Origin of the sequence: Agaribacterium sp. ZY112, from assembly GCF_041346925.1 — a bacterium.
In the GTDB taxonomy this organism is placed as follows: Bacteria; Pseudomonadota; Gammaproteobacteria; order Pseudomonadales; family Cellvibrionaceae; genus Agaribacterium.
In genome coordinates this window covers 3,087,747-3,145,417 of the sequence record NZ_CP166840.1, presented here as the reverse complement: position 1 = coordinate 3,145,417, position 57,671 = coordinate 3,087,747, and the positions used below count along the sequence as shown (strand labels likewise).

The 57,671-nt window shown below is 42.9% G+C and carries 43 protein-coding genes (1 of these 43 only partly in view); 15 read left to right on the top strand and 28 right to left on the bottom strand.

Features of this window, described 5'->3' with window-relative positions; genetic code table 11:
* Positions 1–1,151 precede the first annotated feature (1,151 nt).
* The 3 genes from AB1S55_RS13605 to AB1S55_RS13595 form a co-directional block, all read right to left on the bottom strand.
* Positions 1,152–3,230: a zinc-dependent metalloprotease family protein gene (locus AB1S55_RS13605; RefSeq protein WP_370978728.1), complete on the bottom strand. Its 2,079-nt coding sequence runs from the start codon at positions 3,228–3,230 to the stop codon at positions 1,152–1,154.
* Between the two features lie 122 nt (positions 3,231–3,352).
* Positions 3,353–4,147, bottom strand: coding sequence for a hypothetical protein (locus AB1S55_RS13600; protein WP_370978727.1), 795 nt, complete (start codon positions 4,145–4,147; stop codon positions 3,353–3,355).
* Positions 4,148–4,576: 429 nt separating this feature from the next.
* Complete coding sequence (locus AB1S55_RS13595; protein WP_370978726.1) at positions 4,577–6,943, bottom strand: hypothetical protein; 2,367 nt, start codon at positions 6,941–6,943, stop codon at positions 4,577–4,579.
* 936 nt (positions 6,944–7,879) lie between these two features.
* Here AB1S55_RS13595 and AB1S55_RS13590 point away from each other — a divergent pair.
* From AB1S55_RS13590 to AB1S55_RS13580, 3 genes are all read left to right on the top strand, one after another.
* Entirely contained in the window at positions 7,880–9,646 is a 1,767-nt protein-coding gene (locus AB1S55_RS13590) for a hypothetical protein (protein WP_370978725.1), read from the top strand.
* Between the two features lie 210 nt (positions 9,647–9,856).
* Complete coding sequence (gene zigA / locus AB1S55_RS13585) at positions 9,857–11,068, top strand: zinc metallochaperone GTPase ZigA (RefSeq protein ID WP_370978724.1); 1,212 nt, start codon at positions 9,857–9,859, stop codon at positions 11,066–11,068.
* Positions 11,065–11,754: a DUF1826 domain-containing protein gene (locus AB1S55_RS13580; protein ID WP_370978723.1), complete on the top strand. Its 690-nt coding sequence runs from the start codon at positions 11,065–11,067 to the stop codon at positions 11,752–11,754. The genes zigA and AB1S55_RS13580 overlap by 4 nt, the downstream gene beginning before the upstream one ends.
* A 56-nt stretch (positions 11,755–11,810) precedes the next feature.
* On the opposite strand, the gene AB1S55_RS13575 is transcribed toward AB1S55_RS13580, so the two are convergent.
* Both AB1S55_RS13575 and AB1S55_RS13570 read right to left on the bottom strand, forming a co-directional pair.
* The gene (locus tag AB1S55_RS13575; protein ID WP_370978722.1) at positions 11,811–12,449 is read right to left on the bottom strand and encodes a cohesin domain-containing protein; all 639 of its coding nucleotides are present in this window, start codon (positions 12,447–12,449) and stop codon (positions 11,811–11,813) included.
* A gap of 103 nt (positions 12,450–12,552) precedes the next feature.
* Positions 12,553–15,357, bottom strand: a complete 2,805-nt coding sequence (locus AB1S55_RS13570; RefSeq protein WP_370978721.1) for a dockerin type I domain-containing protein — start codon at positions 15,355–15,357, stop codon at positions 12,553–12,555.
* Between the two features lie 1,230 nt (positions 15,358–16,587).
* On the opposite strand from AB1S55_RS13570, the gene AB1S55_RS13565 reads away from it, so the two are divergent.
* The gene (locus AB1S55_RS13565) at positions 16,588–19,086 is read left to right on the top strand and encodes a carbohydrate-binding protein (RefSeq protein ID WP_370978720.1); all 2,499 of its coding nucleotides are present in this window, start codon (positions 16,588–16,590) and stop codon (positions 19,084–19,086) included.
* A 227-nt stretch (positions 19,087–19,313) separates the two neighbouring features.
* Here the strand turns inward: AB1S55_RS13565 and AB1S55_RS13560 are convergent, their stop codons facing one another.
* Positions 19,314–20,375 (bottom strand): CAP domain-containing protein, encoded by a 1,062-nt coding sequence (locus AB1S55_RS13560; protein WP_370978719.1) that lies wholly within the window; start codon positions 20,373–20,375, stop codon positions 19,314–19,316.
* Positions 20,376–20,596: 221 nt separating this feature from the next.
* Between AB1S55_RS13560 and AB1S55_RS13555 the strand changes: the two genes are divergently transcribed.
* The gene (locus AB1S55_RS13555) at positions 20,597–21,070 is read left to right on the top strand and encodes a DUF1348 family protein (RefSeq protein ID WP_370978718.1); all 474 of its coding nucleotides are present in this window, start codon (positions 20,597–20,599) and stop codon (positions 21,068–21,070) included.
* A gap of 169 nt (positions 21,071–21,239) precedes the next feature.
* Here AB1S55_RS13555 and AB1S55_RS13550 read toward each other — a convergent pair whose 3' ends face one another.
* From AB1S55_RS13550 to AB1S55_RS13515, 8 genes are all read right to left on the bottom strand, one after another.
* The gene (locus AB1S55_RS13550) at positions 21,240–22,310 is read right to left on the bottom strand and encodes a hypothetical protein (RefSeq protein ID WP_370978717.1); all 1,071 of its coding nucleotides are present in this window, start codon (positions 22,308–22,310) and stop codon (positions 21,240–21,242) included.
* Positions 22,311–22,372: 62 nt separating this feature from the next.
* Positions 22,373–23,368, bottom strand: a complete 996-nt coding sequence (locus AB1S55_RS13545; protein ID WP_370978716.1) for a hypothetical protein — start codon at positions 23,366–23,368, stop codon at positions 22,373–22,375.
* 11 nt (positions 23,369–23,379) lie between these two features.
* A complete protein-coding gene (locus AB1S55_RS13540; RefSeq protein ID WP_370978715.1) occupies positions 23,380–27,357 on the bottom strand; it encodes an amino acid adenylation domain-containing protein in 3,978 nt (1,325 codons plus the stop codon).
* The gene (locus AB1S55_RS13535) at positions 27,354–27,608 is read right to left on the bottom strand and encodes a phosphopantetheine-binding protein (RefSeq protein WP_370978714.1); all 255 of its coding nucleotides are present in this window, start codon (positions 27,606–27,608) and stop codon (positions 27,354–27,356) included. The genes AB1S55_RS13540 and AB1S55_RS13535 overlap by 4 nt, the downstream gene beginning before the upstream one ends.
* Positions 27,602–28,297, bottom strand: coding sequence for an isochorismatase family protein (locus AB1S55_RS13530; RefSeq protein WP_370978713.1), 696 nt, complete (start codon positions 28,295–28,297; stop codon positions 27,602–27,604). The genes AB1S55_RS13535 and AB1S55_RS13530 overlap by 7 nt, the downstream gene beginning before the upstream one ends.
* Positions 28,297–29,991, bottom strand: coding sequence for a (2,3-dihydroxybenzoyl)adenylate synthase (locus AB1S55_RS13525; RefSeq protein WP_370978712.1), 1,695 nt, complete (start codon positions 29,989–29,991; stop codon positions 28,297–28,299). The genes AB1S55_RS13530 and AB1S55_RS13525 overlap by 1 nt, the downstream gene beginning before the upstream one ends.
* On the bottom strand, positions 29,988–31,331 hold the full coding sequence (locus AB1S55_RS13520; protein ID WP_370978711.1) for an isochorismate synthase: 1,344 nt from the start codon (positions 31,329–31,331) through the stop codon (positions 29,988–29,990). The genes AB1S55_RS13525 and AB1S55_RS13520 overlap by 4 nt, the downstream gene beginning before the upstream one ends.
* Before the next feature lie 478 nt (positions 31,332–31,809).
* Positions 31,810–31,944, bottom strand: coding sequence for a hypothetical protein (locus AB1S55_RS13515; RefSeq protein WP_370978710.1), 135 nt, complete (start codon positions 31,942–31,944; stop codon positions 31,810–31,812).
* A gap of 53 nt (positions 31,945–31,997) precedes the next feature.
* Between AB1S55_RS13515 and AB1S55_RS13510 the strand changes: the two genes are divergently transcribed.
* Both AB1S55_RS13510 and AB1S55_RS13505 read left to right on the top strand, forming a co-directional pair.
* Positions 31,998–33,971, top strand: a complete 1,974-nt coding sequence (locus AB1S55_RS13510) for a TonB-dependent receptor domain-containing protein (protein WP_370978709.1) — start codon at positions 31,998–32,000, stop codon at positions 33,969–33,971.
* Positions 33,972–34,062: 91 nt separating this feature from the next.
* Entirely contained in the window at positions 34,063–34,794 is a 732-nt protein-coding gene (locus AB1S55_RS13505; RefSeq protein WP_370978708.1) for a 4'-phosphopantetheinyl transferase, read from the top strand.
* Here the strand turns inward: AB1S55_RS13505 and entS are convergent.
* A complete protein-coding gene (gene entS / locus AB1S55_RS13500; protein ID WP_370978707.1) occupies positions 34,791–36,053 on the bottom strand; it encodes an enterobactin transporter EntS in 1,263 nt (420 codons plus the stop codon). The genes AB1S55_RS13505 and entS overlap by 4 nt on opposite strands.
* A 64-nt stretch (positions 36,054–36,117) precedes the next feature.
* Positions 36,118–36,897, bottom strand: coding sequence for a 2,3-dihydro-2,3-dihydroxybenzoate dehydrogenase (gene dhbA / locus AB1S55_RS13495; RefSeq protein WP_370978706.1), 780 nt, complete (start codon positions 36,895–36,897; stop codon positions 36,118–36,120).
* Positions 36,898–37,158: 261 nt separating this feature from the next.
* Between dhbA and AB1S55_RS13490 the strand changes: the two genes are divergently transcribed.
* Together AB1S55_RS13490 and AB1S55_RS13485 are read left to right on the top strand one after the other, a co-directional pair.
* Positions 37,159–37,503, top strand: coding sequence for a hypothetical protein (locus AB1S55_RS13490; RefSeq protein WP_370978705.1), 345 nt, complete (start codon positions 37,159–37,161; stop codon positions 37,501–37,503).
* 29 nt (positions 37,504–37,532) lie between these two features.
* Positions 37,533–37,808, top strand: a complete 276-nt coding sequence (locus tag AB1S55_RS13485) for a hypothetical protein (protein WP_370978704.1) — start codon at positions 37,533–37,535, stop codon at positions 37,806–37,808.
* A gap of 78 nt (positions 37,809–37,886) precedes the next feature.
* Here AB1S55_RS13485 and AB1S55_RS13480 read toward each other — a convergent pair whose 3' ends face one another.
* The 8 genes from AB1S55_RS13480 to AB1S55_RS13445 form a co-directional block, all read right to left on the bottom strand.
* Positions 37,887–38,396 carry a hypothetical protein gene (locus AB1S55_RS13480; RefSeq protein WP_370978703.1) on the bottom strand — a complete coding sequence of 170 codons (510 nt, stop codon included), beginning with the start codon at positions 38,394–38,396 and terminating at the stop codon, positions 37,887–37,889.
* A gap of 100 nt (positions 38,397–38,496) precedes the next feature.
* Entirely contained in the window at positions 38,497–39,294 is a 798-nt protein-coding gene (locus AB1S55_RS13475) for a YdiY family protein (RefSeq protein ID WP_370978702.1), read from the bottom strand.
* Positions 39,295–39,335: 41 nt separating this feature from the next.
* Positions 39,336–40,031, bottom strand: a complete 696-nt coding sequence (locus tag AB1S55_RS13470; RefSeq protein WP_370978701.1) for a phosphatase PAP2 family protein — start codon at positions 40,029–40,031, stop codon at positions 39,336–39,338.
* Positions 40,024–42,390: a glycosyltransferase family 39 protein gene (locus AB1S55_RS13465; protein ID WP_370978700.1), complete on the bottom strand. Its 2,367-nt coding sequence runs from the start codon at positions 42,388–42,390 to the stop codon at positions 40,024–40,026. Before AB1S55_RS13465 ends, AB1S55_RS13470 begins: the two co-directional genes overlap by 8 nt.
* Positions 42,391–42,406: 16 nt before the next feature.
* Positions 42,407–43,978: an ArnT family glycosyltransferase gene (locus AB1S55_RS13460; protein WP_370978699.1), complete on the bottom strand. Its 1,572-nt coding sequence runs from the start codon at positions 43,976–43,978 to the stop codon at positions 42,407–42,409.
* A gap of 27 nt (positions 43,979–44,005) precedes the next feature.
* Positions 44,006–45,016, bottom strand: a complete 1,011-nt coding sequence (locus tag AB1S55_RS13455; RefSeq protein ID WP_370978698.1) for a glycosyltransferase family 2 protein — start codon at positions 45,014–45,016, stop codon at positions 44,006–44,008.
* The gene (locus tag AB1S55_RS13450) at positions 45,017–45,922 is read right to left on the bottom strand and encodes a lysylphosphatidylglycerol synthase transmembrane domain-containing protein (RefSeq protein WP_370978697.1); all 906 of its coding nucleotides are present in this window, start codon (positions 45,920–45,922) and stop codon (positions 45,017–45,019) included.
* 174 nt (positions 45,923–46,096) lie between these two features.
* Complete coding sequence (locus AB1S55_RS13445; protein WP_370978696.1) at positions 46,097–46,855, bottom strand: PP2C family serine/threonine-protein phosphatase; 759 nt, start codon at positions 46,853–46,855, stop codon at positions 46,097–46,099.
* A gap of 188 nt (positions 46,856–47,043) precedes the next feature.
* On the opposite strand from AB1S55_RS13445, the gene AB1S55_RS13440 reads away from it, so the two are divergent.
* Positions 47,044–47,295: a glutaredoxin family protein gene (locus AB1S55_RS13440; RefSeq protein ID WP_370978695.1), complete on the top strand. Its 252-nt coding sequence runs from the start codon at positions 47,044–47,046 to the stop codon at positions 47,293–47,295.
* A 44-nt stretch (positions 47,296–47,339) separates the two neighbouring features.
* Here the strand turns inward: AB1S55_RS13440 and AB1S55_RS13435 are convergent, their stop codons facing one another.
* Complete coding sequence (locus AB1S55_RS13435) at positions 47,340–47,915, bottom strand: hypothetical protein (RefSeq protein ID WP_370978694.1); 576 nt, start codon at positions 47,913–47,915, stop codon at positions 47,340–47,342.
* Positions 47,916–47,955: 40 nt separating this feature from the next.
* Positions 47,956–49,923, bottom strand: coding sequence for a transglycosylase SLT domain-containing protein (locus AB1S55_RS13430; protein WP_370978693.1), 1,968 nt, complete (start codon positions 49,921–49,923; stop codon positions 47,956–47,958).
* Between the two features lie 220 nt (positions 49,924–50,143).
* Between AB1S55_RS13430 and AB1S55_RS13425 the strand changes: the two genes are divergently transcribed.
* Complete coding sequence (locus AB1S55_RS13425) at positions 50,144–52,042, top strand: ATP-binding cassette domain-containing protein (RefSeq protein WP_370978692.1); 1,899 nt, start codon at positions 50,144–50,146, stop codon at positions 52,040–52,042.
* Between the two features lie 156 nt (positions 52,043–52,198).
* On the opposite strand, the gene AB1S55_RS13420 is transcribed toward AB1S55_RS13425, so the two are convergent.
* Positions 52,199–52,627: a universal stress protein gene (locus AB1S55_RS13420; RefSeq protein ID WP_370978691.1), complete on the bottom strand. Its 429-nt coding sequence runs from the start codon at positions 52,625–52,627 to the stop codon at positions 52,199–52,201.
* 105 nt (positions 52,628–52,732) lie between these two features.
* Between AB1S55_RS13420 and AB1S55_RS13415 the strand changes: the two genes are divergently transcribed.
* On the top strand, positions 52,733–53,215 hold the full coding sequence (locus AB1S55_RS13415; RefSeq protein ID WP_370978690.1) for a hypothetical protein: 483 nt from the start codon (positions 52,733–52,735) through the stop codon (positions 53,213–53,215).
* 26 nt (positions 53,216–53,241) lie between these two features.
* Here AB1S55_RS13415 and AB1S55_RS13410 read toward each other — a convergent pair whose 3' ends face one another.
* Positions 53,242–53,970, bottom strand: coding sequence for a hypothetical protein (locus AB1S55_RS13410; protein ID WP_370978689.1), 729 nt, complete (start codon positions 53,968–53,970; stop codon positions 53,242–53,244).
* A gap of 300 nt (positions 53,971–54,270) precedes the next feature.
* Between AB1S55_RS13410 and topA the strand changes: the two genes are divergently transcribed.
* The 3 genes in view from topA to AB1S55_RS13395 are tightly spaced (at most 55 nt apart) and all read left to right on the top strand, a layout consistent with a single transcriptional unit that may run on beyond the window.
* Positions 54,271–56,961, top strand: coding sequence for a type I DNA topoisomerase (gene topA / locus AB1S55_RS13405; protein ID WP_370978688.1), 2,691 nt, complete (start codon positions 54,271–54,273; stop codon positions 56,959–56,961).
* Position 56,962: 1 nt separating this feature from the next.
* Positions 56,963–57,397 carry a hypothetical protein gene (locus tag AB1S55_RS13400; protein WP_370978687.1) on the top strand — a complete coding sequence of 145 codons (435 nt, stop codon included), beginning with the start codon at positions 56,963–56,965 and terminating at the stop codon, positions 57,395–57,397.
* Positions 57,398–57,452: 55 nt separating this feature from the next.
* Positions 57,453–57,671, top strand: partial view of a hypothetical protein gene (locus tag AB1S55_RS13395; RefSeq protein ID WP_370978686.1) — the 5' portion only. The gene runs 33 nt beyond the window's last position; 219 of the gene's 252 nt are visible here — the first part of the coding sequence; its start codon is at positions 57,453–57,455; its stop codon lies off the right edge, out of view.

The following is a 57,671-nucleotide window of genomic DNA, read 5'->3' as shown; positions in this document are numbered from 1 at the left end:
AATCTATTAACATAAAGCTTGAGACTTTCAATCTAGTTATCTGGCATTGTTTAGCTTGGTGTCGATTGCTAAATTACCAGGGGATGTTGTGGTATAAGGTAGTGTCTTCTGATAAAGCGACCTTAGAGTTAAAGCCCTCTTTTGATTGTGCCAAAGTTTCTAATTAGGTTGAAAGGGTATTACATCGGCCTATGATGCAATACTGACTCCTAGGTAACCCCTAAGCCATTTTTTTCATGCAATGGCCCTTGATCTGGGTGTACGGTGAAGGAAAAGGCTATGGGGCGGTCTTGCCAACTCCATTAACATTTCAGTCGTTTAACCTTGCAAAAATTTGGAGTAACAAGGGGGCTTCAGGGCTTACATGACATTGTTTTAAAGGCTTAAGCCACCATACTGGGAGGCTAAGCTGATAATCTTGTTTGGGATAAAGTAAAGTCAGATTGTTAGAACGACTAGGGTTTATAGGTGTTGGCTAATAGAAGGTTCTACTCAGAAGGCAAGCTGATTCATCATGAACAAGATTTGAGCATGCCTGCACATACATTATTTGGCCCTACGGCTAACTTACTTATCAGTAATATACTGTCTGACACTTGGGCAAGAGAAAAAGTGTTTGGTCGTAACACTATTCTAAATTTAAGTATCAAATCGTGGTGAAAACTTACATCTCAAGTAACTATGAGACGCTTGGGTTGTTGCTATAACGAGAGGTCTACTGTATCCGTGAGGATGGGGGGTAGATTTCAGTAGGAGTAAGGGGTTCGAAGGGGCTTTCTTTTATATTGTGCGCATTGATGAGAGAGTTAGATATCTATTAGAACTTCTAGGCTTTTAAAGTCTATGATCAGATTATAGGAAGTAAGTATGTAGTCTACAGGAAAGCTTAAAATAAGAGGTGATACTTGTGTGGCCTATGAAGAGTATTTTACCGCGATGTAGGGTCTGAATATGTAACGTTTAGTCACGTTTTTCTCATTGATTCGTCATCTCTATTATTACTTGAAGTTAAAGAAAGATACTCAGAGTAATTCTTTAAAAAACTTGTGGTGTATCGGGGTGAGGAGATTACCTTAATATCCTCACCCCGTTGCTTTACGACATAATTTTAACTAACAATAGCTGTCGTCCATGGCAAGCTTGCTGCTGTTCTACTTACAGTTTGATCCTTTAACGCCCGCACCTTGTTTAGTGTAATCAACAATAGCAACGTTTACGCACTGCTCAGAATCATTCTCTTCTGTACGATATTCTATAAGGTAAGACTGATCCGTCTTAATTTCGACCTCGCGTTCATAGCGGTTATTTACACGTTCAGCGGTTCCACAGTCATCATTAACACATAGTGTCGGTGGTGTATTTTTATCAATATCCGCTATGTGGTAAATAATTGCAGTGTCGTGATTAATGTATTCTAAGCCAAATTCGAATATGTCTAAGGAGTCTAAAAGATCACCACTTTCGCCATTTATAATCCTGATATTTGAAAAATAGCTCACATTACCAGATCCTTTATCATTGTCGTTGGCTAAAACTAGTTTCATTCTGCCAGTAAAGTATTGTCCAACGGGAATCTGAAATGACTGAATTTCACCATCGCCTATGTAAGCGTAATCTGAAATACCCCAGTTTTGGCTTCCTCCTAACTTAAATATACGATTTGAGCTTGCCTTGCTGTCTTCATCGAAGCCAATACCATGAATTTCTCCTGATACATTTGAGCTGTAATCAAACTCAAGTATGGTGTTTCGGTCTATATCAAACATGGAGGAACTAGCTAGCCATACATTATTTCTAAGAACTAATGTATGAACGTTATTAGTCAGGTATGCGCTTGCGTTACGACTGTATTGGTTCGTGAAAAGCTGCAAACCGATTTTACTTAGGTCTAATAATTCAGTTGGTGGATTTTCATCAGAAACAATGATGGCACTATCTGAATTTGACCAGGAAGAATCCATTCCGGAAATATGAGCCTTTATTCGATAATAATATGTGCCGGGGCTTAGATTGGAATCTAAAAAGTTTGTCTCGCCGCGTCTAGCTCGTGCGATGTCTTTAAATTCAGCGCCACTGTCATCGGATCGTTGGATTTGAAAGTAATCTTCGCCTCGGGAATTATCCTTCCAATTAAGCGCAATATTATTATTAGACGCAATACGAGCACCTAGGTTAGACGGTGCGGGCACTGATGTTGTCGGTGTTTTAGTTGTGGCTGTAGTAGTGTTGGACCATGAAGATTGAGCGTTATTACTGAGTGCGCGTACACGATAATAAAACGTTGTTCCAGCTGTAAGTCCGGCATCGATATAATTAGTACTGTTACTTGGTGCCGTTGCTACCTGAGTAAAACCGCTATCGCTTTGCCTAGATCGCTGAATAACGAATTGTGTTTCTTCACTAGAATTATCACGCCATGATAATCGTATGGAATCTTCCGACGCTGATGTCGCTCCTAATCCAGAGGGGGCTTGAAGACTATTTCCGCCATTTCCATTGTCTACAGTACGCTGACGGAAGTTCGCAACATCTAATTTAACGTTATTAAGTGCTGTATGCGCATCTGCTTGCTCGGGCTGACCAATGGCCACACCACACGTTAGGCCTTCACATGTACGATCAGGATCGGAAAAGCGATTGAGCCTTTTTCGAGAACTGAAAGCCTGAGGGTAAGCCATAACGGTTGAAAAAGTTCTATCCACTCCATAACCAAGACCGTAGCTGTAACGAGCTCCGCCACGATCACCTTGGCGTCGTGAGTGTCCAAGGCCCATATTATGTCCAAGTTCATGGATCAGTGTTAAATAACCACATTGTATACCCGTTACATTAAATGCAGCGTAAGAGCTAACAGCAAAATTACCTATGCCACATATATTACCGTCTCGGCTGGCAATTAATGATACAAAGTCAGCACCGTATTCATTACGTAACTGAGATACTTCAGCACTCTGTCTAATTTCGGTTAATCTTGCAGACATGGATTGAGAAGAGGGGGTATATTCCTCTAAGCCAACTAGTCGAAGCTGAATATCAACTTCACTTTCTGCGTAGGCTTGATTCGCGTTTTCTACCCAGGATGTCATAACTATACTTGGGTCACCGTTGTAGCGGGACGCAGTAAAATCATCGTATAAAAGCAGTAGGTCGACTTCAACGGCGAGTGCAGATTGAGCAAGGCTTACGCTGACAGCCGTGGTTAGGCAAGATTTCCATAAAAGTTTAAGCATGATTTACCCTTATCAGTTGTGTATCTGACGTAAAGAAAATGTTTATATTGTCGTTTCTGGATTGGAATAATTAATTTTGATTATTTCCCAATACAACATTATTCCTTGGGAGTTAAGGTGAGCTATCTACTATTTTTAACAATAATATGCTCGCCTTTATTGCCTAGCGATTCACTATGGGCATGTGTGTCGTCCACCGGTACTGGAGGTAATTCTTCCGTAAAAAGAGCGCCACTTTCATGAATCCAGCCAGTATTTCCAAAAATTTCAAATGAGTAGGTATTATCAGATGCATTGATATGCCCTGATGTAATACCGTTCCCTTGGCTGAGTGTAAATGTCCCTAATTCATTTTTTAATTTCCCCCTCATGGTCATTACACCTTCTTTTTCTGATGAAATTTGCTCAACGGTCAATTCGTACGGCATTTTCACATCTGGTGCTGACACATGAAAAACATCACCTGGTAACGAAACAGCGACACGCAATGCGTTAGCTTCAAAGAACTGGCGCCCATCTTTCCTCTCTTGCTCATCTAGTGGCAGCGAGTCCGTATTTGGTGTGCTTTCTAAATCCCAGAGCTTTGGGTTTCTAACCGCTTTAGAGATGTCATCTAGGGAATGGTTTTCAATTTTGCTCCATCGCCTAACCTTATCTAACCTGTCCGCTAGGGTTTTAATATTTGGGTTAGGGTCTGTTATAGCTGAAGGGGTCTTGTGTGTAAGGCTGTTGGTTTTATTATGGTTTTTATTGATTTGTTTTATATTATTTTCATGGGTCGATTTCATTATGCTGTTGGATTGAATTAATTCATCCGTCTTATTTGTATTTTCATTGCCGTTGAATTTATAAGAAAATGAGTAAAGCACAACGATAGAAATCAGCGCAGCCCCTATAAAATAATGTCGATTCGTCATGATTAGCTCCACTTTTAACCTTGGGTGTATTCTTCTCATACCTGCGAATTCACCGATCTTTACAGGTTGATAAGGTTATAAAAATAATAATTTATTGTTGGTTGAGGTTGGCTCCGTTGTTTATGCATGCATAGTGCTGTTAAAGTTTATTGTTTTCAATTTTTTCCATGTGACTTCTTTATCAAAATGATTACCTTTTAAAGGCAAAGTCATAAGGTGCGAACTAACGCCATTTTTTTTGAGAAGCTTGACTCAATTTCTATATCAGTGTGCTCTCCACTTATATGGGGATGCTTATGATGTCGGAACGGTACTGTTAGATGTGACGCTGTAGTGCTTCTTGTATTGAAACTGAACTCTAGTTTTTCTAGCGTAGTGATGGGGGAGATCCTTAGACTAATTATAATCTCCCCATTTGGACTGAGGTATTTATGAGCCAGGAAGATTAGCCTTAAACTCAATGGTTTGCCCCTGTACCAAACGATCAGACTCGATGCTTAATGAGGGCTGTTTTCCTCCAGCCTCTACAAAAAAAGTCTTACTTTGCCCTGGTAACAAACCTTTTAGGCTATCTAGTGCACGAATACCATTAACTGCTGGGTGTGCATCGTAGTATATCGGAGCAACACCAATGTTTTTCACGGTGACACTGGATTCTATATCCGATGCAGAGAATGCTGTAATCTCAAATTTGTATCCGTTAGCCATGCCTGCCTCTCGTATACGATTGGCTGACTTATATTCTGGCTGGTCGTTTCCGATCATGTAGGTTATATGATATTGGGCGCTCAGATCTTCGTAGGTTCTGCCATACATTCCTTGATGATCTAGAGCATGCTGTTGGTCATAGGGGTAAACCATATAACTTAGTTCACCTCCATGCGGTGAGATTTTGTAGCGGTCTGAATAATTAAAAAACTGCCAGTTAGGTCGATTTTCGCTTGCGTGATTGCTCCACATAAACGAGTCGTCAAATATACCAAATTGATGATTTTTCATATTATTTGTTGCAGGGAATGCCGATAAAGATCCATATGCTGCATCAATTGAAATACTCCAGTGCAAGGTGTCTGCTAGATCCTGAGAGAGTTGGTCAACAAACTCTTCTTGAAAAGCATGGCTCGGAAAGTGACGTCCTAGTGTATTTAGCCCGTCGTAGATGTGGTACTCTGACCACAAGCCAAAACCAACCTGTAAAAATGCAATACGATTATCATTTTTATACTTATCAGAAAAAGCTTTATAAAAATCCAAATGAAAATCTTGTAAAGCCTTATGTCTCCAATCAGGGAACCATGTTGGCTGGCCGTTATCTGCATCACCTTTCTGCTCAGTGTAGGCTGGCATGTCTTTAATGTATTTAGGAACAGTAGTTTCAAAACCCGGATAGGTATATCTGAAGCGTATTATGGCTTGGTTTCCTCGGTCTGAAATGGCTTTGAGCTTGGTTTCAATTTTGTCCCAATCATAAGCGCCTTCTGTGCTTACTACCCAGTCATAATGCGCATAAAAATATTCCAATTGGATATTGCCTGGCTGAGTTTTTACGTTGTGATCATTCCAAAGGTTTTCCCAAACAACGATACCCGTCATCGGTTGTACTCCAGTGATCGAGGATTGCAGGGCAATATTCAACATTTCACCTGCTACTGGGTCTGTCTCATTGCCCGGATCTGTTTCATTGTCTGGGTCTGTTTCTTCTTGATCACCTACGGTAAGGGTAATACCTACATAATCAATATTGCTAACATCATGATTGTTGTTGGATTGATAACGAATAGTGATTCTTCCGTCACTATCAATATAGTCATTAGCGTTACGCTCTATTGACTTACTTTGCTTGTACCACTGCCAATTAGGAGCCTCACTGTTATCAAATAATTTTTTCCAGTTTCCTTGTTTTATGTTTTTAATCTGAAAATATCTCCGTTGATCAGATCTTCCTGGGCCCATAGTGTTGGTGGTGACATCAATTTTTTTAATGTCTGATGACTCAAGATTAGCGTCACCTATATAAAGATAAAATTCCCCTCTAAATTTTCTAGAACCAGGCTTTGCTTCAATATAGCTGTACCAATTATCTTCGGAACCAAATTGATCAAACGTAGATAGCTCCTGAATAGATTGATCGCTTACTGTTCCTAATGAGGCATGAAATACGCTGGGGTATAGAGTATATCGAGTTTTATTTCCCAGCTCTGGCTGGGGGGCTGCTACGGGGGTTGTGGTAGCCTTGATTGCAATATAGTCTATGTTGCTGACGTCATAATTATTGTCGGATAGATAGCGAATAACAATTTTTCCGCTGTCATCGATATATTCGTTTGCATCATTTTCAATATGAAATCTTTCTTGATGCCACTTCCAAGACGGCGCGTTATCGTTATCAATAAGTGTTCTCCAGTACCCTTGTTTAACGTTTTTAATTTGAAAGTATCTACGTTGATAATAAGGTCCAGCCCCCATGGTGTTTGTTATAAGATCCAGTTTTTCTATTTTTTCTTTTCTTAGGTTAGTTTCATCAAAATCACTTCCGCTTAGGTGAAAATAAAACTCCCCGTTGAATCTTTTTGACCCGGGATCCGCTTCAATATAGCTGTTCCAGTTGTCATCGCCACCAAATTGATCTAAAGCTGATAGGTTTTCGATTGGCTGATTGCTTAACTTCCCTAAGGATGCTTTAGAGTCAATAGGATGAAGGGTATAGGTGGCTGCATACGATTGTGAGAGGTTGATTGTGAAAATAATATATACGAAAGTAAACCAAATGGTTTTTAATGACAGTTTTACACTCATGGCAAAGCCTACGATAACTAAAATTTATTAAAAATAAACATTTCTCATAAAATGAATGCTGCATCAAGATGAGTTATCATTTCTATTAAATTTTTTTATAAATAAAAACAACTTATTGATCATCTGTCTTGAGTAACGTTTTACTTGAAATGTATTTGTAAAGTACCGCTATGATGAATGCTCATGCTTAAGTAGTAAGGGAACTGGTATGCGTTTTGAAAATATTAACGAATCGATTGTGACTTGTATCCCAATCGATCTCTGATTGCTCCATCTTGAAAAAACACAAAGATCAGGAAGAGCGGGTGAGAACTCTCAAAGTGTGATTTTAGTCTTGGTTATAATTAGAGTTGAAGCTGTGGATGAATAGTGAATCCATTGTTAGTAAACATACATAGGCTTGCGATGTGTAATTGCTTTTTATATGGAACAACCATGTGCTTATGATTCTTGAATCAAATTATTTAAGCTGTTGTGAGTCGTCGTTATTATAACCTGGACGTCGATGTGTCCTTATTCTGATTTTAGGAGGGTATGAGCAATTCGGTATTGGTATGTTGTTATGTAGGAGGGGGGGTATTCACAAAAAAGTAATCTCTTATCTTTGATATCTAGTCTTTCTGCCTCGCTCTCTTGTTATTCATATAGCTATACGCCCACCTTTTCAGATGTTTACTGCGATTTCATAACAAAGCACCATGCTGAGGCTTGTTATTTTGTCGACTGGTCGATGTTTTTCGGCGCATGTGGCCAAAAAAGTGTCTTACTCTTAAAGGGCTACTTAGATTTAGATTCACGTGGCAAGCCCAAATTATTTTACCGTGCTTATATGTAGTTTCGATGGCAGTGCTATATTTCTGCACGAGCCACCTATCTTACTTACTTATTTCTTTTGGTTATATATAATAAGGGGGAGCCTTTAAAGCGGATGATGTAATGCCAGATAAGTTAAGCAAGTATTCTTATGCAAGTATTAAAGCGATTCCCTCGGGGGAGTTTGTTGTTGGGGAGTCTTACGAGATTATATATAGGCATACATTCGAGGCTGGTGGTGGCGGTCATTTTGTTTTCTTTAAAGGTGATTTTTCATCGGAGGTTGCTAATGACCCTGAAGAGGGGGTTTACCTTTGTCTTGATGAAGATCCGAGTGGCGAAAGCTATGTCTTGATTCGTCGCTTGCAAGGGTTTATCTGCCCTCATGACTTTGGTGCGTTTGGCAAGGAAGGCGTTAACGATTCGACAGCCATTCATGCGGCTAATAACTACGCGGCGTTAGTGGGCTTGCCTTTAAGGTTTTCCAATAAAACGTATTTTGTAGGTGACGCTTCTTTTGTGATTGAGGCAAGTAAAACAAGCTGGTTTTCAGATGGCCTAACACTTATTAAGTTTTCAGGTTTTGAATCTAGAAAAAAATATGCAGTACGTGTTGTTGGTTCTGGAAGTTATGTGGCGACGGTTCGCTTGGTTAAAGCGTTTATAAAAAACATTGGTATATTTGCCAATGTTCAAAAGGGGAGTGAGTTAGAGGGTGTAGGTCTGGAGTTGTCTGGTGGTACGAGTGCCACTCGCTTAAGCTCTGGAAGCTTTGATCACATTTCTATACAGGGCTTTAAAACATCAGTTAAATTTAATGATTATTGCTGGAAAATCACCTTAAATAACGCGCGCCTTATGTGGGGGGTAATTGAAACACCGAGTGAGACACAAGAGTTTGGTGAAAACATGGTATTACGTGATTGTTTTATTGCTGACACTTCTGGTGAGTTTTCTAGGTTCAATAAAGGTGAGTGGAAGTTTTACGGTACATCCTTTGATAATGCGCCATTCTCTTCGCATAACGATGCAGTACTGGATTTTGAAGGAGGGCATATAGAAAACCCTCTTAGCCAGAGTTCTGAGCCACGTTTTGCAGAGGCTTATAATTTCTCTTCTATTAGCTTTAATGCGACATGGATCGCGACAAATAATCGCGCCATAGCAAGGCCTCCTTTTTTCTGTGATACCTCTGTAGCTAAGCCTTCGGGCTTGTATTTTAATACTTGTAAGTGGGTTTGTTACGCTGAATACGACACCCGCGAAGGCGGGAGCAATGCCGGTGCCATGTCACATAACTTCCTTGTGGAAGGTGAGGGCACGGTACGTTCAAATAATTGGACCTTTTTAAATTGGCAAGATTGGCTTGCTATCCCTTTAGCTCGTAGCAGTAACCGTTTATTTAATGGCGATTTTGAACGCGGCGATCTCAGAGCTTGGTCTGTAAGCGAAGGTTTGGGTGGGGGCACCGGTATATTCGAGGTAAATGCGGTAACTGGTGAGGGGCAACGCGGCGCTTATTGTGCTGAAATTCGGGCACTTCATTTGGGCTCTCATGCGTTTGGGGGCAGTTTACATCAGTCCATAGCGGTAAAGCCTGGCGATCAAATAGCAGGGGGCTTAAGGCTAAAAAGCAACTGGGCATCTGTGGCCGGCGCGGGTTTTTTTCAAGTGTCATTGCTATACAAGTCGGCAGATGGCCAGTTGTTATTAGACAAGGTAGTGAAAAAATACAATGAACAGTTAAGCGATTGGCAGTACCGTCAGGTTGGCGGCATCGTTCCCGAGGGTGTTTCGACAGTGGAGTTAACGGTCATTGTTCTTGCAAACGAAGCTGCCGAAGATGTCAGTGTGTGGCTTGATGATGCCCATATAACTGTTTATGGCTAAGTTTAAATTATGTCCTGTCTTTTATCGGCTAGCACGTATATATAGCCTCCGAACTTGCTAAGCAGCTATCGATAAAAGCGGGAATGGTGGGGTAGCCGTGCTCTAGTCGCTTATTATTCACTAGTGTCACCGCATTATGCGTTCTTTCTTTGAATAAATAATGATATGTTGTAACATATCTTATGTGTGAAGCTAAAGGACTATTGGCATATGCAAGCGACCCCTAGTAGAAAACTACCTGTTACCGTGCTGTCAGGCTTTCTTGGCGCAGGTAAAACGACGGTATTGAGTCATCTTTTGAACAACCGTGAGGGCAAGAAAGTTGCTGTCATTGTGAATGACATGAGTGAAATCAACATTGACTCATCGATTGTTCAGAGTGAGGTTTCTTTGAATCGCAGCGAGGAAAAGCTGGTTGAGATGAGCAATGGCTGTATATGTTGCACTTTGCGTGAAGACTTGCTGGAGGAGGTGACGAAGCTTGCACAAGCTGGACGCTTTGATTATCTCGTGATCGAGTCGACGGGTATTTCAGAGCCGTTACCTGTGGCAGAAACGTTTACCTTTGCCGATGAGCATGGGGTTTCCTTATCCGATGTTGCAGATCTAGATACTATGGTAACAGTAGTGGATGCGGTTAATTTCCTTAAAGATTATGACGAAGCTAAGTACTTGCAAGATACCGGTGAGTCTTTAGGTGAGGAAGATGAGCGCCGTGTTGCTGACTTATTGGTTGATCAGGTTGAGTTTGCCGATGTTATTCTGATCAGTAAAACCGATTTGGCATCGCCGTCTGAGGTTGAACGCTTAAGTGCCATTCTTAAGAGTTTAAATACACACGCAATCATTGCCCCTATCTCTAAGGGGCAAGTTGATGTTAATGAGGTGCTTAATACGGGGTTGTTTGATTTTGAACGCGCTCAGCAGGCGCCGGGCTGGTTAAAAGAGATGCGAGGGGAGCACGTTCCCGAAACAGAAGAATACGGCATTGGCAGCTTTAGTTATGAAGCTCGTAAACCCTTTCACCCAGAAAAGTTTCACCAGTTTCTTCATAACACAGAGCAATACGGTAAGTTGATTCGCTCTAAAGGCTATTTTTGGTTGGCCTCGCGCCCTGAGTTTGCGGGGCAGTGGAGTCAAGCCGGCGGTGTTGCCCGTTATGGCTTTGCTGGTATGTTTTGGAAAGCGGTGCCTAAAGAAAACTGGCCTAGTGATGAAGAATATTTAGAATCGATTGAAAAACAGTGGCAAGAACCTTTTGGGGATATGCGCCAAGAACTCGTTTTTATAGGCCAAGGCTTGGACCAAGTAGCAATCACTCAAGCGCTTGATGACTGTTTATTGAGCGAAGATGAGGTATTGAGTGGCAAGACGTATTGGTCGTCATTAAAAGATCCCTTTCCTAGTTGGGAGCAGGCATGAATATGATAACGACTGCCCACACCCTATCGGATGATTCATTTCAAGACAATGATGTAAATACCCGTCGTGCTGCCTATGGTGGTGAGCCAAATGTTTTTACGGATATCTATTTAGAAAATACCAATATAGCTATTTGGCAACGCCAGCTTTCACCTACATTAAAGCGCTCTGTCGATGTGTTTTTAACACAACACACATCATTTCAAACCTCAATGACGGTTACACCACAAAGCGCGCTTTCAAGTGTTGGCTTAGCCTTAGGTGGTGAAAACCAAAAAGAGTTGAGTGAAAATATTACAGAATTGGTGGATATGTTTTGTTACTTGTTTGAGCTTAAGCGAGTCGGCTTGCGCTTAACCGCTCTTGATAGTGCCATGTGCCCTAAGTTCCATGTTGATAAAGTGCCATGCCGTTTGCTCACTACATTTCACGGTATTGCAACAGAGTGGTTGCCCCATAATCTTGTTGATCGCAACAAGCTAGGTATAGGAGCTAAAGGTAAAGCAGACAGCGAATCGGGGCTTTATAAACACCAAACTGATATCCAACAGCTTAGCTGTGGCGATGTGGCTCTTTTGAAAGGGGAGCGCTGGGAAGGAAATGAAGGCGCAGGTCTGGTACACCGTTCGCCGGCTTTAAATGAAGGTGAGCGACGTTTGATATTAACGCTTGATTTTAGTTCTTGATTTGGATTCAGTTACCCTCTCTTTTTCACTTGAGTGGGTAACTAATCTAGTTAACTCTAAGCTTGCTTAAGTATAAGGCGTCTATTTCTAACGTAATAAACAATAAAAGCAGTTACTAACAGCAATACTAAATAAGTACTTATTGCTATAGGGCTAGCAAGCATATTTGAGGGGCGGTTAGCATTTTTTGCTAAAATAAGCGGCTGAGTATTTTGGATGATTTTTGGGTAAACCTGCTTGCCTTCTTTGGTGCCAAAAACAAGCTTTTCCACATCTAAAGATATATCCCCTTCATTTAAGCTTGCGAAGCTGAGTTTAAATAAACTTGCATGACCACTCGACGATGTCTCCGGTGCAAGCAGGGCATGTACAAGCTCTATTTTTCCATTATCGGTATTAACGTTGTTTTTCAGTGAAAAGCTGTTTTTATCTTTCCATAGACTGCCAAGTTGAACTGATTTTTTATCTTTCTCAAATATTGGTTTAATACGTTTTTTATTGTAGTTAGCTTCAAATTGCACACCGTAGACATTAGGCATGTTTTTAAGATCTATGCGCAATGTAATTACTTCACCGACGTGAACATGCTCTTTATCCCATGTTATTTGTGCTGTTGCTTCTACGTAGCTATGGGCCGTGTTTAACAATAAAAGGCTAAATAAGATACTTTTTATATGCAGATGATAAGTGTTCATAAGTGCATCCTTATGTTTGTTTTTATTGGTTATGGGGCTGCTAGCAGCCCCATAACCAATACCTTAATTATGCTTAAGTTTAGTCTTTAGAGATAAATATAGGTTAAGGCGTATTTATAGACCACGTTGAGCTAGCTAAGCTTAACCCCATATCTGCACTGCTTATTAAACGGGCACTGCTCGTTCCTGTTGGCGCTGATGTTGGGCTTTGCTCTATTCGCACCATTAACTCCCAGTCCTCTGGGTTACCCCCAAGGCCTGCCGCATTAACTGCAGGGCTATATTGTTGGCTATTGAGTGTGGTCGTTAGTTGCCCCTGATTAAAACCAAACTCCATTAGGCTAAGTGGGGTCGATGAAACATAGTCCTCATGATTGGGAATGCCATCAATCATACTGCCTACGTGAAGGTTTCCACCTGGGCTTGAAGACTCGTAGAATAAATGAATATGATTTCCTAACGCTGGGTTTCTAAGTTCAATAAAGTAGGATGTTTCATCACCGCTGGCTTCTAAGCCAAGAGCAAATTGAGTGGTGTCTTCAGGGCTTATGGAAATGATAGCTTCAGCATAATCACCTAGGCTTGCAGCATTTCGCTGCCAGCTAAGTACATCGCCTTCGGTATTGATACCGGCGACCCCTTGAGTTGCTATGACATTGTTAAATGTCAGCGTGGGCGCTGGAGTTGGATCAACAGAGGCTGGGTCACAAGCAATTAATCCAAAGTGACTGCCTAAGATGGTGAGGTCAAAAATGTTGATAAGCCCATCACGATTTAAATCTGCAGCAGCGAGATAATTTGGGTCGTTATCATTGATTCCATATAAAGAAGAAACGACGGTGAAGTCGGCAATATCGATATGACCATCACTATTTACATCACCAGCATACATCACAACATCAGCGACCGTACTATCAGAGCCTTCTGTGGTTTGAGACACACTGCAGTTACTCACAAACGTTTCATTGCTGTAGGTGACTACCCAATTACCAGGGCGTAAAGAGTCAAAGTGGTAGTCGCCGTTTGCATCAGCGTAAGTCGAAATAGAGCGCTCACCTAAAGTAAGGGTAACGAGTATTGCGCTTGGTTCACTACCGGCTGGCAGACTGACATTACCGCTTAAACGAGTGCCACCAGGTATATGAATTCCGTCGTCAATAACAACTCGGGTGTCTTCCAGACCCATGATAATTCGTTGACCATTAATGTCGGCGGCATTGGCGGTACAGCTGATATCAAAATTTGCGCTTTCAAGTATATGAGTTGTGAAATATAACGTGGCGAAAGTACCACTGCCATTAATGGCGGGGGCGGGGTTCATCATACTTAGGCTGCCGCTCCAATCACCTTGATTTGGCGTATTCATTTGTGGTGTGATCTCTAAGCGACTTGTTATATCAAAGAGATTTGCATACTCACTGTGATACAACGATGCTAGGTTTGCATCTGTTTGGCAGCTAATTTCAAGACCATATAAATCGCTTGCGTTAACATTGATATCAACACTAAAACTATTATCCCCTAAAGGGTCAATATTTACGGAAGAGGGCACTAATACTATTTTATTGCCTCCAGACTCTTGGTGATCAAGTTGAGCTACGAAGATATCACTCCAGCCATTGTTATCACCTGCGACAAGCATATCCGAATCAGATTCATAAACTAGATATAGTGCGTTACTTGAAATAACTGGGGAGAAACTAGGTAGGTCGGTTTCTGCACCATTACTCAATTCACTGATTTTTTCTGTTGTGCTTGTTTCACGGTCATGGACAAAGATATCTTCAAATCCATTGTTATCGTTATTAACTAAGTTAGACGCTCGAGACATAAAACTGACATAGCGGCCATTGCTGGAAACGGAAGGCGCTTCACTATGACTGTTGGCTTGCTGTCCACTTGATGACACGTTGACTCGGCTGGTAGTAGATTCTTGTGTGTCTCGAATAAAAATATCGTCGTGTCCATTATTGTCGTTACTTACTAAGTTATCTGCGTTAGATGTAAAGACGACAAAGCGGCCATCGGCAGAAAGCTCGGCACCAAAGCTTGGACCGTTCATCGCTTCGATATTCTGGCTGTTAACATTTACGCGTTGAATTTGGCTTGATGCTAGATCATAAATAAAAATATCATCAAAGCCATTGTTATCGCCGGGAACTAGGTTTGACGCAGGTGATGTAAAAATAACAGCGCTTCCATCCTCAGAAATTCTAGGGTCGAAGCTAGGCATATTGGCCTGCTCGCCTGTATTACTAACATTGATGCGCTGGGTTGTTCGCTCATGTCTGTCGTAAACAAAGACGTCCTGAAAGCCGTTGTTGTCATTAGCAACTAACTGATCATCATCGGAAACGTATACAACAAAGCGGCCATCGCCTGATATGTCTGGCTCGCGAGCTTCAAACATCGATTCAGCACCACCAGGTCGCAAGTTAACTCGTTCGGTACTGTTGTTTACTCGATCACGTACAAAAATATCAGCTAAGCCATTTGTGTCGTTTGAAACTAAGTTGGATGCGTAAGATAAAAAGACAACATGCCCACCTTCAGCTGAAATCTCACCTAGGTCACTTCGCCCCCCTATAGCCTCATTACCGCTATTGCTGATACTTACACGTTCAGTTTGATTATTAACAACATCGTATACAAAAATGTCTTCTTCGCCATTATGGTCATTATTGACTAGGTTATCGGCTTGAGATTGGTATGCCACTAAGCTTCCGTCTCGCGACACGCTTGCAGAATAACTACCAAAATTAGTAGGCATTCCATCAAAGCTATTGCTTGCTTTTGTAGTATTAAGTAATTCAGCGTAACTGCTTGATGCTGATAAGAGGGTGTAACTGGCTAGTAATAACGACGTGGGAAAACCACATGTGTATTTTTTGATTCGAGCTAACTTCATTTTCCACCTCCTGTGGATGAGCATTGAAAAACGCTATCGCACCTAGTGATGGCTTGTGGGGCTAAACCCACACTTTGCTGCGACGCTTTTATGTTGCCCTCATCAGATTAGAGGTGTTTTTGATTCCTTTTTTTTTAATTAGATGAATTTATAATATAGAAATAGATGACAAATCCTGCGATTTATTTTGCGAACGGTTCGATATATTTATGCTAAACCATTTTAAAGAGATGAGGTTGGCATTGTTTGGTTTATGCCGAGGTGAGGAAGGGGACGCCAGTGAGACTATGTGAAGCTCTAGTGTATTGACCGTTTCTGGGAGTGGGGGAATTAACATCACAAGCACTGACCAGAGGCGTACTTAACCGTGCTAGTTACATTACTTTAGGTGATTTAGGCACCAATGACCTAGTTTTTATCTGGATTCCTAAGGGATACGTACGATATGTGGATGGACGGTATTGCAGTTGTGTAAAAGAAAGTGCGTAGTTATTTATGAATCGACACTGAGTTTCTTTTGTGAAAAAGTTCGATTGATATAGATGTCTTTTTCTTATCCTTTGTTGTTGCTCTCTATTGTTGCTCTCTATTTTCCCTCTTGTCTTATTATTTTATTGTTAAAGGATATTTAATGCGCCATTTTTTTGCAGATGAAGTTGTGTCCGGTTCTTAATGTCCGATCTGTTCGGTCTCTTATTTTCTTATCTCTTGTGCTGATCTAAATCTGCCAGAGTCTGTATGGGCATTTATGTTTTTTGGGATGATTATTAATAATAAACAGGTAGATATGTTGGCGTTTGAAAGAAAGTGATTGAAATGCTATGGAAAGGGCGTCATAGAGTGGGTATGAGCGTCAGTGGCTTAGTTAAATAATTAGGTGTAATCGGTAATAGCACTGATTCATTTTTTATTTTTTTTGGGCGTCCGAATAATGTCCGGTTTTTTGGGCTGTTTTATTTTAAAAAAATGTGAGTTGTCTTCGCGAATTTATATCTCAAGCATGCTTGCAAATAACATATTCTTGCTCTACCTTTTTACCTCCTTTGGAGCACGGTGGAAGAGTTTCCTATATATAGCGATCAGTTTTCATTGAGCGATAGCAGGGGGGAACCCCTTTTAAAATGACTTCTGTCCTAATAAAAATTATTCATTCGCGTAAATAGAATAGCCCCTTCACTCTGTTGTTGAGTTTAATTTGAATGTTTTAAAATTACTTATAGAGTTGAAAATATGAATCTTTACAGGCGGACGCTTAAGCCGGTGATTATAGGCTTAAGTACATTATCGATCGCATCTTTAAGTTTTGCTGAATCATACCAAGTTGAAGCAGAAAAATTCACCCTCTCAGGTGGCACTTATAATGATGGGAAAAAAAGAAAAGTAACTCCAATAAATATTGCAGGATTACGTGCTATTAGTTACGTTAATCCTGAGGATTATATTCAATATACAATCAACGGTGTAAGTGCTGGTGACTATGATCTTAGTTATAATATCAGCAATGGAGATATTGGTAGCTCTAAGATTAGTGTACAGATCAAGCAATCTAATACTTGGCAGACGGTTGCACAAACTACTGTGCCAGTGACAGCTTGGGATGATTTTCAGCCCTTACATGTTGGCCATTCAATTAGTCTACCAAGCGGTAAAGTTCAATTGCGCTTATTGGCTAGCGGTACAAATATTAGTCAGTGGAATTTGGACTCGTTTGTATTAACAAATGAAATCAGTCCTTCTCCTGAGCCTTCTTCATTACCTTCTCCAGAACCGAGCGAAACTCCCACGCCTTATGATGGAGTCAATATTGACGTCAATTTCGATACACGGCATCAAATAGGTGGCATAGATACATTTGATAGACGTAAATACATCAATATAGCTGAGACTTTCACCAGTAATGATTGGTATAGCGTAGGAACCAACGAGTCCGAGGATCTGATTTCAGACTTTTTGGAAGGTTACGATGTCTATTTTGGCCGAGATACTGGTACGATCACTAGCGTATTAAAAACAATTGCGCATGAAGATCCTGCAAAACCTGGCTTTGCGGACCCAATTAAACTGACCCAAAGCGGTAATAACTACAAAAAGAAGTTCACCAATAGAACTGAGCCTCGTTATGTTTCTCAGCGCCGCCATGAACACCGTGGCACTGACATGATCGTTGCGGCTCAACTTCACCCTTTCTGGCCTGATGGGCAATTAACTAATCGCGGTTGGGCCCTATCGCAAACAGACACCGTGAATGAACCCATCGGTACTGCAACGGGCGATTTTATGGGGCAGTTTTTAGCAAAATACTTTAAACAATCTGATTCTGACACAGAAGGCTATGTTAAACCTAAATTTGTTGAAGTTGTAAATGAGCCTTTATTCCATCTTTACGATTGGGCGCAAAACCCAGTTGAGCTTAACGACGTTTTCCGTTTCCATAACTCGGTAACAAACGAAATACGTAAGAAAAATCCCGATGTATTAATTGGCGGTTACACACCGGCATTTCCTGACTATGATAAAAATAATTTCGATCGTTGGGAAAGTCGAGACCGTTTATTCTTCGATACAGCTGGTGCAAATATGGACTTCATCTCTTTGCACTTATACGATTTTCCTGAGCATGCCAATCGCGAAAAATATCGTAAAGGTAGTAATATCGAAGCGACTATGGACATGGTCGAGCATTATACTTACTTAAATAACGGTAGCGTCAGCCCCTTGTTGATTTCTGAATATGGCGCTTCAGCTCACTTACAGCGAAACAAGCCGTGGACGCCTAAACGTGACGCCACCAAAATGAAAGCCTATAACTCAATGTTAATGGCATTTATGGAGCGGCCAGATCAAATCCTAAAAGCTACGCCGTATATTACGCTTAAGGCGGAGTGGGGCAGAATCGCACCTACAATTCCTCAGAGTACACGTCTCATGGTTCAGAATTTTGAGCGCGAGGGTCAGACAGGGCCGCAGTGGGTTTATTCTGACATGATTAAGTTCTACGAGCTGTGGAAGGATGTTAAAGGTACACGTGTAGATACATGGTCTTCAGATCAAGATATTCTTGTTGATGCCTATATTGACGGCGATACAGCCTACGTTATCTTAAATAATTTAGTATTCGAAGATACTGAATTTGCTTTTAATTCTCTTGGTCTTAATTCAAATAATATTCGCAGTGTGGATATTAAGCATATGGTTTACGACGAACGAGATTATGCCGTCATTGATACAGCGCGTTACACGGAACTACCAGCAACATTGACCTTGGGGTCAGAGTCAACCATGGTGTTAAAGATTGCTTTTGATCAGACTGTTCAACTCACGGAGCTTAGTGAGGAAAGTAAGTATTACGCTACTAGCTATAAGAAACCTGTTGTAGCAAATCAAAATATTAGTTTTGATATTAATAATGTTTCCCTCGCAGCAAGTGGTGAAGCAGTCTTACGTTTAGGTGTTGGCCGTGATCACGGCTTGTCATTAATGCCTCAGGTTCTAATTAATGGGACTCCGCTTGATGTACCGGAAGACTTCCGTGGATACGACCAAAAGCAAGGGCCCACCCGGCCTGGTCGTGAGAATTTCTTTGGTGTGATTGAGATTCCAGTTGAATATGCTGCACTAAAACAGGACAACCGAGTAACAATCACATTCCCAGATAACGGTGGTTTTGTGACAACTGCGGCACTACAGGTATTTAATGTCACTCGTGAGTTAAACCGAACCGGCAGATAGTATCCCTTTAATGAGGTGTATAGACGCTGATACTGGTGTTTATACACCTTTTTTACCGGGTGTAATTAAACAGATGCAGATGACTCGCCTCACGACTGAGTATTAATTTGAAGATTTATAGATAGTTAAGTAACGACCATTTAAACTTGAGTGTAATATCCTCCACATGACTCTCTATGCTGGTGTTATTGTTGTTATTTTTTTACTTAGTTAAACTTTCTTCCTTATTACTGTGATCTGCCAAATACCGCTGTCCAATAGAGGCGGTAGAAGCTATCGGATTTATCGACAAGAGCAGAGCCAAGTTCGCTGTAGTTGGGGTTCATGATATTGGCACAGTGGCCTGGGCTATTTAACCAACCTTGCATCACACTTGAAACACTCTGCTGCCCCGCAGCGATATTTTCACCAATGTAGTTGTAGTTATAACCTTGTTTTTGTGCTCGCTGAGCCGGGCCCTCACCATCGAGATTGGTGTGATCAAAATAATTCTTATCAGCCATATCCTGAGAGTGTAGTTGGGCGGCATTGAACAGCTTACAGTTCCAAGTTAAGGGACCTGTTGCGGCAAAGTATTGGCCGCCGCACTGGCGCTCACTGGCTCGGGCCTGATTGTGAGCATTGAGTAGCTCTTGCTCTATAGTGCTACGGTTGCAGTCTTCGGCTTGCTGGTCATTTGCGTTAAGTTCGTAGCTTGCCATTAAACGAACACCTGAAAACTCAGATTCAGCAGCCAAAACGATTTTATATTCACCCTCGGCTGGGTTGTTAATGTTACAGCTTTGAACCGTAGCTTGGTTTGCCACTTGGTTACTAGATTCACATAAGCGGGTAGGGCTTGCTTGGCTGTCGTAAAGACTAAGTTTTAAATAACCCGTACCTTGATTGGTTTGCACACTGAGCTGTTTTGTATTGTTCGGGATTAATACAACAAACTCTAGTTTTCTATTTGAGCTGGCTTCTAGGTTGTATAGGGCTTCATTGTTTAGTAGCAGTATTGCTTGTGGTGACTCTTCGTTAGAGGGTTGCGAAGATGCAGCAGCAGAGGGCAAGGCCGAAGGTAAGGCTGTGGGGAGGGTGGAAGGCAACGGGCTTGAACCACTGTTCCCGGGTAGGGCTCCACCATGATTGCTACCGAAATCACTACCACCGCTACCTGTATCCCCCTCTGATACACTGCCACTAGGGCTAGGCGAAGGCGCCTCAGTTTGTGTAGGGGAATCGGAGTTGCAGGCTGTTAGCAATAAGATTGAACTGAAAATGAAGACACTGCTTGTACGAAATAGCATTTTTTTCAACCAGTACGTATTTTTTGCTCAGGTTAACAGCTGAAGTGGGCTATTACTGTGTGATGTCGCACATTTATGGTGCGCTTCAGTATTTATGCCTTTTATATTCTATGTATCTGCTCCATTACAGTGAGTTCATGATAATTTTTCTTTAAATACTTCCATTCATAAGAATTCAAATTATGATGGGGGCTCCGTGTTATTTTCTTTAAGGGCCAGCCATGACAGATGAAGCTAAACCGCCATTTCCACCTTTCGACCAAGAGTCGGCAGCACAAAAAGTTCGTTTAGCCGAAGATGCATGGAATTCGGGTGTGCCTGAACGTATTGCACTTGCTTATACCGAAGATAGCCAATGGCGTAATCGCAGTGAGTTTATATCTGGCCGCGAAGAAATAGTTGGCTTTTTAACACGTAAATGGGAAAAAGAATTAGAGTACCGACTTATCAAGGAGCTATGGGCAACATCGGCTAATAGAATTGCTGTTCGCTTTGCTTACGAATGGCATGATGAGCAAGGGCAGTGGTATCGCTCTTACGGAAATGAGAATTGGCAGTTTAGCGATAAAGGTTTGATGCAAAGCCGTCACGCAAGTATTAATGATTTAAAAATATTAGAGTCTGATCGCAAGTTTCATTGGCCTTTAGGGCGCCGACCAGATGATCACCCAAGTTTGTCTGACCTAGGCTTGTAATAGTAAACATATCCGCTTTTGAGCAATGAAGCCTAGCTGCTTGGTTAAATTAACACCATAGCCACTAGGCTTTCGTCAAAAAGACCCTACTGCATGGTTCTTAGTAGCTTAATCTAGATATTCTCTGTTTCGCAGTACTGAGATTTTTACATTTGTCCGTGGCTATTCTTTATTTTGAATACAAGGCCGCACTGCTTTCGATGATGGCCCTGTATTTTCCTTCCATTTTTCCGCCAATAATATTTATTCTTCGATCCATTTCTTCAAGCCATTGCTTGTCTTGATAGACCGACTCAGGCAGTACATCTTTTCGCTGTGTTTGGCCAACAAATAATACCGCGTCGATAAGATCGGATAATAATAGATCTCGACTATCTAGGCGGCTTAAGCGAATACGCGCTTTAGGCAACATATCAATAAACTTCACATCTTTTAACGCACTGTCTGTTACAGATATAATACTAGGTTCTGGTAACTCAGCTAGTGCTTGGGTAATTGTGGGATCTGTAAGTGGCCATACGGTATAGACCTCTCCGGGATAGGCTAACTCAATACGGGTTACCAACGGTAATTGTTCTTTCTCTATGTTCTTAGCTAAAGACGTAGGTAGCTTTATTATGTGGAAGGCACCAAATACCATTAATGTTTTTTCTTTTTTATCGATAGATTGTTTAACAGTTGAAAAGAAATGATCGGTTTTTGTGCTGGCTGCCTTTTTCCACTGATTGTGCTCGGTGGTTTTTTCCCAATTAAAGGCCTCTTCAGCTAAGGTGATTTTTATTCGTTGGCTCGCATCAACGCTTAGATTATGTTGACGAACAGTGGCGAAAAAGTTTTGGTAAACAGTTGGCATCCAGGCCGTAAAAAAAAGCGAGTCTCGATAGACTTTTTCTAATTCTTTGGTTGAAGCATCCTTTCCTTCAAGGTAACGATTAAGTAGGTCTTGATGGCGACTATTGCCAAACTCCACCACAATATGCTGTATTTTACTGTTGAACTTGGGCTGAGTGACTAGTTGGGTAATGGCCTCCATTACCGGGGTATTCCAGTGGTAATCACCGATCGCAACGACATTATGTGTTTCAAACGCCTTTAGTACAGCCGTGTGTACAGCTTGTGTGTGGGCGCTGATATCTTTAAGCTCACTGTTATCGAAATCTATTTTTGCCTCATAGGGAAGGTAGTCACAAGCAGCTAGTAAGCTTGTTAATAACAACATATACAACGTTTGTAGTTTCATAAATTGGGTTCCAGCATGATGCATGGTTATATTACGGTGTTAAACTAGGATGACTTAGGTTTTTAGGTATTGCTTATTTGCTTAAACGAAGAGATCAGTGGCTCTATAAGTGTTATCTGCCTAGGGTTTAAGTAGGCTCGGGCTTGTTCAATGTAGCTAGGTGCAAGATCAGCCCAGTATTGCGCATCAAAAGTAAAGTCTCTTTCAACGTCACCAAGATATAGGTAGCCTTCAATCAATTCATGCAGCGGCTGTTTAAAAGGCATCTGCTTTATTTTTGATCCCCCATAGCTAATGTCTGTAAAACGACATTCAGAGAGTTTTCCGTTTAAAGCTAAGCTTATTATGGTAGGGGGACTCCAGCCATCAGCGATACTATGATCCGTTAGGTGGAAGTGTGGCCACACCGATACAAAGCGGTTTTGTTGATAGTCATCACAAAGTTGACGAACATTCTTGGCGGTAAATTTGGGGCTTTTTTTAAGTAGGTGTCTTGCCCCTGCAAGTACAATCGTGGGTTTGTTTTCGTCGATAAAACGGTTTTTTATAATTGAAAACAAAGCCTCATCGCGTCTACTGTTTTGTTTGATGTAGTCGGCCTTCGATTTAATCTTCTTCCAGCTAAATTCATCCTCCGTTAAATGGATTCGAATAAGTGTTTTCTTTTCCCTTTTTCTACGTAGGTTGATATCTCTGACTGATTTTAAAAAGTTGATATATTGGGGCGCTAACCAGACAGGAAAAATAATAGAGTCTAATAGCACTTCGCGGATGTCACCCTTATATATATGATCAGTGAACTCTATATAGCTATCAAGCATGGCTTGATGCTTGATGTTTCCCATTTCTACTACGATATCTGTGCAGGTGTTTAATACACGTTCGTCAAATATGATGTCACAAATGGAAGAAAAGATGCTTGGATACCAATGGGCCTCACCCAACCCCAAGATTTTATTTTCGCTTAGTGTTTTACAAGCAAAATCGATCGGATTTAGCTGGATTTCAGCTAAATCCGAGTTTTGTTTTAAATAATTACGATTTAAGTGTTTAAGCATATCTGAGTGATCTATGCGTTATTGAATGCTTCAAGAGCTTCAGCAACGTGTTCGCCGATAAATTTCAATTTGTCAGGGCGCATCATGTCGCGGTGAATACAATCAATTTCAATCACATTGATGTTGCCATCCATATAGTTATTCCAACCATTGCGATCAAGGAAGGCTTCACTTTCAGGCTTTAAGGCATTAAAAAACAACATATCACCTTGGTAGACGTAGTCGACTTTATCGCGAACCCTAGAGTTGTTATTGATAACAACCTCAATCATAGCTGAGATAGTCTCGGCTTTAAGGTGGGCCATTGAGCTACCGGCATCTTGTAATATATCAACCACTTCTTGCCGGTTTAAGCTGCTGTGAGCTTCTTCATCAAACTCTACACCGGCCATACGTATTAATGCACCTAAAGCTTGATGTTCACCTGGTGGGTTCATTGTTTGCCACTGCTCAGTCGGGTAGGAGTCGAGTAGAACTAATAGGCCTACTTCTTGCCCTTGTTGCTGTAATACCGCAGCCATGGCATGAGCGATCATGCCGCCAATGGACCAGCCCATTAGGTGGTAAGGGCCAAAAGCTTGCTCCTCGCGCAAGGCTTTAACATAGTCTGCGGCCATGTCCATCATGTGTTCAGGTAGTGGCTCATCGGTCTGGGCTAGGTTTTTAGATTGCACACCGTAGAGCGGGATATAACTTGGAATAACTGGAGTCAGTGCCGCGTAACACCAGCTAAGCCCACCGGCAGGGTGCACACAAAATAGTGCTGGCTGCTGTTCTCGTTTACGTAAAGGCAGCAGAACATTTAAGGCTTGGTCATCATTGGTGCCGGCAAGTTTGGCTGCAATCCCCTTAACGGTCGGGGCTTCAAAAACTGCGGCAAGTGACAACTCAATACCCATGATTTCTTTTACGTAGGCAATTAATTGCGCGGCGAGTAGAGAGTGGCCACCGAGTTCAAAGAAGTTATCTTCGGTGCCCACATTGGGGATTTCTAGTAGCTGGCAAAAAAGTTTGCAAAGCCGCTCTTCTACTAAATTGGTCGGGCCGGTACTACCAACCTGACCAGAGAGGTCGGGTTTGGGTAAGGCTTTACGGTCTAGCTTGCCATTTGGCGTAAGTGGGAATTCATCAATATGCACAAAGTAGCCCGGTACCATGTATTCAGGAAGTTTGTCCGCGATGATTTTTTGTAAGGCCAGCACGTCCATCTCTTCGCCTTGTTCATGATTGACGTAGGCAACTAAGCGCTTGTCGCCAGCACTGTATTCTTGGGCGAGCACGGCTACTTGTAATACTTCCGGGATCTGAGCTAGGGCGTGTTCTATTTCTTCAAGCTCAATTCGGAAGCCGCGAATTTTCACCTGAAAGTCACTGCGACCACAGTATTCAATGGCACCGTCTTCACGCCAGCGAGCTAAATCTCCACTTAGATACATACGAGCGTCATCAGATTCAGCAAATGGGTTATTGATAAAGCGCTCTTTAGTTAATTCCTCTTGCTCAAAATAGCCCAAGGCAAGCTGATCACCCGCAATATAGAGGTCACCCACAACACCGGGAGGTACAGGTTGAAGTTTTTCATCGAGTATATAAATCTGGGTATTCCAAACAGGAAAGCCAATAGGTACAGAAAGGTGGTCTTCGTTTGCTTGGCAGGGCCAATATGTAACGTCAATAGCCGCTTCAGTGGGCCCGTATAGGTTATGTAGCCTTGCCTTAAAATTTTGGTAATAATCATTAACTAGTTCAACGGGCAGGGCTTCACCACTACAAAAAACCTGCCTTAAGGATGTACATAGCTCAGCCTTAGCTTGCTGCACAAATACCTGTAGCATCGACGGCACAAAGTGCATGGTGGTGATTTTTTCTTTAGCGATAAGCTCAGCGAGATAGTTTGGATCTTTATGGCCTTCAGGTTTGGCAAGTACTAATGTTGCGCCCGTTATCATTGGCCAGAAAAACTCCCATATAGACACATCAAAGCCCGCAGGTGTTTTTTGTAACACTCGATCACTTGAGTCGATGGTATAGCTATCTTGCATCCACAATAAACGATTAACGACAGCCTTATGACTAATCACCACGCCTTTAGGCTTATCTGTGGAGCCAGAGGTATAAATGATATACGCTGGATCTTCGTCATTAAGCTTAACTAAGCTGTTAGGTTCTGTTGTTGCTTGTTTTTGCCACTGTTGTTTTAGCTTCGGATCGTCAACCAAAATGCTACTTGTTTGTTCAGGCAAAGCTTGGCAAACGGCACTGTTAGAAAAAACAAATTTAGCTTTGGCGCTTTGCAAGATATAGGCAATCCGCGCTTCAGGGTAGTCTGGATCAATAGGTACATAAATGGCGCCACACTTAATAGTGGCTTGCTGTACGATGATCAGTTCAACACTTCTTGGCAGCATCACCGCAATACGATCGCCTTTTTGCATGCCCTGAGCAATGAGCCAGTGGGCACAAGCATTAACCTTTTTCGCTAACTCATTAAAGCTATAGCTTTGTTCTTCAAATATTAAGGCTGTAGCATCTGAGCTGCTTATTATTTGCTTTTGTAAGAGGGAGGCGAGAGTTTCGCTTTGTAGTTTATGCTCGGTGTTATTCCAAGTATGTATTAATCTTTCTTTTTCATCGTCTATAAGTAAGGGTAGCTCACTTATGGTTGCAGCTTCGCTGTTTTCATTGCAGCCGTGTTTAAAAAATTCAGCCATAAAACTGAACATGCGCCTTTGGTGCTGAGCAAGTTCAACTTCAGAATACAGTGCAGGGTTGGCATCGATATCAATATTGAGAAAGCTATCTTGTTCATAACAATAAAAAGACATGTCATCAACAGGGCCTGCGCTGAGGTTGTAAGCTTTTGCTTCTGATCCATTAAAATCGTAGTCATACTGAAAAGGCATGATATTAACTAACGGGCCAAAGAGGTTGCGATTATCTTTTACTAAGTTTAGCTCCCGATGAAGTTCTTCATAGCGATAACCTTGATGGCGGCGAACGTTGGCAAATTCTTTATTGACGGACTTAATGAGCTCTTTAATTGACATGCCATCTTCAAAACTAACTCTTACCGGTAATATATTTACCCGCATAGCCGGAGTTTGAATGGCAACAGAGCCCAATCGGCCCATAAGTGGTACACCAAGCACCACGTCTTTACTGCGCGTCATTCTATGGACATAACTGGCCATTGCACTAATCATAACGCTATACCAGTGCACTCTACAGAAGGAGGCAAGTTGGCTCATGTCTTCCTTTACTTCACTTTCCATTTTGCCTTTTTTACGCCAGAAGAAATCAGAGGTGACCGTTGGTTTACCTGCAAGGTTGATCGTATCGTTGTGATCTTCGTAGCGATTTAAATAAAACTGGCGATCTTTTTCATATTTCCCAGAGGCTTTGTAGTTATCGTCTTCGGCTAACAGCGCATCTTGAGAAACCAGTTGAATATCATCAATGAGTTGATTATTCATTAATTTGTTGTAAATAGTCGCCACTCGAGACGCAATGAGTGACATGCTATAGCCGTCAATAGCAATATGGTGAAGCGAGAAAAACCAAATATGCTTTAACTCACTCATTTTTAACAAGCTCATTCCAAATAAGGGGCCTGTTTCTAAGTTTACGGGCTCACGTAGCTGTCCTTTCATCCAGCTAATAGCTTCATCCATCGCCTTATTGCGCTTACTGTAATCCAGTCGCAATACCTGCCAAGGTTTGCGTTGAACATACATTCGCGGACCTTCGGTGGTTGTAACAAATTGGGCGTGCAAAGAGTCAACTTCATTTATCGTGATCTCGATGGCCTTTGCGAGGACATCGCAATCAAGCTGCCCATCAATGACGATATATTCACCGGTTTTATAGATAGGATTATCAGGGTCGCGACACTGTGCAAACCAAATTCCAGACTGAGAGTCGGTCAGTGGTTGCAGCTTTGGGTTTTGCTCTGTATCGATAAAATCTTGAACGTCAACCTTGATATTCATGCCGCTTCTCCGCTGTTATTCTCTTTCTTTTTAGATAATAAATTCCACCATGTACTTAGTTCGACATTGGCGGCCAGTTCTATAAAGCTTACTTGTATTCCCTGTAGTTCAAGTTTGCCGACTAAGGACATGATCTGTACAGAATCTAGGCCGAAATCTAGCAGGCTGTCTTCATAGCCCGCTAGGTCTTCAAGATCAACGTCTAATAACTCAGCGATCGCTGCTTCAAACTCTTGGTAGCTTGCTAACATGGAAGGGCTTCCTTTCTTTTATCTTCTAATGGCTCTTGTCTATTTTTTACGTTTTTTTTAAGCGATTGTAGTAATGCCTGAGTGTGTGTAATCATGCCGCAACGACCTGCGACAAGATCTAAGGCGATAGCATGTTCTTCGGGGCTGAAATCTGCTACGGCATCACTGACCATAAATGCTTTAATATCGGACATAAACGCCTCCATACAGGTTTGCAAACAACCAATATGTGCGTAGACACCAACAACGATTAATTGGTCTCTTTTCCAGTTGTGAAAACGTTCTAGAAAGTCTGAACGTTGAAAAGCACTGTAACGCCATTTTGTGAGCACCGTATCAGAAGGTTTAGGTGCTAGCTCTGGAAGGATTCGAGTAAGTCTTTCATCTGCTTTTAAACCTGGCCCCCAAAAATCGCTTAGTAAGGCTCGATGCTCTACTGTTTGATCTCCTGGCTGAGCGGTATAGACAACAGGGATATCAGCTTCGTGGCAGGCATCAATAATGGCTTTTATGTTCTTAATTAAGCTTGGGATAGGCTCCTGGCTTTTATCATAAAAATCAATAAAGTACTGCTGCATATCGTGAACAAGTAAAACACACTTGTTGGTATCGACTTGCCAATCAACTTTATTGCTTTTGTATTCCAAAATATCATTTAGTTGATAGGGGGCTATACGTGGAATGGCCATTACACTTCCTTTGATTCTGAAAATTGCTGTGCAAGTTGTTTTTTATTAATTTTCCCAACTGGGGTCTTGGGGAGTTCATTTATAAATTCAATGCGATCAGGTATTTTGAAGTTGGCTAACCTTTTACCGCGTAAGAATTTCTTAATTTGATGTGCTTTGGGTTTGATGCTAGGGCAAACGAGGATGGCGCAACTTTTTTCGCCTAAATAGTCGTCATCTACCGCTATTAGTGCTGCGTTGTGAATATCGGGGTGGCTAAGTAGGTGATTTTCTATTTCTTCTGCAGCAATTTTTTCACCGCCACGATTAATCTGGTCTTTGTCTCGACCTACAACTTGAATGTTGCCGTGCTCGGTTAGCCGAACTATGTCACCAGTAATATAGTAGCCCTCGGCATTAAAGCTTCTGGCATTGTGCTCTGGCGCATCGTAGTATCCGCAAATGGTATAAGGGCCTTTGGTAAGTAATATGCCACTTTCACCTTGCTCAACCTTGTTGCCACGTTCATCAACGATTTTAACTTGATCAGCGTCGCACATTGGGCGACCTTGGCTTTGTATTATTTCACTTGTAGGGTCGTCCAAACGAGTGTAATTAACCAAGCCTTCAGCCATACCAAACACTTGTTGCAGTTGGCAGTTGAAGTGTTCTAGAACACGCTTGGCGGCATTGTTACTTAAGCGGGAACCACCAACTTGCAGTAGTTTCAATGAGTTGAGGTTCCAGCGCTGCTCTTGCACTAGGTCTAGCCATAAAAGGGCTAGCGGAGGCACTAAAGCTGCCACGGTGACTTGATGCTTTTCAATTAACTCAAATGCTGTTTGTGCGCTTGGATCGTGAGCCATGACAACGCAGCCGCCAGTACTAAAACAGCCCAGAGCACCAGGGGAGCTTAGTGGGAAATTATGCGAGGGGGGCAGGGCGCATAAATAGCGAGTTGAACTATCAAATTTACAAACCTCAGCGCTTTTTGTCAGGCTATACCAGTAGTCGTTATGGGTGCGAGGAATCAGCTTTGGTAAGCCCGTAGTACCACCTGATAGCTGGAAAAAAGAAAAGCCTTGCTCAATAAGCTCTGCTTCAGTAGGGAGTTTGACGGATTTAGTCGTATTTCGACTCAATAAATCATTGATATGTACCGTGTTTTTCGATTGAAGTAATTCTTCAGAAAATATAATTTTATGATTACTGCAACTGTCTGGCCCATTGCACACCACTTTGACTACTTCGTTTGGGCTTTCGAATTGCATGTTGTTTAGGCACTCAAGTGCACTGAAGCCCAATTGGTTGGCGGTGATAATTAGTTTTGCGCGACTGGCTTTGAAGAAATACTCTAATTCACTTTCTCTATGGGCAGATAACGCTAATACAGGTTTTACACCAATTTTAAGTAGTGCTAGATACACAATATAGAATTCAGCGATATTAGGCAGGTGTATAACCGCGTGATCACCAAAACGACAGCCTAAGTCAATAAATGCAGCCGCTAAAGTATCAATTTGTTGGTGGAGTTGGCGATAGGTAAAGGTTCGCTCGCCACAAATAATAGCATTAGATTCTGGATGGGATTTGGCTCGGCGATCTAATTCATGGCATATGCTAATGTCTTTCCAAAAACCTTGCTCTCTATAATATCGCTGTTCTGCTTCGGGCCAATTGCTGAAGAGTGCTGCATCAGAAGCTTGCTTATTCATACACGCTCCTCATTTTTGATAGTTACTTTTTTATGGAAAGATTGAGCCGCCTCTTTAGCTTTACTAAGAATCTTAATTCGATTTAATTTTGTTGTTTCAGCTTCTTTGGTCCTATTTAAATTAACGCCGTCAGATGGTTTTTTTGGCTTTCCTTCAGAGTCTAGGCTGATATTCAGAGCATTTAGAATAGTGCGCATTTTATTGCCGGTTTCATCGAGTTCATCATTGGGTATAGATCCTTCGACAATACCGGCACCAGCAAATACTTTTACTGAAAACTCGCTGACTTCAGCGCTACGGATGACAACCACCCATTCACCATTTCCTCGAGAGTCAACCCAACCTACTAAGCCGGTAAAATAACGGCGATCAAATGGTTCTTGCTGGTCTATAAATTGTTTGGCGGCCTCTTTAGGGAAACCACATACTGCAGGCGTAGGGTGGAGGTCTGTAGCAAGTTTTAAGACACTGGTGCTTTCATTTTGCAAGGTACCTTCTAAATAGCTGGATAAGTGCAGCATAGAAGGGGTGGAAATTACCGATGGCAACATGGGCGAGTATAAATTACTGCAATGGTTTTGCAGTGTGTTTTCAACCGCCTCAACCACAAGAGAATGCTCACGAAGATCTTTGTCACTTTCAAGTAGGCTAAAAGAAAGAGTCTCGTTTTTATTTTCTTCTATATCGCGTTTACGTGATCCTGCTAGAGGGTTTGAGCAGACTTGCCTGCCTTTTCTTGATACTAATAGTTCAGGGCTGGAGCCAATTAAACTGTTTTTATTTTCTCCTTCACCAATTTCGGCACAAAATGTATAGCCTTTGCTATTTTGCTTAAGCAATGTTGCTAGTAAATTGTTTAAGGCGATAGGTTCGCGGCTTTGTATCGTGAGCGCGCGCGAAAGCACCACTTTTTCAAAACGGCCTTTAGTCATTTCCTTCAGCGCTTTTTGGACGGCATCAGTGTAGTCACTGGGCTTAGGCTCAGGAGCTATAGACGGTGGCTGGGTGGGTGTGGGCTGCTTGGTTTTTAAGTGCTCGGGCCGTAAGGAAGAGGCCACATAAAGTTGTTCCGGCACTATAAATTTTGCTGTCTCCGACTCGCAAAAAGGGATGATGCCAAGTGCTACGGGATTGTCGCATTGTGGCGTTTTTGAATCAGTTAATAGTTCTCTAACCTTACTATCAAGATTAGAAAAGCAGGTTTTTACATTTAATGATTTTTGTTTTCCTATTCCCAGCAGCGCCATAGATCCATTACTAAAGAAAAATGGCTTACTGTGTTGTTGGTAGTCTTCGATAGCTTGCGCCATCTGAGCGCTGCCTAGCATAGTTCGTTTCATTATCCGTTGACCTTGGTACGCTGAGGATTTTCAACAGTACATCAAATGATAATGTAAGGGCAAATGAGAATTGATCGTATGTGTGATGATGTGAAATTCTGGAATAAATGACGCCAACTTTTTTGGGGGGCAGCCTCTGTGGATGCATAGCGGATAGCTTTCAGTCCTGCTTAATATCTCAAAAAACTAAGCAGCTCCGACTTCGATGTCTCTCATTGATGCTGCTGATATACGTGGCGGCTTAAGCTGTGTTTTATTACGAAGTAAGGTTTTTATAGGGAAAGTCTAAACCTTACTGTTTTTTGGCTAAGTTTAATCGGTTTGACACGCAGGTTAATTACTTGGCATCCATCACGGCCATAGTATTTATTTAGCGCGGGCTTATGGGGAAGAGGGGCTAGCTTCTTCTAAAAATAGGTCTGCATTTGTACTAAATTGCTGTTATTCGCCCTAAATGCTGTCACAAATCAAGTCAGTGCTATTTGTAATGCATATGAGAAGTGTTATCATTTGCATTAAGTGTGGGTAAATGCTGCTCGTCATTAGCTGGCATACTCGGTTTAATCTGAGCAAGACGCTCTACTAGCTTGTATTTAACTTGAGGCTTTGCCATACCTATTTTTACTGCTCCGTTAGGGCATGAATTCTTACGATTAAGGGAAAACAATGATAGTTAAATTTACACATAAGCCTTTGGCTCTGGCTTGTTCTGTACTGGCGATGTCAGCTGTATCAGCAGCTGCGCAAGCAAATGTTGATGGTAAAGGTGATGTAGAGCAAATGGTGGTAACGGCAACAACAACCGAGCATGACTTAGCAACGGCACCAGCTTCGGTTAGCGTGATTACAGCTGAGGACATTCAAAGTATGCCGGTTGCCAATATTGGTGAGGCCTTAGAACACAGTGTTGGCTTAACGCTTCAACGTAATGGTAGTTCTGGCCGAAGTGCTGTGCGTATCCGTGGTTTAGAATCTAGCTACACCTTAATCTTAATTAACGGAAATCGTACTGGGTCAGCTAATGCCTTGATTCGTGGTAATGATTTTGATCTTTCAAGCATTCCTTTAGATTCAATTGAGCGTGTTGAAGTCATTCGCGGGCCAATGTCCTCACTCTATGGTTCCGATGCTATGGGTGGTGTGGTAAATATCATTACCAAGCAATCGTCAGAAGATTGGACTGGTGACATTCGAGCTGAAAAGTCATTAATGCAAGAGGGTGAGGGCGGTGATCAAACTCGTGTCAGTGGCTATGCTTCTGGCGCCATTGTGAAAGACAAGCTCTTGGCTAAGATAGCTGTCGATTATTATGACCGCGATGAGTGGCTTGTATACCCTGAGCCAGCCTCTGCTAACTCAGGAATTGAAGGAAAAGAAGCGAGTTCTATCTTAGTGGGCTTGGATTACTTGCTATCAGACACACAGAGTTTGAAGTTTGATCTAACTAAGGTAGAGGATCAGCGTGAATACGATTGGTATCGTGGCCCTGCCTTACAGAATACTCAGCAAGAAAGTGATCGTTTAACTGTCAATCTAGCTTATAAAGGCAAGTTTGATTGGGCCGATTCTCAAGTGCGTTACTCGTATGAAGAGTTTGAGCTGCTTGATCAGAGTACAGCCTACGCTGGAGATACACGTACACCAGACGGTACAGCGAATGCTACGCAGACCAATAATAATATTGATGTTCTATTTAACTCTAAGTTAGGTAAGCATCTGCTTTCTTATGGTGCTGAATATCGTACAACCGAGCTTGCTAGTGACAGGGATATGCCCTTTGGTGCTGAGACAATTTCACAAAGCGCCGCTTTTGTTCAGGGTGAGTTGGATTTTGGTCGTTTAGGCTTCACTTTAGGTGGGCGTGTGGATAATCACGAAGATTACGGTACTCATTTTAGTCCTCGAGCTTATGTGGTTTTCAGCGCTACGGATAATTTAGTGATTAAAGGTGGTGTCGGTTCTGGCTTTAAAGCACCTGAGCTGTTCCAGTATACGGAAGGTTATACGGTCATCAGCTGTAGAAACCAGTGTTATTTAACGGGTAACCCAGATCTAGATCCAGAGAAAAACACCGCGTATGAATTAAGTGCTTTATATCAGGCAGATCGCTGGAGTTTTGGTGGTGGTTATTTCCATAATGAGGTGACTGACAAGCTTTATCGTGATGCGACAACCATGGTTGGCATTTACCCCGGTGACGGTGTTACACCGATGATTAGTTATATTAATTTGTCAAAAGCAGAATACAAAGGTTGGGAATTTGATGCCTCTGTAGATATTATTGATAGTTTGCGTTTATCCGCTAATTACACAGTGACAGATGCGAAAGACACAGATACAGATTTAGACCTTGATTATGTGCCAGAGAGCTCTGCTAATGTAAAACTGGATTGGCAGGTTATTTCTAATTTATCGACATTCGTTTCATATCGTTATGTCGGTGAGCAAACTATTTCTGCTGAGAAAGTGCCTTCCTACGGTGTTGTAGATTTAGGGGGAAGCCTGGATATTACTGATAGCTTTAATGTTAAGCTGGGCGTGACTAATTTAAATAATGTTTTATTGTTTGAAGAAGATGAAAACTTTGATTACTTGGAGCGCGGCCAATCCGTATATCTAAGTGCAGGTTACTCTTTCTAATTTTTAAAGGTATCAGCCCCTTTAACCGATGTTAAGGGGCTGATAATGATTTTCAATTAGTGGCTTCTTATAAGAGCTGCAATTGCTTCTTATGTTCATAAAGCCAAATACTCTTGCTTCTAACTTTAATCTTGGTCAGCCTGTTTCTGAGTTTATTCAATTTTTTACTTGCGACTATGCTCTAGCTCATTATAAAGACGATCTTTTTTTAGAACTTTTAATTGATTTCCCAGCATCCTTACAGAAATCCAGAAACAAACGAAAATCCGACTTTCTTGCTGGGCGTTATTGCGCCTCTCTTGCGCTAAAATATTTTAATTATAAAAACTTACAAGTACCTATAGGCACCCATCGCTCTCCTAGTTGGCCTACGGGTGTGCATGCAAGTATTTCTCACTGTAACGGTGTTGCCATCTGTGCAATGGCAGAAAGCACAAGGCTAGATTATTTAGGCGTAGATTTAGAGTGTATTGACGATGTTTCTGCTATCTCGGGCGATATTAAAACCAGTTTATTGAGCCCTTCTGAAGAACAACTGATAAATAGCGCTGCGATGCTTGGATCAATAGACAAAACTGTTTCTTTAAGCTTGGTCTTTTCAGCAAAGGAAAGTTTATTTAAGGCTCTATATTATTCAGTTGCTTGTTATTTTGATTTTAAAGCGGCTGAGTTAGTTGAGCTAGAGCCAACTAAAGGCTCGTTTACTTTAAGCTTAAGTAAAGAGTTAGCTCATAACTTACCTCGTCATAAAAAAATAGCTGGCCGATTTATTATATGGGAAGGCTATATCGTCACCTGCGTGTATCAGCTCTCTTGTAATTAATTCTTAGCCTCTAAAGCCGGCTCAAAGCATGCTCTGCGTAAAGGGCTGGAGAGGCTCATTATCGTAGCGCTTATGGCTAATGCAATGGTGCCGATGCTGACTATGCTTAGTGTTGTGCCAGCGATTTTTGCCAATATGGCAGCGCCAGACATGGCCAATGAATCACCTCCTGCATCTAGTGCCGTCCAAAGCCCGTTCACTCTCCCTAAGTAATGATCAGGTGTGTGCGCTTGTAGTAAGGTGTATTGTAAAAGTGAGGCTATTGTATTTAAGTAGCCGAAGACAAATAAGCACAATAATGTCGGCCATAAGTAGGCGGTCGTTAGGCTGAATGTTAGACCAAATGCCACGACACAGGTAAATACTGCAATACTCACCCAGGTCATAGTTTTTCCAGGCCGTTTGATGTTTTGAGCCCAGCCACTGAGAAACGCGCCACATGCAGCGCCAGCGGGAACAGCTGCATAAAATAAACCAAGTACCCAAGCTTGATTGCTAAAATATTGCGCAACCAGTTCGGGAAAGAAAATTCTAATGGCTGTACTAGCGCTTATCAGTGCTCCCATAATAACTAGACTTCGAATAAGTGGCTGATTACATATGTATTTTAAAGCATCAAATAAAGCTGTTATTGGCTGGACGTGATCTACTTGTCTGCTCGGCCGCATAGAGGGTAAATGCAATAGAGATATGACTGTGATGATTGTGCCCAGTGTAGTGAGTCCATAGGCCCAAGCGACACTGCCAAGGCTAATGATTAAGCCGGCAAGGGCTGGTGCTGCAATACCAATAAGGCGCATTGAAAGCATGCTGATTGCTCGAGCTTCTAATAGTTTTTCTCGGCCTACAATGTGGGGCATGCTTGCTAATAATGCGCTAATACCAAGCGCGCCAAAAAAACCGTTCCATAGTGAAAAGGTGTATATAACAGAAAGGGATGCTTGGGCAAAGAGCGCATTTACGGTTAGAGTAGCGTAACCCAGACCACAAATACTACGTGCCAATACGATAAGTTTTTTACGATCGTAACGGTCTGCTAAGACTCCCCCTAAAAGTAAACCAGCAAAAAGCCCTGCGCCTTCAAGTGCGAGTACAAGCCCAACCTGTAAGGTATCACCACTTATTTCGTAAACCTGTTTGGGTAAGGCAACCACCAACAATCCTAAGCCTAATAGTGATATGGTTCGAGCAATAAAAACGGCTCTGAAGTGGGCGTTGCTTAGGATTAAACTACAATCGAGCAGTATTTTTTTATTCATAATGTACTTTTAAGGCGAACTAGAAGTAGGGCGTTTTTTATCCGTAAGCATTTGAACAATGCATTTAAGCTGACAGTGTTGCGCCTCCATCGATAACTAGATTTTGAAGGGTAATGTGACCTGCCATGTCGGATGCAAGAAATAATACGCTGCTGGCAATGTCTTTAGGTTGGGCAAGCTTGCCAAGTGGGATGCCGTTTTTGTATGTGGCTAGCGAGCCTTTTAAGGTCCGAGCCAGAGCGTCTTCGTCGGCCAGCATAGACTGCAGCATTGGGGTGTTTGTTGATCCGGGTGACACTAAATTACAGCGTACGCCGTATTCGGCGAGCTCTAAACCTATGCAGTGACTTAAACTTTCTAATGCTGCCTTGGATGCGCAGTAAGCCGCCATTTTCATGCGTGGTACTCGAGCAGCATTTGAGGCAATATTAATAATGACGCTGTTTTTTTGTTGCTTAAATGTTTTATTTAGTTGCTGTACTAAATAAAACACTGAGGACACATTAACATCTAAGCAGGCCTGCCAATCATCGCCACTTAATTCATCTAAATTGCCAAGTCGTAAGACACCCGCAGCATTAACAAGTACGTCTACTTGTTTATCTTTATTGAGTTTATCTTGGCATACACAAGCTATTTGCTCTGGTGAGCGTAAATCTAACAAGCAAGTGCTAAAGGGGTAGTGTTGTTCTTCAAAAGCGAGATCAAAGCCTGTGACTGTGGCACCTGCTTGGCAAAAGGCCTTTGCTGTTTCAAGCCCTATACCGCGTCCTGCCCCCGTTACCCATATTCGCTTGTCACTAAAATTAAATGCACTAGAGTCAGTTACCGGCTGTTCTTGCATGGACCTAAGTCTCTTTTGAAGTTTGTACTAGGGCACTGAATCAGCCCTTGCTCATTTGATAATAATTATCATTATAGTTTGAGTTGGCGTGTGTCTGTCAATTAATATTATGCTTAGGAGCTAAAGGTGTTAGTAACTATAAAGAGACTTAATAAAGAATTTGTTTGTTTTAGCTTAATATGTCGACAGCATACTTAAATTGAAAATGATCTTTAGTATTAATACTGAGATAATGAGTTTAGATTTAATAACGATGATTTTATGAATAGCATTAGTAATAGCCAAGAAAAAGACCCTTTAGAGCTTTTGTCAGACTGTGCCTCAAACGCACATGCTCGTATTCAGAGTGACTTTAGCGATATCAATCCTGTTGTGGGGGTAAGCCGCAAGTTACGAGGCATGGGCATTAATGCCGACACCATGACAATCGACTGCTTAAAGTCGGGTAAGCGTATTATCATTATTCTGCAAGATGAGATGCCCGCGATTGTGCGTTTTCAGTTCTCTTATATTGAGCAAGACCCTGCAGACGAATTTGAGCTGCTAGCTCTTAGCGAGTTGAGCGATGATCGACTCTATGAGTGGATGAAAAACTACTTCTCTTAAACTTGATATAAACATAGATCATAAAACCGATGCAGTCTGATCCTAAAAAATTAGTAGAAAAAAATCGAGAGCTTATTCATTCTGAGTTGATGAAGGTTGTCAGCCATGTTCAGCGAGATAGCGCTGAGTGGGTTTTACATACGCTGATGATAGAAGGCTGTGATGTGCCGTTTAAGTTTAAACGTAAAGGTAATTATCAAAACCTGAAAGGCGCTCGAGTCAACCTTACTTATTATGTTGATCAAGAAAGCGTTGCCGGTATACCTTTTGAAGTGATGAAAGTTGTGCGTATTAAGCGTGGTTAATACGACAAAAGCTATTCAAATTTAGGTTGTGTAAAGCTGAAGAAGGTGGGGCTCATTATTAATAACCCCACTTTAGTCTTATAGAGAAAACATCAAAGCAAGTTCGGGGTAGGTTTCTGTACAACTCACAAAGCGAGTCTCGGTACAGTCTTGATATTTCATTTGCACAACACCTGCTCGAACGTACATCTTTGATGTTGCATCTAATATAACACCGGCGCGACCGCCATAGGCTTGTTGATCATCTAGGCCATCAATAAAGGTTTGCTTGTAAAGGACACCTGCGTACGGTTTGAATTTACCAAGCTGGGTGACTATATAGGTCGCGGTAGGGGTGATCTCGTAAATGCTAGGGTCGCCGTTGAGCCATGCTTGGCCTTCAAGGCCTAACTCCAAACCTTTCGTTACAAAATAACCACCACCTACACCAAGAATTAGGTAATCTTCATTAAAACTACTGCCTGAGCCTAAGGTCACACCGACTCGTTTGGAGCCTTTAGCAAAAGGGTCGGCAAGTGCAGTCTGTGAAAGTACTAAGCTGATACCTAAGCCTAGCGCGGCAAGCGTTTGTAGAAACGTGTTTTTCATGGGATTCCATTCGCTGTAAGTTGAGATAAAAACAGAATAACAGTATTCAAAAAATTGGCAAAAAAAAGCCCGCAACTGCGGGCTTAGTTACATGCTAGGTTTAGAAACTGTACACAAGAGTAATCGATGTTTGTGTATCGGCATGCTTCTTACCAGCAAGTACGTGAGTGTTGTGATCAACAACATAGGCGGCTTTCATCGCTAGGCTGCCAATAATACGTGCGGTAATAGCGGTTTCAGATTTACTTTTGGTGTTTTGGTGTTCTTGTACACCTATGTCACTTGCAAAGGTTTGAGTAAACGCTGAGGTTTCGCTGATGTTGTATAGGAAGTTAAGTGAACCACGAAGAATAGGATTGGTGCTGGCTTCGCCTGGAAGGAACTCACCGTTAGCATCAATGCTATCTTCTGTTTCAGCAAACGCGGCACCCGGACCCACGCTATAGTCTAGATGACCTTTGCTGAAGTTAAGAGCTCGATCACTAAAACCGATAGCGAGTGTTGACTGGTATTCATAACCGGTAAATTTATCTTGCTCGTAAGAAGCAAAACCAAATAGACCCATGTACTCGTCATTCAGTTTGTAATCTGACTGTGCAGACATAAAGTATTTTTCGGCAGTGGTGCGCTCGCCTTTATAGGTTACGCCTGTATCTGCGTCTTCAATATCAACCTCGTCTTTTGACTGCAAACCTTCGATCACGAAGTGATTACGGAAGTTGGTAAGATCTTGATGAATATCCGCACGGCCTGTAATAGAGCTGGTTTCGGTATTACCGGTTGTCATAATCAGACCAAACTCAACAGTGCTTGGTACAACCTCTGCGTCTTCTGCAAAGCTTGGAAGGGCTGCGCCGATAGCTACGCCACCAAGGCTCATTGCTAATAATTTTTTCATCCGTTCGTCCCCCAGGATAAAGTAGTTAAGATGAGTAAGTGTTAGTTAGAGGCAGTGTGACTGCGTCTATTAAGAATCAGTTTGTCGAGGCCAACGCACACAAAGTACACAGCCCAACCAGCTAAGATTACGTCACTAAAAAAGTGTCCACCTTGCATGATTCGGGTTAATCCAATGGCAAGGCCTAAGGCAATACCACCAATTAACCAGCGTTTTTTTCTATTAATCCAGTACAGTGCCATTAAATAAAAGCCAATAGAGGCATGGCCGCTGACAAAGGAGCAGTTTCGTTTGCATTCACCACTGTAATAAAGTGGTTTACTGTAGTTAGCATCGCCACCAAACTCTTGCACATGTACGGGGCGAGGGCGGCCAAGGCTGTTGTCTTTAAGTACCAAGTTGACCAAGATACCTGGGCCGAGAATAAGGCTGCTCAATAAAAAAACGGCCGCAAGTTTATCATTACGACGATGCTTTTTTGCGTAATAAATACACAAAGCTATAAGCACGAGTAAAATAAGCGCATGAATCTTGGCAAAAAACCAATATATAGCGCGAATCAATAGATTATCGTTCCAGTAAAAGCCGTTGTCATAGAAGTAGGCGCTAATATCTATATCTAAATTTGGAAAAACCAAAAAGAAGATCAGGCAGGCAACAAAAGCGGCGCCTATTCCGTAAGGAGCTAAGCAGCTTAACAGGCTCGGAGCAGGAGTCGTGTTGATGGGCTTATTCATATCCTTTAAAGCCTTGTAAATAATAAACAAATACAGTGTGCTCTTTGCCTTTCAGCACAAATTGATGCAGCTTGGCTAGATAGCTCGAGTGTTCGAAACGCGCTAATTGGCTGGCACTTAAGGGGTGTTTAGCAACAAAGATAATGTCTTGCTGGCTGCCTGTAAGTTCACGTAAGTTGTATTTTAAATCGTAGTGATCACGCACATTATCTTTATTTGAGTTCCAGCGGTAAAGCCGGTCTTCACCTGGTTGTGCATGAAAACCAAGGTAGGCAAGTAAGTCCCGTTCGTCACTTGCTAGTACAGCACTGGGGTGACGCTCAAGGTAAGGGCTTAATTGTTGAGCCATTTCTTCCCAACCAAGTACCCGCTGATAAGGGGTGTTGCGCTTAGTCGCTTCAATTCCTAGATAGCTTTGCAGTTGAGGCCAATGGTAAAAACACGAAAGCAATAAGAGCTGGCTTAAACAAGTAAGGCGTATAAGTTTTGAGTAGCCATTTGTAAAGTGGCATAAGAGGCCAATCAACATCGACGCGCCAATAATCCAAGGCGCAGCCCAGTTTATAAATGCTCGTGAGCTAAGGGCCTGTAAGCTAATAACCAATAGAATACCAAGTGCCACGCAGATCAGCATTAGTACTTTACTGCGCAGCTCGCTGTCTAAGCTTAATGCCTGTTTTAAGCTCTTGCGCACACGCCAAAGCATATAGCAAGCAATAGGCCCTAGGACAAACAGTTGACCAAGTACAAACTCAATAAAGCCTATTAGATTGAGGCTGTTTTTATCCTGTTGAGAAATTTCAGAGGTATGGGCAAATGCAATCCATTCGTGCTGGCTGTTCCACCAAAGGTTCAGGCCAAAGAGTAGGCCTGCAAGTATTGCCGCAAGCCAAGGCCTGTAATTAAGTAGAAGTTTTCTTTTGTCTGAATCAATTAAAAGATAAGCAAAAATTGAGGCCGGTAAAAGCGCCATGGTGTACTTGCTTAGCATACCTAAACCGCAGGCAAGCCCTAAGCTTAACCACCAAAGCAGCTTGTTCTGCTCTAGCGCTCGAATAAAGCAATACAAGCTTAAGGCCCAGAATAAAAACAGAGGTGCATCGGTGGTTATAAATTCAGAATTAAAACCAACAATGGGAGCGACTAGCAGTATTAAACCTGCGACAAGCGCGCTTTCACTGTTTGCTAAGCGGCGTGTTGAAATAAAGACTAACCATGCAGTCGCAGAATAAAGTAGTGGTGCAGCAAGCTTTACGCTGGTCACAGAGGCCCCAAAGAGTTGGGTGCTCAGAGCAATAAACCACGCAACCATCGGTGGTTTGCTGTAATAACCAAAGTCTGGATTAAGCGACCAATGATAATAATAGGCCTCATCGTAAAACAGGGTGAGGTGAGGCTGGGTAATAACCACTATGCGATAGGCGGTTAATATCAGTAAGAAGCCATAAAATACAAACTCAGGACTTTTTAACTTGTCTTGTATCCCTTGCAATACGGGTATTGGTGTTTGTGAGTGATGAGAGCCCTGACCAATAAAGTAAAATTTAGTGGCTTTCCAGAGACCAATAATAGCAATCAGAGAGATCATCCACTGGGCAAAGTGGTAATCGTTCTTATCAAAGAGCGCTACAAAACCGGCAATAAATAACAGGCTTAAGGCAAAGATAATCGAGCCTGCGGAAATACGAGCCTGCCGTTTTTGGGTGATATACCAAGCCCAAACACCCACTGCGCTACCAATGCCTGCCCCTACAAGTACATCAATTGGCCAGTGAACGCCAAGCCATATTCTGCTAAGGCCAGCAAGAATGGCCACTGCCGCTAACAGGAGTTTTTGCCACAGTTTGTCGCTAAACAACATCAAGACCGATGCAGTTAAAAATGCGGTGGTGGTGTGCCCCGATGGAAAGCTTTTACTTTTTAAGGCTTTGCCCACCAAGTGGAAGGTATTGTGATCAAGCACAGCAGGTGGGCGTTCTATATTGAGGCTGCGCTTAATCAACTGGGCAATAATGCCGGCCGTAACGCCTGCAATAAGAATGCAGTAGAGCAGGGGGATTCGTCTATGTGCAAGCAGTAATAAAAGTGAGAGAATAAAGACACCGTCACCAAAGCTTGTGAGGTGGTGCAGTAAGGCGGGGCTAAAATGTGCGCCCATTGCATTAATGCTTAAAAATGCACTGTGGTAACCACCTGTGACAAGTAAGACCGCTGCACATAACCAAGCAAGCGCTACAAAAATAAGCAGTGCTTGGGCAGTTTTTTTATTTTGTTGCAGTGCTTGCTCGCGACCGTGCTGTAGCTCGCTAAGAAAGTGCGTTTTTACAAAAGTAAAATAATGGCTAATAACAGCTAACAAGATGCATTCCTTGTATCTAGTGGTGAGCTTCGACGACACGCACTAGAATTAGGCCGCCACTTTTATGTAATTGATTAACTGCAAGAGGGCTTACTTCATCCTCAAGCCGTTTTAAGCGATCAATACGAACAAGAGATAATTCGCCGAGCGCGGGTGTGCGTAACTCGGTGATTTCTTTACGATAGACACTAAAGGTAGGCATATGCATGCGGTAAGCCACTACAGGCTCACCTGAATACTGCTCTTGGCTTACTCGAATCATGTCCTGAATGGGCGCTTGTTGCAGATTAAAAATAACCGTTACTATCACAGTAAAAAACAAGGTGTTTAAGCTTAAACCCGCCAAACTAATACGCTGCCATGTGGCAAGCTTAGGCGCAAAAGTCAGGGCAATCATAAGTACAAACAAAACGATTGCCCAAACTCGATAATACTCAGGTAGCGCTTGTTGCCAATTTGCTAATGTGGCTTGATCAAAGCCCTTACTGGAATCGGCCGCAGTGCCTAGTAATTCAGGTAAAAAGATAAGCAAAGCTGAAAACAGTACAGGGAAAACCATGGCCCAGCGATAGTTGTTTTCAAGCTTACTCAGGGCACACATAAGAATGATTAGTGGCACAAAGCTGTTAAGAATGTAGTGAGGCAGCTGTGTCTTTGAAAATGAAAACAAACAAAAGATGACACAAAACCACAACACTAAGTAGCGGCTAAGCTGACCCTGCCAATGCTGTTTGGCTTTTGCGAAAACAGGGCCTAGCAAACCTGTTAATGGCAAGATAATCAAAGGCAAGACAGCAACGTAATAGAATAAGCTGCCACCATGGCTTTCTCGAGTGTCAGAAAAACGCTTTAAATTGTGCTCGAGGATAAAACCTTCAAAAAAGCCGTAACCCTGTTCAAGACTGACGGCGATAACCCAAGGGGAAACCACTAAGGCATAGACAAACCAGCCTTTGAAATTAAAGTAGCAAGACCAGTGTTGTTTGAGGCTTTTGCTGCTGACTAGGTAGATAAAACTGACAACTAAAGGAACCGCAACGGCTACAGGGCCTTTAGTTAAGGTGCCCAAGGCCATCCATAGGTACAAACGCAGAGCATATTTTTGCTTGCCTGTTTGTATGTAACGCCAGATATCAAAAAAGGTAAGGGTTAGAAATAAATTCAGTAAGGCATCAGCAATTGCTGAGCGCGCAATTAAGGCTACCCATAAACAGTTAACAAGAAATAGGGTGGCTATTTGGGCTTTTTCACGACCTAGCTGTTCTTTAACAAACAAAAAAACAGCCCAAGCCCAAAGGCAGGCTGCCAAAACCGAAGGCATACGAAATGCCCACTCGTTAAAGCCTAAGGTTTTGATGCTGAGAGCTTGAATCCAATAAAAGAAAATGGGTTTGTCGTAACGTGGCTCACCATCGAGATAGGTAGCTGAATAAACGCCACTTGCGAGCATTTCACGTGTGGCTTCAGTAAACGCTCCTTCATCTAAATCAAAGAGTGGTAAAGCACCTAAGCCTAGCCAAAAGCTAAGCCCTGTACATAAAACAATAAACCAAGGTGAATATAAGAAAGATTGGACTCGAGCGTTCACGCGATTCTCTATATAGGCTAACTAATATTAAGCTTGTTCGTTGTCTGAGCTTGAATTATCTGAGTCAGATTTAAACGAATAGCTAAGCGGTTCACGTACTTTGTAGCTTTTTACATTAGTTGTCTGGAAGAAAATTCGACTTAGAATCTCCGACAACACACCCGTTGTTAAAAACTGTAAAGAAGCGATGATCAGTAAACTGGCAACCAGCAAAAGCGGCCTATCGCCTATGTTTTCTCCACCAATGTATTTAACGCCTGCAAGATAGGTCAATAATAGTGATGCTAATAAACCAACCCATAAACCGATAGAGCCAAAAAAGTGGCCCGGGCGAGCACGGAACTTGAGGAAGAAAAACACCGACAATAAGTCGATAAGGACACGAAAAGTGCGGCTAATACCGTACTTGCTTTCACCACTTAAACGCTCACGATGGTTTACAACGGTTTCACCAATACGATGAGGAGGGCAAACTGTCGCCATCCAAACAGGAATAAAGCGGTGCATTTCACCATAAAGACGAATCTGCTTAAGTGCATCAGCGCGGTAGACCTTCATGCTACAGCCGTAATCATTAAGTTTTACGCCGCTGACTCGTTGAATTAATCGGTTGGCAAAACGTGAAGGAACCTTGCGGCTGACAAGGTGATCTTTACGGTCTTTGCGCCAGCCTTGCAGTAGATCTAAGTCGCGCTCTAACAGTTCTTTTACCAAACGAGGGATATCAGCAGGGTCATTTTGTAAATCGCCATCCATGGTTGCGATAAGATCGGTATCTGCCGCATCAATGCCTGCTTGCATGGCCGCAGTTTGGCCAAAGTTGCGTTGTAGCTCAATGTGACGGTAGCGATCACCGTATTTTTCAACGCATTCATTTAGGCGTTTGGCGGTGTCATCTACGCTACCATCGTTCACTAAAATGGCTTTCCAAGGGCCATCGTACTGGCCTAGGGCATCTTCTAAGGCATCGAACAAAGGTTGTACGTTGTCTACTTCGTTATACATGGGTACAACGACAGTCAAACTAGGTAAAGGCATCTATGGCACCTGTTTTTCAGATTTATTAAAAGTAAGTATCAAAGCGCCAATTAAGCCTGCGCCGATGTTTGTGACCAACACTAGTAGGTGAAGGTTCAATGCAGCGCCAACTAAAACAGCGCTGTCGTAGCCTAAAGGCAGTAATGGTAAGGCAAAGGCCGCTTCAAATGTGCCCGCATTGGCAAAGCCTGTAATTGGAGAGAGGGCACTTGCATCCGCTAATATCGTGGCCAACCACGCATGTTGAATATCTATCTGTCCTAATACGCTTGCAAGCCATGCCAGCGCACTGAGTTTTACTAACCAGATTGCACCGGTACAAAGGTAGAGCATTATAAGTAAGCTTGGGCTTTGTACCAATGGGCGTATCGAGCTAAAGCGTGGCGCTTTAGCTAAAAAATAAACAAGTACAGCAAGCACAACAGGTGTTGAGGCTATGATAAGCCAAATAATACTGTTGGCTTGATCGCTTAAATACGATGAAGACGCGGTGATAGACAGTAAAATCAGCAGCCAGTGTGCATCAAAAACCCGCAACAACAAGAGGGTTGCCGAGCTGTAAGAGTAGCTGATATCAAGTTTTTTTCGGCTGAGAAGGGGAAGCGCTAATTCACCCAAGCGCATGGGCAATAAGAAGCTAATGGTGTTGTGACTTAAGCTGACACCACTCACATTGACAAAACTGACTGGCTGTAAACGTCGATAGGCCAGAAACACACGTAAGACGCGCAGCCCGTGACTTAGTAGTATTAATGCCACCACAAGTGCTACATCCAACACACTTACACGCTGCCACGCACTAAGTACATCTCGCCAGTCGAGGTGCGCTTGAGCCCACCACACAAGAGCGGCGATAAATAAGCTGGCAATAACAGCTTTGGCAATAAGAAGTGGGGTGTTGCGCATGAACCGTGAGCCCTAGCGTTTGGCGCTGCTTTATACCATAAAATGTATAAGAACACAGGCTTATAGGTGACAGACTTTGCCGATGATGTACTGTGCTAGAGATCTGGTTACTTAATTAAGCTGATGATCCCCCCTTATCTTTAGGGCTGCGTATTAGGGGGCAGAGACACCGTATCAACGAGACCATGACCAAAAGCACCGTTTATCCACTGGGGCGTTAATAAGCATAACCGTTATATTGTCATGCGAACCTGCATCTAATGCTGCTTGAATTAAGGCTTGGCAGCATTTTTTGTTATTCTGCTGTTGCTCTAAGATCAGCAACAGCTTTTCTTTACTTAACACATCACTTAAACCATCGGAGCACAGCAAAATACGTTTTCCTTGATGCCATTCGCCAGCAACACTATCAATATTGATGTGGGCCGCTTGTGAAAAGCCTAGGCACTGAGTAATCACGCTTTTCTCTGGGTGGCTGTTTAGTTCTGACTCGTCAATGGCTCCATTTTGCAGCAAGAGTTGCACATAGCTATGGTCGGTGGTGAGCTGATGCAACTCTGATGTCGCTTTATCACTTGCCGGATTGTAAAGATAGGCTCTTGAGTCACCTACCCATGCTATTTCATAATCAAGCTCAGATTCCTTTAACGCTACGAGAGTCGAGCCCATGCCGTGATGTGTCGCGTCTTTTTCTGCGGTGCTTATGATCACTTGGTGGGCGGCTAATATAGCTGCTTTAAGCTGCATGCCTTGCTGTACCTTGTCGCTAATGACCTCAACAGCCAATTTGCTTGCGACCTCACCAGAGGCGTGGCCACCCATGCCGTCAGCAACTATATATAAGCCCAAATTAGCAGCGTGCAGAAAAGTATCTTCATTATTTTCTCGTTTAAGGCCAATATCTGTTGCGCCGGCGCTGCGGGTGTTAAACATAAAGTTATGACGTATCCGTGTGTCGAACTCATTTATAATGAGTTATAAATCAATGTAAACAATGCCATAGGCAGAAAAGAGTCAAGGTGCTGCTTTTTAAAGCGCCCGATATAATGCCCTATTCAAGACTTAAGTTCTAAGTTTACAGCCTTTGCTTTTCAATCCTTGCCTTTAATTTGGTAGTAATAATGTTACCCACTTTGATTCTGTATCGCTCTGATTTTTGCCCCTTGTGTGATGAAGCAATGGAGCTCTGTTACAGGCTGAAATTATCAAGCCGTTTTCGTGTAATAAAAAAGGATATAACAAACGATAAAAGCTTGATGGTGAAATATGCCCATCGTATCCCTGTGCTTGAGGCTGGGGCATCGGAATTAGCCTGGCCTTTTGATCAGTTAGAGCTTGCTCAGTGGGTCTCACAGCTGCAGCTTGATGGATGAGTTGGGGGGAGAGTGAAGTGGCTGTGCAAGTCTATCTGCGTTAATCAGAAAAGCTCTATTTCATCATTGTTTTGAATGTCGTTCTGCTCTTTCTCAAAATGATGTTTGTATATTTCTAAGGCTTCTTGTACAGAGCCGCCACGCATTAAATATTCAAACATCAGATGTTCTGCTTCCATGGTGTAGCTAGACTTAATGCCGTTTTGCACGTTTTTCCATGCATTGGGGTCACATATTTGATTGTCGCTACCTAGTAAGTCGCTGACTTTCTCTAAGCTGGTGCTGACATGATCTAAGCGCTGGCAAACTCTATCGTAAAATTGAAAGGCCTCGATAGAGGCGCTGATATTACTTTGCAGTTCAGTTGTTGTTGTGCTGACATCTTTTTTAAAGACATCAAGCTCCTCAGGATCATTAAGTTGCTTGGCTTGATCGGCTATAGAGTGGGTGTGGTTGGCAAGGCTGGTAAAGCTTTGGGTCAGTGTCTCAACAGACACGTTGCTGTCCCCAAGGGTGGCTTCAATTTGGCAGATTGCCAGATAGAGCATATTCACGGTTTCACGAACGTGAGACCAATCCTGACTTAATGACGAGACGCCCATTTCTCTGTCTTGGCTCATGAGCCTTCCTTGCTATTAATACGGTCATATTAAGCATAGGCTAGAGCAATTTTTTTGCTTCATTTTTCCTTATAAGCGGCTCTGGTTCACCCATGCGATGGCTGTATATAACGGCATAAGTCAGCACGTTTTGAACATAGCGGCGAGTTTCTTTAAATGGGATAGTTTCAATCCAGGTATCGAAGGCCAGTTCATGCTCTGTCTTGGCCTGCCAACGTTTAACTCTATGAGGGCCTGCGTTATAAGCTGCTGCAGCTAAAATACGATTGCCTTCATATTGCTCCAGTAATTGACTCAAGTAGAGACTGCCTAAGGCAATATTGTGTTCAGGCAGATACAGATCGGCAAGTTGATGCTTGATGCCACCTTTTTTGGCCGTTTGAGACGCTGTTTTGGGCATTAGTTGCATTAACCCTCGAGCACCAACGGGCGATTTTGCCTGAGGCGACATTGCGCTTTCTTGGCGGGCTACGGCGAAAATAAGGGTTGCATCGACGTTAGTATCTTTAGCGGCGTTAGTAACAAAGGACTCGTAGGCAAGGGGGAAGCGCATGGTTAATTGATCCCACTGTTTACCCATCGCCATGGCTTGAATTGCGCGATCGTAACGGCCCCACTCGGAAGCCAGTTTTGCAGCTGCAAGTAACTGCGCGGCCGACATATTAGATGTTTCGTAATACCACTCCGCATGTGCTTCTCGCTCACGTCCTGTTAGCCAGAGTTCATGAGCTCTTCGCATAGCTGGTCGCTGCTTTAACAGCTCTAATACCTGCTCATCGACTTTGCTATCTTGAGCTTGTAACTGGTAGTTTTGGCCCAAGAAATCTGAGGCCAAAAAGCCATAAAAACTGCGGTTTTTACTGAGCTCTAGATAGTGCTGTCTGGCCTGAACGGCATAATTCGGGTCAAGTTCAAGCTGAGCTCGGGTTTGCCAATAGCGCCAACGATCACTTTGCTGTTCTTTATTTGGCAGGAGTTCAATGCTGCTGACCACATCTGCCCAGCGCTGTTCTCTTAAGTAGCCGCGAATAAGCCGCTCTATGCTATTAACTTGGCGAACAGAAGGGCTACTTTCCAATAAGCGCTGCACATCGCTAAACTCGCCTTTACGTATCAAACGCTTAATAAGGTCGGTTTTGGTGTCGTAAACAATGGTTTCGTTGAAAATACGTGCCGCCTCATAACGTTCCCAGTGAGCAAGAGCCTCACTTGGGTGGCGCTTTGCATAACCTCTAATACCAAAGGCAATGACGCGCTGCGTATCCAGTGTTCGGGTGCGATAATTTTTATGCTGGCGTATCAGGTAGGGCTTAGCATCTAAATCTTGTACTTGCTTTATGTAAGTATCATAACTGGCGGGCAATAGAGAAGCGCAGTACCTTGCTAGGCCTCGTTTACCTGCCTGCATGCTTAAGAGAAAACGCTGCCAAGCGTAATCGTCTTGCCAGTAATCACTTTTACGCCACTTTTTGATTATGGGGTCGCACTCTTGAGGCAAAGAGCTAGGTTTGAGCCACAGGGCTTGTAAATCGTGCCAAACACTGTCATCACCACTGTCTGCACGCCAAAGCATATGGCTGCATCGAAGTGCAGTGTTCGCGAGTTCATCGTCGTACCAATAGAGGAATTTCTCACTGTTATTTTGTTTAGCAAGAATGTACAAATATTGTTTATGCAGATTTTTACCGAGATAGGTATCACTGTTCTTCTCTAAAAAGTCTTCAACAACAGCGTTATCAAGTGGCTTTAAAGCTTTGCGAGCGATGCTGTAGTCAAGGTAGAGGGCAAGAGGGTAGTCGCCTAATTGATCGTAATAGGATTGAAAGCTAACAAGGTCGCCTTTTTTTAGGCTGCTTTTGGCCAGTTCGTAGTGATAACGCTGCTGATCAAGCTCACTGGCCTGACTGCTTGTTCCAATTAACAGGCAGAGTAGGGCCAGCAGCGTTCGTACTTGCTTGGCTAGACTTAATAGACTCGATCTGCGATTAACGGTGTTATCTTTAGACATTGCGCTTTTGTACTACAAGGTGCTTGGGTCTGACCCTATCAAAATCACTGGCTAAGATCAGTTTGCTCAGTACTGAAGGCCATTACTTACTATTATTTTGGCGTAAAAGCTGGGTCGCTGCTAGAGATAAATCATTCTAAAGAGCGAATAAATCTCTTAAGTGCTGGGGTGTTGGCGGGCAATCGCTTATTATTCTGCGCTTTTGCTTTAGGAGAATCCTATGCCCTTGCTTCGACTGGAAAATGTGGATCTAGCTTTTGGAGAGCGCCACATTCTTGATCAGGCTTCTTTATTGCTCGATAAAGGCCAGCGAATAGGTCTAATTGGTCGCAATGGTGAGGGTAAATCGACGTTATTGCGTATCTTGTCAGGCAAACAAGAAGTGGATTCTGGCACGGTTTGGCGTCATCCAGACTTGCGTGTGTCGGTGGTAGAACAAGAACTTCCCCCCAGTTCTGAGCAAGCCGTTGCAGACTATGTTGCTCAGGGCAGCGCCCAACTTCTACACGACTTGGCTGAGTACGAGAAGGAGAGCCATACAGAAAGTCAAAGTCTTGATCGCCTAGCTGAGCTTCAGCAACGTATTGATACTGCTGATGGCTGGACCTTTGAGCACCGCTTAAATCGTATTCTTAAGCAAACAGGCTTAGATCAAGGCCAGAAACTAGCGGAGCTTAGTGGCGGTTGGCGCCGTAAGGCAGCTTTAGCACGCGCTTTAGTGAGTGAGCCTGATTTACTGTTATTAGACGAACCAACCAACCATTTAGACGTAGGCCTGATTCAATGGTTAGAAGAGTTCTTAACTAACTTTAAAGGCGCTGTGATCACCATCACCCATGATCGCGCCTTTTTGCGCGCCACATCGACTCAAATTGCAGAGCTTGATCGAGGCATCTTGACCTCATGGAAAGGCGATTACGGTCGTTTTCTGGAGTTCAAAAAACAAGAGCTTGAAAACGAGGCTAAACACAATGCCTTGTTTGATAAAAAACTAGCTCAAGAAGAAGCGTGGATACGTGAGGGGATTAAAGCCCGCCGTACACGCAATGAGGGCCGAGTTCGAGCACTAAAAAAATTGCGTGAGCAACGTGCTGAGCGCCGCAATGTAACTCAAATTGAGAAAATGGACATCACCGGTGGCACCGCCTCAGGCAAGCTGGTAGCAGAACTCAATTCTGTTTCCGTGGCTTTTGCCGAGCGTACGATCATTAAAGACTTCAGTAGTATCTTAATCAGAGGCGACAAAGTGGGTCTTATAGGGCCCAATGGTGCTGGTAAAAGTACCTTATTAAAACTCATTTTAGGCGAGTTAGAGCCTAGTTCAGGTAGCATTAAATGCGGTACACGTATCGATTTGGCCTACTTTGATCAGATGCGAGCCCAGCTAGATATGGAGCGCAACGTTGTTGATAACGTTGGTGAAGGGCGCCTTAGTGTCACGGTAGACGGCAAAGACAAGCATGTATTAAGTTACCTACAAGATTTTTTGTTTAGCCCTGAACGAGCACGAACCCCACTTAAGGCTCTGTCGGGAGGTGAGTGCGCTCGAGTCATGCTGGCCAAGCTCTTTTGCAAACCATCTAATTTACTGGTGATGGATGAGCCAACTAATGATCTCGATACTGAAACTCTGGAGCTACTAGAAAGTTTATTGGTTGATTATCAAGGTACAGTGCTGCTTGTCAGCCATGACCGAGAGTTTGTCGATAATGTTGTCTCTTCAAGTATTGTCTTTGAAGGCGACGGTAAACTAAGTGAATATGTTGGTGGTTATCAGGACTGGATTAATCAAGGGGGAAGCTGGGCTGCCATCAGCAATGAAGGGCAAGCCTCAGCGTCAAAACAGGCTGCCGCGCAAGCCAAAGTTGCAACTCAGAGCCCAAGTGATGACAAACCTAAAAAGAAGCTCAGTTACAAGCTTCAGCGCGAGCTGCAAAATCTACCAGAAAAGATAGAAAAAGCGGAAGCAAACATTGAGCAGCTTAATGCGCAAATGTGCGCTGCTGATTTTTATAGTCAAGAAGAGAAACAAGTTCAAGCGGTGTTGGCTGAGTTAGCCGATCAAGAGCAGAAGCTAAGCACTATGTACGAACGCTGGGAAGAACTTGATGCCATGTAAACATTTGGAGCGTGCTTAATGGTATGGCGCTTCTGTGATGCGCTTTATCTTCAGGTCGAAGCACCTTAAGCCAGAGTGTTACGACAAGGCGATATAGCCTCTGTCGCAACACTGCAGCTAATTTAAAATAAGCATGTGTTTATAGGATTTATCTTCTTAAACCCTAACAGCAAGAACATCAATTTCGGCGCCGTGCAATACACCATTAGCGGTTGAACCAAATAATAGGGCCAAGCCGTGCCGGCCATGGCTACCAACAACGATGAGATCTGCATGCTGCTCTTTAGCAACTTCATGAATTTCTGAAGATGTTTGGCCTACGGCAATAATTTGTTTGTGAGTATCTAGTTGCATGTCATCAACTAAAGCGGCCATGCGTTTCTTTGCTTGGCTCTCTATAATCGTTTGCGCTTCACTCATATCTAGAGGGACATCTCCACCATAAGCAAAGGCTAATGGCTCCACGATATGGCACAAACTGATATCAGCCCCCTGTGAGGCAGCTAAAGCTCGCGCTTTTGAGAGTACTGCTTCTGACTCCTTGCTCAAGTCCAGGGCTACCATAAGATGTTTATAGGTGCTCATACTTCCATTCTCCGTCATTAAGGTGCAGCATACGCGGCTCGAATACGCCAAACCTTAAGTTTATATCGCCAAGCCTTGCGCTTAAAGCCCTGAGATACTCTAGACATGCAGACTTACCTACCTTATTTAATGATAGTACTTGCTGTGTGTATGGCAGTTGGCCCAGTGATGATGTTGAAACCCAGTGCAAGGGCAAAGCGCCAAGCAGCGTTGCGAGCTGAAGCGGCCCAGCAGCATTTACTTGTGAGTATGCTCAGTCCAGATGATTTGGGCCTAAGGGTGAATTACCAGCTGCCTATTGAGCGAGCTTTAGAAGAGAGCGTAGTGGAATGGGAGCTTAGTCGGCAACGCTTTGAACATGGGGCTCATTTTCATAAAGATTGGGACTGGAGCGATAAGGACTTGCAGCAGAGCTCTGCAGGTTTGCCGCTACAGCGCTATTTAGATCAATTGCCTGAGTCGATTTGTGGGGTGGGGCAGAACCGTATTGGCTTGTATTTAGTTTGGCGGGAAAAGGGCTTGGGCCCAGAGCCTAAGGACATTATGCTTCAGTTAAGGTCTTGGCTGCTTGAGTTAAAGGCTTTGTAAACTGTCAAAGAAGACAGCATTAACTCTTAAGCCTCAGAACTTTCCTTAGGATTAAATTGAGCTTCAGGCATAAGATCTAAGCTAAGTGCTTTACGTTTATTGTTGGCAAGTTCAGCCAACTCTTTGATTAGTTTGTGGCGGCGCTCATCGGTTGAGTTGGCCTCCATAGCGCATTGGGTGGCTTTTTTATAAAAAGAAAAACCTCGTAGCACGTCTGTGCCACCCATGGATTTATGACCTTGCACCACTAAGCTCACCACGGCTGCCATCATTTTTGCCCAAGCAAGCTCTTCAATGAGTTGGTTCATTTGTGACAGTTCTAGTCGCCCGGCAGCTTGTCGCTTTCTAATAATGACACCTGCTTCATTCAAGGCAAATTGGGCCCTAGCTATTTGAGCATCGCTTTCGCGTATACGATTAAGCTGAACTTGAAACTCACTATTGTGGAGCTCATCTCGACGAGCGAGGGCGTTTTCCCTTGTAATCTCTAAGCTTTGACTTGAGGGAGCAAGTTCGAGCATGCCATCAAGTAAATCGATGATATGGTCGATAAGAATGCCTGTGATTACACGAGAACCTGTAAGCGTTTCAACTTCGACACTTAGCTCCTCAAGCTCAGCTACTTTCTTACGTAGCTTAACTAAGCGCTGATGTATCAATTTATGCCGCATTTGCCGATGATTAATGAGACTGACAAAAAATAACGCAAAAATAGCTAGAGCAATGCAGATTAAGACGATGGATTGATCTGACACTTTAAGGCCAATATATTTAAGCAAGGCAAGGCTAAACGGCTTGCATGTTAATAGAGATATACAGTCAGTATAGACAAGCGCGAGCTAAGTGATAAAACCAAATAGGGGCGTCGAAGTCCACATTTACAAAGTGGTTTTCTTGACCTTGGCATTCTTAGCACTTATATATGTGCACCTCAAAATCACGGCAAGCTCTCGCAAAAGCGCCTAGGCTGTGTTTTAGTAATAATAGAGAGAGCGTTTAAGATCTATTTTCGCTCAAAAAATCGACATTCGGTACAAGCCGTAAACTGGAGTAGCATGGGAAAGTCGTTAGTTATTGTCGAGTCACCGGCAAAAGCAAAAACGATTAACAAATATCTTGGTAAAGATTTTGTTGTTAAATCGAGCGTTGGTCATATTCGGGATTTACCCACCAGTGGTTCTAAGACAGAGCCTGTTGATGCAAAAGAGCGCGCCCGCCAAGCGGCTATAACGCGTAAATTGTCACCGGAACAAAAGGTGATTCATAAAGAGAAAAAATCGCGTGAACAGCTTATTAAGCGTATGGGCATTGACCCAGAGAATAATTGGCAAGCTGATTATCAAATCCTGCCCGGCAAAGAAAAGGTTGTAGCGGAATTACAAAAATTAGCGGAAAACGCTGACGACATCTATCTCGCAACGGATTTGGATAGAGAAGGAGAGGCCATTGCTTGGCATTTAAAGCAGGCCATTGGTGGTGAAGGCAAGCAGTATCATCGTGTTGTCTTTAATGAAATCACTAAGTCGGCCATTCAAGATGCGTTTAAACAGCCCGGTAAGGTTGATCAAAACCGTGTAAATGCTCAACAAGCACGACGTTTTCTCGACCGTGTAGTGGGCTATATGGTTTCCCCTTTGCTTTGGGAAAAAATCGCCCGAGGTTTAAGTGCCGGCCGTGTTCAGTCGGTTGCTGTGCGTCTTGTATCGGAGCGAGAGCGAGAAATTCGTGCTTTTATTCCAGAAGAATACTGGACAGTGCATGCAAATTTAGCTGCAGGTGCTGCCGAGAAGCTTTACTGTGAAGTTAAAAAACAAAACGGCGATGCATTCAAACCGGTTAATGAAGAGCAGTGTATGGCTGCGGTTACTGCTCTTAAAGGCAGTAACTACACAGTATCAAAGCGTGAAGATAAACCTACCAGTTCTAAACCCAGCGCGCCTTTTATTACCTCAACGTTGCAGCAAGCTGCATCTACGCGCTTAGGTTTTGGTGTAAAGAAAACCATGATGATGGCTCAGCGTCTTTATGAAGCGGGTTACATCACCTATATGCGTACCGATTCAACAGCATTAAGCAAAGATGCGGTTGAATCCTGTCGCAATTTTGTTGAAGAGAACTTTGGTTCAAAGTACTTACCTAAAGAAGCTCGCAATTACAGCTCTTCAAATAGCAATGCTCAAGAGGCTCACGAAGCCATTCGACCTTCAAATGTTGAGCTAAAGGGCAGCCAGCTCACTGGTATGGAGCGCGATGCTGAGCGTTTATACCAGCTAATTTGGAATCAATTTGTTGCGTGTCAGATGAAAGAAGCTGAATTCACATCAACCAGTATTGTGGTTAGCGCCGGTGATTTTGAGCTACGCGCTCGCGGTCGTGTGATGCGCTTTGACGGTTACACCAAAGTCATGCCGCTTGCACCGAAAAAAGATGAAGACGGCATCTTGCCTGATGTCAAAGTGGGCGATGCACTTAACTTAAATGAGCTGTTGCCCAAGCAGCACTTTACTAAGCCTATTGCTCGCTTTTCAGAAGCAAGTCTGGTGAAAGAGCTGGAAAAACGCGGCATCGGCCGTCCATCTACCTACGCGTCTATTATCTCAACCATTCAAGATCGCGGTTATGTGCATCTTGAAAACAAGCGCTTTTATGCCGACAAAATGGGTGACATTGTTACCGAGCGCCTTGTAGAAAGTTTTGAAGAACTGATGGATTTTGGCTTTACCGCAAGCATGGAAGAGCGCTTGGATGATGTGGCAGAAGGGCGCCGAGATTGGGTAGATCTACTCGATGAGTTTTATGGCGATTTCACCCAGTCTTTATCAAAAGCCAAAGATGCCGATGCAGGTATGCGTCGCAATGAACCTGTATCCACCGATATAGAGTGCAGTAACTGTGGCCGTGATATGCAAATTCGCACCGGCAGTACCGGTGTTTTTCTAGGTTGCTCTGGCTATCAGTTGCCACCTAAAGAGCGCTGTAAAAACACCATGAATTTGGTCTCGGGCGATGAAGCCGTAGGCTCTGAAGACGAAGAGGTGGAACTGCAACAACTGCGTATGAAGCGCCGCTGTCCTATCTGCAATACCGCGATGGATAGTTACCTGCTTGACGAAAGCCGTAAAATTCATATCTGTGGCAACAACCCAGATTGTGACGGCTACGAAGTTGAGAAAGGTGAGTTTCGTATCAAAGGTTATGATGGCCCCGTTATCGAGTGTGATAAGTGTGGCTCTGATATGCAGTTAAAATCAGGACGATTTGGTAAGTATTTTGGCTGTACCAGCGATGATTGTAAAAATACACGTAAGCTATTAAAAAATGGTGAAGCCGCACCTCCCAAAATGGACCCGGTGCCGATGCCTGAGCTTAAGTGTGAAAAGGTCGATGACACTTATGTTTTGCGTGATGGTGCTGCGGGTATGTTTTTGGCGGCCAGTGGTTTCCCTAAAAACCGCGAGACTCGAGCCCCAAAGGTGCTAGAGATATTACCTCATGCCTCTGAAATTGACCCTAAATATAATTTTTTACTCAAGGCTCCCACTGAAGATAGTGACGGCAATGAAGCGATAATTCGCTTTAGCAGAAAGTCAAAAGAGCACTATGTGCAAACAGAAATAAATGGTAAGCCAAGCGGTTGGCGCGCTACCTACGAAGGCAGTAAGTGGGTCATCGAAGAGAAGGCTAAAGCTAAGCCCAAGGCAAAAGCCAAACCTAAAGCTAAAAAAGCGCCCGCTAAAAAGAAATAACATGGCCTTATCACAGTTAGAGCAGTTAGAACTCAGTACGCAGAAGCTACGCATGCTTCAGCAAAACCTGGCTGTTTTAACTGATCTAAAAGGTTTTGCACGCAGCAGCTTTTTATACGCTTCACTACTGCAATACAGAGATATGCTTGAGCAATTAGCTCGAGCTTTGGGTTTAAATGTTCGCAATCTTATCGTTCAAAATAAAGAGCTTTCTGAGCTAGAGGCTCTTTACCTTATCTTTTCGAGTCTAGATCAAAGCAAAACAACGTGGCGTCAACAGCATACAAGTGCTGAAACGCCAGCCTCACTCATTGCTTCAAATGCTGCTGAGGCAGCTCAGCACTGGACCGATACTGAGCCAGACTACTTGCTCGGCTCTCTCGCTCTATGCGAGCGTTTTATCTCATTAAAATCTCAACTAAGCGGCGAATACTAAAGCCTGCCTACATCTGCTACAATCGCCGGCCTTTTGTCCATTACCTTGCAGTATTATGTCCGACCTTTATGAAATTGTAGAATTACCCGATGGTGAAATTGCTTTACGTCGTGCAGGGGAAGAAGAGGACGGGGACCCACTAGTAACCATTAGCTTTTCAGAAGAAGCCTTGTACTTTCTAAATCAATCTAAGTTTGCGGTTGCCAAAGCGATGATCGAAGCGGGTTTGGATGCGGCAACAGAAGAAGGTGCAGATGAAGCCTCTGAAGAGCAT

Coding starts and splice junctions, on each gene's coding strand:
- AB1S55_RS13485 (WP_370978704.1), top strand. CDS start 37,533: ATGCAGTCTGATCCTAAAAAATTAGTAGAAAAAAATCGAGAGCTTATT.
- topA (WP_370978688.1), top strand. CDS start 54,271: ATGGGAAAGTCGTTAGTTATTGTCGAGTCACCGGCAAAAGCAAAAACG.
- AB1S55_RS13420 (WP_370978691.1), bottom strand. CDS start 52,627: ATGAGCACCTATAAACATCTTATGGTAGCCCTGGACTTGAGCAAGGAG.
- AB1S55_RS13455 (WP_370978698.1), bottom strand. CDS start 45,016: ATGCCTTTACCTAGTTTGACTGTCGTTGTACCCATGTATAACGAAGTA.
- AB1S55_RS13535 (WP_370978714.1), bottom strand. CDS start 27,608: ATGTTAGCAAGCTACCAAGAGTTTGAAGCAGCGATCGCTGAGTTATTA.
- AB1S55_RS13545 (WP_370978716.1), bottom strand. CDS start 23,368: ATGCTTAAACACTTAAATCGTAATTATTTAAAACAAAACTCGGATTTA.
- AB1S55_RS13470 (WP_370978701.1), bottom strand. CDS start 40,031: ATGAATAAGCCCATCAACACGACTCCTGCTCCGAGCCTGTTAAGCTGC.
- AB1S55_RS13490 (WP_370978705.1), top strand. CDS start 37,159: ATGAATAGCATTAGTAATAGCCAAGAAAAAGACCCTTTAGAGCTTTTG.
- AB1S55_RS13475 (WP_370978702.1), bottom strand. CDS start 39,294: ATGAAAAAATTATTAGCAATGAGCCTTGGTGGCGTAGCTATCGGCGCA.
- AB1S55_RS13580 (WP_370978723.1), top strand. CDS start 11,065: ATGAATATGATAACGACTGCCCACACCCTATCGGATGATTCATTTCAA.
- zigA (WP_370978724.1), top strand. CDS start 9,857: ATGCAAGCGACCCCTAGTAGAAAACTACCTGTTACCGTGCTGTCAGGC.
- AB1S55_RS13560 (WP_370978719.1), bottom strand. CDS start 20,375: ATGCTATTTCGTACAAGCAGTGTCTTCATTTTCAGTTCAATCTTATTG.
- AB1S55_RS13605 (WP_370978728.1), bottom strand. CDS start 3,230: ATGCTTAAACTTTTATGGAAATCTTGCCTAACCACGGCTGTCAGCGTA.
- AB1S55_RS13595 (WP_370978726.1), bottom strand. CDS start 6,943: ATGAGTGTAAAACTGTCATTAAAAACCATTTGGTTTACTTTCGTATAT.
- AB1S55_RS13530 (WP_370978713.1), bottom strand. CDS start 28,297: ATGGCCATTCCACGTATAGCCCCCTATCAACTAAATGATATTTTGGAA.
- AB1S55_RS13440 (WP_370978695.1), top strand. CDS start 47,044: ATGTTACCCACTTTGATTCTGTATCGCTCTGATTTTTGCCCCTTGTGT.
- AB1S55_RS13510 (WP_370978709.1), top strand. CDS start 31,998: ATGATAGTTAAATTTACACATAAGCCTTTGGCTCTGGCTTGTTCTGTA.
- AB1S55_RS13600 (WP_370978727.1), bottom strand. CDS start 4,147: ATGACGAATCGACATTATTTTATAGGGGCTGCGCTGATTTCTATCGTT.
- AB1S55_RS13415 (WP_370978690.1), top strand. CDS start 52,733: ATGCAGACTTACCTACCTTATTTAATGATAGTACTTGCTGTGTGTATG.
- AB1S55_RS13540 (WP_370978715.1), bottom strand. CDS start 27,357: ATGAATATCAAGGTTGACGTTCAAGATTTTATCGATACAGAGCAAAAC.
- AB1S55_RS13505 (WP_370978708.1), top strand. CDS start 34,063: ATGTTCATAAAGCCAAATACTCTTGCTTCTAACTTTAATCTTGGTCAG.
- AB1S55_RS13450 (WP_370978697.1), bottom strand. CDS start 45,922: ATGCGCAACACCCCACTTCTTATTGCCAAAGCTGTTATTGCCAGCTTA.
- AB1S55_RS13575 (WP_370978722.1), bottom strand. CDS start 12,449: ATGAACACTTATCATCTGCATATAAAAAGTATCTTATTTAGCCTTTTA.
- AB1S55_RS13400 (WP_370978687.1), top strand. CDS start 56,963: ATGGCCTTATCACAGTTAGAGCAGTTAGAACTCAGTACGCAGAAGCTA.
- AB1S55_RS13550 (WP_370978717.1), bottom strand. CDS start 22,310: ATGAAACTACAAACGTTGTATATGTTGTTATTAACAAGCTTACTAGCT.
- AB1S55_RS13520 (WP_370978711.1), bottom strand. CDS start 31,331: ATGAAACGAACTATGCTAGGCAGCGCTCAGATGGCGCAAGCTATCGAA.
- AB1S55_RS13555 (WP_370978718.1), top strand. CDS start 20,597: ATGACAGATGAAGCTAAACCGCCATTTCCACCTTTCGACCAAGAGTCG.
- AB1S55_RS13425 (WP_370978692.1), top strand. CDS start 50,144: ATGCCCTTGCTTCGACTGGAAAATGTGGATCTAGCTTTTGGAGAGCGC.
- entS (WP_370978707.1), bottom strand. CDS start 36,053: ATGAATAAAAAAATACTGCTCGATTGTAGTTTAATCCTAAGCAACGCC.
- AB1S55_RS13590 (WP_370978725.1), top strand. CDS start 7,880: ATGCCAGATAAGTTAAGCAAGTATTCTTATGCAAGTATTAAAGCGATT.
- dhbA (WP_370978706.1), bottom strand. CDS start 36,897: ATGCAAGAACAGCCGGTAACTGACTCTAGTGCATTTAATTTTAGTGAC.
- AB1S55_RS13570 (WP_370978721.1), bottom strand. CDS start 15,357: ATGAAGTTAGCTCGAATCAAAAAATACACATGTGGTTTTCCCACGTCG.
- AB1S55_RS13435 (WP_370978694.1), bottom strand. CDS start 47,915: ATGAGCCAAGACAGAGAAATGGGCGTCTCGTCATTAAGTCAGGATTGG.
- AB1S55_RS13480 (WP_370978703.1), bottom strand. CDS start 38,396: ATGAAAAACACGTTTCTACAAACGCTTGCCGCGCTAGGCTTAGGTATC.
- AB1S55_RS13565 (WP_370978720.1), top strand. CDS start 16,588: ATGAATCTTTACAGGCGGACGCTTAAGCCGGTGATTATAGGCTTAAGT.
- AB1S55_RS13430 (WP_370978693.1), bottom strand. CDS start 49,923: ATGTCTAAAGATAACACCGTTAATCGCAGATCGAGTCTATTAAGTCTA.
- AB1S55_RS13515 (WP_370978710.1), bottom strand. CDS start 31,944: ATGGCAAAGCCTCAAGTTAAATACAAGCTAGTAGAGCGTCTTGCTCAG.
- AB1S55_RS13525 (WP_370978712.1), bottom strand. CDS start 29,991: ATGAATAAGCAAGCTTCTGATGCAGCACTCTTCAGCAATTGGCCCGAA.
- AB1S55_RS13445 (WP_370978696.1), bottom strand. CDS start 46,855: ATGTTTAACACCCGCAGCGCCGGCGCAACAGATATTGGCCTTAAACGA.